This is a genomic window from Pseudomonas putida, from assembly GCF_002025705.1.
GTDB classification, from domain to species: Bacteria; Pseudomonadota; Gammaproteobacteria; order Pseudomonadales; family Pseudomonadaceae; genus Aquipseudomonas; species Aquipseudomonas putida_J.
The window spans coordinates 3495664-3552747 of record NZ_CP018846.1; the positions used below are offsets into that span (position 1 = coordinate 3495664).

The following is a 57084-nucleotide window of genomic DNA, read 5'->3' on the forward strand; positions in this document are numbered from 1 at the left end:
CAAAGGCGGTGTGCTGTTTAACGACAGCGCCGACAAAGCAACCCGCTTTATCTGGGCTTGCAACGCATTCAACGTTCCGCTGCTTTTCCTGCAGGACATCAGCGGCTACATGATTGGCAGCGCTGTAGAAAAGGCCGGCATCATCCGCCATGGCGCCAAACTGCTGCATGCAGTCTGCGAGGCAAAAGTCCCACGCATTTCCGTCATGGTTCGTAAGGGTTATGGCGGCGGTTACCTCGGCATGTCCGGCGGCCCAACCATGCCTGATGCTCAGTTGGCACTGCCAGGCGCCATGCCTGCCCTCATGGGCCCAGAGGCTGCAATCAACGCTATTCACTACAACGAGATCCAGGCACTGGAGGGCGAGGCGCGCGCGGCATTCATCGATGAGAAGCAGAAGGCGTACGCCAAAGACATCAACGCCTTTGATCCCGCTGACCAATTCTCCTTCGAGGCAGTTATCGATCCCGATGACCTGCGTGATGAGCTGATCAAGCGCTTCGCCCTTTACAGCCGCCGTGAAATTCCACGGATCGATCGCCGCAACGGCATCTATCCGGTTTAACCCCAGACAATTAGAAAGGATTTAGCTGATGAGCGAAATCAAAGCTCCTATGGCCGGCAACATCTGGAAGATCAACGTCCAGGTCGGTCAAGAGGTCAACTTCGGCGACGAGGTCATCATCATGGAGTCCATGAAGATGGAGATTCCAGTTGAGGCCGATGATTCCGGCGTCGTTAAAGAAATCAAGGTCGCGGAGAACGATACCGTCGATGACGGTAACGTCCTCATCATCCTTGGATAATCCTGAGAGATCCTGTCCATGAAAATTGCCTCCTTCATCCATGACGGGCGCAGTTCGTACGGTGTCGTCGGTGACGACACTGTCTCGGACGCCGGCGCAGTGCTCGGTCATCGCTACGCCGATTTACGATCCTTGCTGAACTCCGGCGAGGGCCTGGCCGAACTCGCCTCTTTGCGTGACGCCCCGGCCTTGAACGTACAGCAGGTTCAATGGCTGCCGGTTATCCCAAACCCGGACAAGGTTTTGTGCGTCGGCCTGAACTACCTCAAGCACATCATTGAAACCGGGCGGGAGGTGCCAAAGCACCCCACCCTCTTCACTCGATTTGCGAGCGCCCAGGTGGGCCACGATCAGCCCCTGATTCTGCCCAAGGCTTCCACCGCCTTCGACTTTGAGGGCGAACTGGCCATCGTGATTGGCAAGGCCGGTCGGCACATTTCCAAGGCTAACGCTTTGGAGCACATCGCTGGTTACAGCCTGTTCAATGATGGCTCTATCCGCGACTGGCAAAAACACACCCTGCAGTTCACCGCAGGGAAGAATTTTGTTGGTAGCGGAAGCTTCGGCCCTTGGCTCGTCACCACGGACGAGATCGCCGATATCAACAGCCTTACCCTGGAAACCCGCCTTAACGGCACGGTGGTTCAGCGTGAAGGGCTCGATGACCTGCTGTTCAAGATTCCGGATCTGATCGAGTACATCTCGACCTTCACTGAGCTGCTGCCTGGCGATGTGATTGCAACTGGAACCCCCGGCGGCGTAGGCGCGTTCAGAACCCCGCCGCTCTGGATGAAACCCGGTGATGTTGTTGAAGTGGAAGTGGAGGGAATCGGAACACTCAAAAATACCGTCAATGCCGAGTAAAACCTAAATGGTGAAAGGCGTCCACGCGCGCCTTTCATTCGAAGTCCGCACAATAACAACACTGGACTCACCATGAAATCGACGATTGATGCTTCTACCTGGAGCCATCCAGGGTCATCCGCTATCAACCGAATGCTGTTCAAAAAGATAGCCCTGCGTGTCATTCCCCTCATTTTTGTGGCCTACATCTTCGCTTTCCTAGACCGAGTCAACATCGGCTATGCAAAACTACAAATGCTTCCCGATCTGGGTCTGACAGAAGGCCAGTATGGCTTCGCAGCCGGAATTTTCTTCATCGGTTACGCCCTGTTTGAGATCCCAAGCAACCTGCTACTCGACAAGATCGGTGCACGCAAGACTATGACCAGGATCATGGTGCTATGGGGACTGGCGTCAGCCGCCACTATGTTCGTCACCACGGCCCAGCAACTGTATATCCTGCGCCTGCTCCTAGGCATTTTCGAGGCCGGCTTCTTCCCAGGTGTCATCCTCTACTTGAGCTACTGGTTCCCGAGCTACATGCGAGGACGCGTTACCGGTACGCTGCTACTCGCCACCCTTGTTGCTCCGATTCTGGGCGGCCCTATCTCGGGCTTGATCATGGAATCCATGAACGGCGTTTCAGGTTTGGCGGGATGGCGGTGGTTGTTCTTGCTCGAGGCCGTGCCGATCATCTTCATCGGGATCGCTTGCTTCTTGCTGCTCTGCGACAAGCCAGAACAAGCCCAATGGCTTAGCACTGATGAGAAGGCACTGCATCAGGAGTTGATGGCTCGGGATAGAGCAACGCTGGATCCCGAGAAAGTGAATCCGCACAGCGGCGAGGCCATCTTCAGCGCGTTGACTGACCCCAAGGTGTACGTCCTGGCGTTCCTGTATTTCAGTTCCGCACTAGGCACCTACGCGTTCAATTTCTGGCTACCCACCATGATCCAGAAGCTGGGTGTATCCAGCATCACTCAAATTTCGCTGTACGCCATGATCCCGTTCACTTGCGCAGCCCTGGGCATGATCCTCATCGGCCGGAGCTCCGACCTACGCAGAGAACGTCGGATGCATTACTGCATTAGCATTCTCTTTGGGGCGGCCATGCTATCGCTGTCCACCCTATCTACCTCACTTCCTTTATCTCTAGCCTTGCTAGGTGGAGCGGCGTTCGGCTTCAGTGGGGCAATCATCGTTTGTTGGGCAATCCCAGCTACTTACCTCAAGGGCAAAAGCGCACCGGCCGGGATCGCTTTGGTCAGCTCGCTCGGTTCTCTGTGTGGCTTTGCTGCGCCATCGATCATCGGCCTGGCGCGCGATCTTACCGGGAAGGATCACGCCGGCATGTATGCCATCAGCCTGATCATGGTGGCGGCAGCGCTGGGCATGCTCACACTGATGCCTAAACATGCGCTCGCGGTTGGGAAGCCTGACTGAAACTGCCGCTCCAGATGCCGGATTGGCATTCAATCCCGGCACCCGAACGATGAATAAGACCCAAGGAGAAGAGGATGTTTTTAAACCTGTCCGAAGAGGAGCAGCTGTTTTGCCATTCAGTAGAGGGCACCATCAAGCGAGTGGCCCCCGTCGCGCAAGTGCAAAAGCTCGATAACGCCAAACAATTCGATTTCGAGCTTCACAGAGCGTTATCTGAGCTGGGTGTTTGGGGGGTGGGTACCGATGAAGAGTATGGCGGTACCGGCGGAACACCAAAGCTGCAGGTATTGATGCTAGAGGCGCTGGGACGAATGGCCACGTCCATGGCCGTTTTCGGTGTTGTGCAGTTCATGGCTACACGTCTGCTTCGCCAGTACGGCACCCCGCAACAGCAAGACAAGTACCTGGCTAAGCTTTGCGCCGGCGAGATCAAAGCATCGTTCTGTCTGACGGAAGAAAGTGGTGGTACCGACATTCTACAAACGATGCGGACGAAGGCTAAGCGTGTAGACGAAGGATGGCGTCTGACAGGCGGCAAGTATTGGATCAGCGGCGCTATTCACGCCGACCTGCTCATCGTGCTGGCCCGCACGAGCGATCACCGCTCCCGCGGGGTTACCATGTTTTTGGTCGAAAAAACAGCCCCAGGTGTATCGGCCACCGAGATCAACACCTTTGCAATCAACAGCTACGATACCTGTTCTGTAGCTTTCGACGACGTGAGTCTCGCCGAAACAGCCGTACTCGGCGAAGTCGACCAAGGTTTCATCCAGGTGTTGAACACACTCAATTCAGAACGTCTGAACGCGGCGGCAGTGGCCACAGGCATCGGACGCGGCGCACAACAACTCGCCGTCGAGTATGCCAAGGATCGCAAAGCATTCGGTCGTCCAATCGGACAGTTCCAATCGCTGCAGCATCGACTTGTGCATACGGGGATCGCGCTCGAGCAGGCTTGGCTGACCACTCAGATGGCAGCAATCGCTGAAGAACAGGGTCACGCGAATATCGAAGTCCCTAGCGCCATTGCCAAGCTCGCCGCGAGCAAAGCGGCGAATGATGCTGTGCGGGTCGGTATGGAAGCGATGGGCGGCGCCGGTTTCGACCTCGAGTACCCGATGCAGCGGTATTACCGCGATATCCGCCTCTATTCTTTCGCGCCCCTTACCGACGACATGTTGGCAAACCTCCTTGGGGAACGCTGGCTCGAATTGCCACGTTCATTCTAAGCCACTACCGAGGCTGACAGTGACCGTCAGGCGGCGTGCAGTAATGAGAAGGCAGGTTTGCATATTCGCTCTTGCTTGCTCATTACTTAGCAATTTCAAAATAACTAGAGCCTAACAACACTTTTACAGCTCAGCTTTTCCAGAAAAAGACAACGCGTTACCTATCCAAACAAAAACAATAAGGAAGGTACAATCATGCCTCGCCAAAGTGCAATGGTATTGGGCACCGTCTGCGTGATTGCATTGCAAGCAACCGCGGCTGCGGGCTCTTTCGTCGAAGACTCGAAGCTGAAAATCATCAACAAAAATTTCTTCTTCCACCGTGATTTCCGCAATGGCAGCTCCAGCGCAACTGGCACTAATGCCTTCAAGCCGGCCAGTGAAAGAAACGGCTATGCGCAGGAATGGGCTCAAGGATTTCTGCTGGACTACCAGTCGGGCTACACACCGGGCCTCTTAGGATTGGGAGTCGATGCCAGTGCAGGACTGGGCTTGAAACTGGATGGCGGCGGAGGCACTGCCGGGCTGCGCTTGGTACCCATCGATAGCGATGGGAAACCAGGTGATGTGTACTCAAGGATTGGGGGAGCCTTAAAGCTCCGCGCATCAAAAAGTACCTTAAAATATGGTGAGCAGATGCCTATGACGCCAGTTCTGGCAGTCAATACGGTGCGCCTGTTTCCAAGCGCAGCCACTGGACTACAACTCAACGTCAATGAATTCGAAGATTTTGCCTTTGAGGCAGGGCATTACACTAAACAGACAGGTGTTGATTCTTCCAACAGCGGCGACAAACTCACAACTGACTATGCGCTTCGCAGAGGTGATACGGCGATCACCTACGATTCTGCGAGTTTCGTTGGTGGCCGCTACCAGAACGGCAGCTTGTCATTTGCGCTTTATGCAGGGCAGCTTGAAGATGCTTGGCACCAATACTACGCCAACACGAAATACACCTTTACAATCGATCCAGGAAGGCGCCTTGGATTCGACTTTAACATCTACCGCACTTTGGATTATGGGCGTAGCCTTGCCGGCCCTATCAACAATACGTCATGGTCACTTTCAACCGCATACACTACCGGGGCGCATACTTTTTCCTTGACTCATCAGCAAATTAACGGAGACGAACCTCTGGACTGGATCGCCTTCGGCACCATGGGTGGAACCATTACAATCGGGAATGCCGTTCAATATGCTACCTTCACTGAAGCAAATGAACGCTCCTGGCAGCTGCGCTATGACTATGACTTCGCAGCACAAGGAATACCGGGACTGTCGTTTATGGCAAGGTACGTCAGGGGGGACAATATGGACAATTCTCATAGCAATAACCCCTACTATACCGCTCGGCACATATACGACACTGATAAAGACAATAAGCACTGGGAGCGAAACTTCGACATCCGTTATGTGATTCAGTCTGGCCCTGCTAAAGATATGTCCTTCCGACTCAGGCAGTCGACTCATCGCGCAACCAGCGGTTATCGCTACCTCGACATCGACGAGATTAGGATCATTACAGAGTTTCCCATTAACGTCTTTTAAAGAATGGGCGCAAAGGCGCCCATCCTCTGCTTCACCCGTGATCACTCTGACGAGTATCCTAGATATTCAGGCCCCGCTCGGCGTCGCACAGGGGGCGAGGCCTTACTGATCAAGGGCTTCAAGGTAGAATGGGATGGCCAGGGGTCGTTGACAAAAAATCGAGGGTTTTGGTGCATTCCACAAAACGTCCGGAAAGGTGTCGAACCCGACCTGCACCCCTACGGTGCCTGTTATCACGACCTGGCCGAACGCCGCTCCACGGGGGTCATCGAATACCTCAAGGTGCAGGAAGTGGGCGCAGTGATCGTCGGCGGCCTGGCCCTGGATTACTGCGTCAAGACCACTGCCCGGCAATTGCGCCAGGCAGGTTTCAAGGTGCTGCCGTACCTGCCAGCCTGTCGCGCCCTCACCCAGGAAGGCGCCATCAGCGCCTGCGGTGCGCTGGCCGCCGAAGGCGTGATCCTGTGCGGCGATGAAGCGGCACTCGACCACCAGCTCTCTCTGATCAAGGAAGACCGCCCATGAGCGAAAGCGTTTTCGGCCCACGGATCATCCAGAACCTGCTGGATACCGACTTCTACAAGATCACCATGATGCAGGCGGTGCTGCACAACTACCCCAACGCCGAGGTGGAATGGGAGTTTCGCTGCCGCAACGGCGAAGACCTCTCGCCTTACCTGGCGCAGATCCGCTATCAGATAGAGCAGTTGGCCGAGGTCACCGTCACCCACGACCAGTTGGCCTATCTGGAAAAGATCCCGTTCCTCAAGCCGGACTTCATCCGTTTTCTCAGCCTGTTCCGCTTCAACCTGCGCTATGTGCAGGTCGGCCTGGAGGCTGCCGGGCAGCTGGCGATTCGCGTGCGCGGGCCGTGGCTGCACGTGATCCTCTACGAAATCCCATTGCTGGCGATCATCAGCGAGGTGCGTAACCGCAACCGCTACGGTGATGTGGTGATCGAACAGGTGGGCGAGCGCCTTTACCAGAAGCTCGACTGGCTCAAGGCCGAGGCCAGTGCCGAGGAACTGGCAGGCTTCCAGCTGGCCGACTTTGGCACGCGGCGGCGCTTTTCCTACCGGGTGCAGGAAGAAGTGGTGCACATCCTCAAGCACGACTTCCCCGGCCGCTTCGTCGGCACCAGCAACGTGCACCTGGCCCGCGAGTATGAACTCAAGCCGCTCGGCACCATGGCACACGAATGGTTCATGGCGCACCAGCAACTCGGCCCGCGCCTGGTCGACAGCCAGGCTGCCGCACTGGAAGGCTGGGTGCGCGAGTACCGTGGGTTGCTGGGCATCGCCTTGACCGACTGCATCACCATGGATGCCTTCATGGGCGACTTCGACCTGTACTTCGCCAAGCTGTTCGATGGCCTGCGCCACGACTCCGGGGACCCACTGGTGTGGGCGGAAAAGGCCATCGCCCACTACGAACGGCTAGGGATCGACCCCAAGGGCAAGACGCTGATCTTCTCCGACGGGCTGGACTTCGCCAAGGCGCTGGGCCTGTATCGGGCCTTGCATGAACGGATCAACGTGAGCTTTGGCATCGGTACCCGGCTGACCTGCGACATCCCGGGGGTGGAGCCGATGAACATCGTGATCAAGATGACCGACTGCAATGGCGCGCCGGTGGCGAAGATCTCCGACAGCCCAGGCAAGACCCAGTGCCGGGACGAGAACTTCGTGGCTTACCTGAAGCATGTGTTCAAGGTGAATTGACCCGGCCTGGGCAGGCCAACTTGCATGGCAAACCAGGCCACGTAGGCCAAGGCCAACATCCAGTAGCCACAGGCGCTTGCCCCCCCTGCTGCCACTGCTCCTGGCAACAGGACGGGCTATTCCTGCCCCACGCACAGCTCCATGAACCGTGCTGCCGCCCGCGATGGCGTGGCGGCATGGGGCAAGAGGATGGAAAACCGCCGCACCAACGGCTCCGGCGCAATCCTCAGCTGCCGCAACACGCCATCCTCATGGCGGATCGACATGGCCGAGACAAAGCCAATCCCCATCCCGGCCCGCACCGCCTCCTTCACCCCTTCCACCCCGGCGATTTCCAGCGCCACGCGCATGGCCACACCCTCACGGGCAAACGCCCGCTCGACGATCTGGCGCACTCCCGAGCCGCTTTCCCGCAGTACCAGCGGAAAGGCACCCAGCGACGCCAATGTCTGCTCATTGTCGCCAGCCAGCGGATGACCACTGGGCACGATCGCCACGATCTCGTCTTCCCGCCACGCCGTGACGCCCGTGCCCAGCGGCAGCTCCTGCCCGGGCGGCCCCTCGATCAAAGCGATATCGACACTGCCCAGCGCCGCGACGATTTCCGCCGTATTGCCGTGGGAGGTGGTCACCAGCACGTCTGGAAAACGCGCATGGAAATCGGCGATCAGGTACGGCAGCAGATAGCTGGCCGGTGTGGTGCTGGCACCGATGCGCAAAGTGCCGCGTTCCAGCCCGCGCATGGCCTCACACAGTGCCTGGGCCTGGCGAAAGGTATCGCGCAGGCGCTGGGCATGGGCCAGCAGTTGCTCGCCGGCAGCGGTCAGGCGCACGCCACGGCCGGCACGCTGGTACAGGGGCTCGCCGAAGTCTTCCTGCAACAATTTCAGCTGGCCGGACACCGCCGGCTGCGACAGATGCAGGGCCTGGGCCGCATGGCTGATGTTGCTGTGCTCGGCTACGGTGGCGAAGGTTATCAGTTGTTCTGGGGTCATTTACTGAAAGTATCAGCAATACGGATATTTGCCATCCTAAATTACGATTTTTTATAAGCTTATAACCAGATTAACGTAGACCATGTCGAAACACTTTCCCGGAGGACTCACATGGCCACGGCAACTTCCAACCCCGCGTTGGCGCCCACCCTCTCCACCCGAGGGCGGCTCAATGGCATCCTGTTCGTCGCACTGTTCGCACTTGCCGTCACTCAGCTGGCGGCCCTGCCCGCCATCGCCAGCCTGGGCATCAGCCCGCTGATCGTCGGCATCGTCGCCGGTGCCCTGTACGGCAACGCCCTGCGCGATGGCGTGCCGGCCAGTTGGGCAGCCGGCATCAATTTCTCGGCCCGCGGGCTGCTGCGCATCGCCGTGGCCTTCTTCGGCCTGCGTGTCAGCCTGCAGGAAATCGCCGAAGTCGGCTGGTCCGGGTTGACCGTGTCGCTGCTGGTGGTCACCAGCACCCTGCTGATCGGCCTGTGGTGCGGCACCAGACTGTTCAAGCTGGACCGCGACACTGCCTTGCTTACCGCGGCCGGCAGTGCGATCTGCGGCGCCGCCGCCGTGCTGGCATTCGAATCGGCACTGCGCAGCGCCCCGCACAAGAGCGCCATGGCGGTGGGCAGCGTGGTGCTGTTTGGTACCTTGTCGATGTTCCTCTACCCGCTGGCGATCAACGCCGGCTGGCTGCACCTGGACACAATGGGGGCCGGCCTGTTCCTGGGCGGCACCATTCACGAAGTGGCCCAGGTGGTAGGCGCGGCCAGCAACGTCAGCCCCGAAGCCACGCACATCGCCACCATCGTCAAGATGACCCGGGTGATGCTGCTGGTGCCGGTGCTGCTGGTGGTAGGCCTGTGGATCAGCCGTTCGCGCCAGCCAGGCCAGGCACAAGGCAACGGCCGCATCGCCATGCCCTGGTTCGCCTTCGGCTTCCTTGCCCTGGTGCTGGTGAACTCGCTGCAGGTGCTGCCGGGCAGCGTGACCCAGGCGGTCAACAGCCTGGACACCTTCGCCCTGACCATGGCCATGACCGCGCTGGGCATGGAGACCCGCTGGAGCCAGATCCGTCAGGCCGGGCCCAAGGCGCTGATCACGGGTGCGGTCCTCAACCTGTGGCTGGTCGCTGGCGGCCTGGCGATCACCCTGGGCGTGCAACGCCTTTTAGGTTGACGCGCATTGAACGGTATGGTGTTGTCTTGCAAGGATGTTTTTACCTGCACAGGAACGACTTAGATGCCTCAACGCCATGTCATCAATGCATCCGTCAGCCCCAAAGGCAGCCTGGAGACGCTGTCGCAACGTGAAGTCCAGCAACTGAGTGAAGTCGGTACCGGTAGCCTCTACACCTTGTTCCGCCAGTGCGCCCTGGCCATTCTCAATACCGGCGCCCATGTCGACAACGCCAAGACCATTCTCGAGGCGTACAAGGACTTCGAAGTCCGCATCCACCAGCAAGACCGCGGCGTGCGCCTGGAGCTGTTGAACGCTCCAGCCGACGCGTTCGTCGACGGCGAAATGATCGCCAGCACCCGCGAGATGCTGTTCAGCGCGCTGCGCGACATCGTCTACACCGAAAGCGAGCTGGCCAGCCAGCGCATCGACCTGGAAAGCTCCCAGGGCATCACCGACTACGTCTTCCACTTGCTGCGCAACGCCCGCACCCTGCGCCCCGGCGTGGAGCCGAAGATGGTGGTGTGCTGGGGCGGCCACTCGATCAGCAGCGAGGAGTACCAGTACACCAAGAAGGTCGGCCATGAGCTGGGCCTGCGCAAGCTGGACGTCTGTACCGGCTGCGGCCCGGGCGTGATGAAGGGCCCGATGAAGGGCGCGACCATCGCCCATGCCAAGCAGCGCATGCACGGCAGCCGCTACCTGGGCCTGACAGAGCCGGGCATCATCGCCGCCGAGGCGCCGAACCCGATCGTCAACGAGCTGGTGATCCTGCCGGACATCGAGAAGCGCCTGGAAGCCTTCGTCCGTGTCGGCCACGGCATCATCATCTTCCCCGGCGGCGCCGGTACCGCCGAGGAATTCCTCTACCTGCTTGGCATCCTCATGCACCCGGACAACCAGGCCCTGCCCTTCCCGGTGGTGCTGACCGGGCCGCGCAGCGCCGAACCCTTCCTGCAACAGCTGCATGCCTTTGTCGGCGCGACCCTTGGCGAGGCCGCGCAGCGCCACTACCAGATCATCATCGATGACCCGGCCGAAGTGGCCCGGCAGATGGTCGAGGGGCTCAAGGAGGTCAAGCAGTTCCGCCGCGAGCGCAACGACGCCTTCCACTTCAACTGGCTGCTGAAGATCGCCGAGGGCTTCCAGCACCCGTTCGACCCGACCCACGCCAACATGGCCGAGCTGGCATTGCGCCGTGACTTGCCGCCCCACGAACTGGCGGCCAACCTGCGCCGGGCGTTTTCCGGGATCGTGGCGGGGAACGTGAAGGACAAGGGCATTCGCCTGATCGAGGAACACGGGCCGTATCAGATCCGTGGCGATGCGGCGGTGCTGGAGCCGTTGGGGCGCCTGTTGCAGGCGTTTGTCGACCAGCACCGGATGAAGTTGCCGGGTGGTGCGGCCTATGTGCCTTGCTACCAAGTAGTGACCTGAGACCGCAGGGGCCGCAAAGCGGCCCCCTGCTATTTCGAAGAACTGACCAAGGTCCGATCCACCAGGCGAATACTGTCACGCCCGCCGCGCTTGGACTGGTACAACGCCACGTCCCCCTGCTCGATCAACGCCGCCAGGCTGGCCGGTGGCTGGTCGAACAGGTTGGCACCGATACTCAGGGTCACCGCCTGCGGGGTAGGCACCGCCTCCCTGGCATACAGCTGGAACTGCTCGCGCAGCTGGCTGCCCAGTTCCACCACCTTCTCGCTGCTGGCATCGCTGAGCAGTATCACGAACTCATCGCCACCCAGCCGCGCTGCCAACGACCGCTCCGGCAGTACCGCACGAATCATCTCGCTCAAGGCAATCAACAGCCGGTCACCCGCTACATGCCCATGCAGGTCGTTGACCAGCTTGAAGTTGTCGATATCGATCAGCAGCAACGCCCCGGGCTGCTTCGGGCTGACCGCCTTGAACAGGTGCGTGGCGCGCACCTCCAGCGCCCGACGGTTGTACAGTGCCGTCAGCGGATCGCGTGCGGCCAGCCGGGCGATGCGCTCTTCACGGCGGTAACGCACGGTACCGGTCATCGACAACGCGATCAGCATGATCGCCATCGCCCCTTCGACCAGGGAAATCTGGATGATCAGGCCGCCAAAGGTCGCCAGGTCGATCAGCGCGCCCGGCGTCACCGCCACGATCGCCTTGGCCACATAGAACAGGCCATGGATCAGCAGCACGTAACGCAACTGCACCGCCCCCACGCTCAGCGACTTGCCATGGGGGCGCAGCAGCAAGCTGGCCTTGAGCGTGAGCAACGCCACCAGCAGCGAGTTGACCATCAGCATCACTTTCGACCACTGCGGCCCCACCGGCAGCAGCAGCAAGCCGAACCATACCAGCACGATCAGCAGCCACGCCCGCGACAGCCGGGCCTGGGTGAAACGTACAACCCCCATCAGGAAGAACGCGTGGGCGACCACCAGCAAGCCGTTGGCGAACCAGATACCGATCAGCAGCAGGCCTATGCCGCGCAGCAGGGCCAGGGTCGAACCGACCGTGATGGTGGCGAAACCGGCGCTCCAGAACAGCAGCGAAGGTTCGCGGACACTGCGCCACTCGATCGCCAGGTACAGCGCCGCCGCAGCGGCCAGGGCGATGGTGATCGTCAGCATCGTGGGTGGATCAAGCGCCATATACGGATTGGCCTTTCTGGTTAACGTGGAAAAGGGCTGATTGTATGCGCTTGAGATGACTTTTCAGAGGGGCGAACCGTCGCGCTGCATTCAAATGAATGCACCCATGCAGACACGACATGATCCGTGGTCTTCCTCCCGCCATCATGCCCATGGCGTTGCCCAGGTAGATGATAGCCTGTGCCAGGTGAGCGGGATTGGCCTCGGGCCTGCACAGCACACCTGCACTGGCCCCGTGAAAAGGCCGGGCAGGCGACCTCAGAGTACCCGTTTGATCAATGGCTCCAGCCGGCTGTAGCGCAGGCGGCGCAGGAATTTGCGCACTTCCTTGGGGTGCTCGGCCTTCTCGCCCAGTTCATCCGCCGTGCCGATTTGCGGCGCATGCCGGCGAATACTGTCCAGCTCCACCGCCCGCGGCACCAGCCACTGCCCTTGCGGGTCATCGATCAGCAGCCCGTTTTCCAGGTCCAGGTTGAACCCGCGCGGGTTGAGGTTGTTGCCGGTCAGCAACGAATAACGCTGATCCACCCACACGCCCTTGGCGTGGAAGGTATGCCCCGGGTCGTTCCAGATCCGTATCTGCAACTGGCCACTGGCAATGGCGGCGTGGCGCCGCCGGGCAAAGGCGCGCAAGTTATCCTCGTACAGGTACGGCAAGGCGCCGCTGGCACTGAACGGCTCGCCCGGGGCGATATAGAAATCGTTGGCGGTGCGGTGGCCGACGATCAGCTCGATGCGTACGCCACGGTCCAGGGCATGGTCGATCTCGCGCATCACCACCCGTGGCGGGTTGAAGTACGGCGTGCTGATGATGATCTGCGCACGTGCCGCAGCCAGTAGCGCGCACAATGCACGGTTGAGCGGGTTGCCACGGCCGACGCCAAGCAGCGGGATCACCCGCAGCCCCTGCCCCGGCATGGCGGCGGGTACCTCATAGGCCATGCGCCGCAAGCGCGCGCGCAAGCGCCGGATATCGCCGCGCAGGCTACGGGTAGCGGGTGGCGCGGGCAGGTCCAGGCGCGGCGTGGCGGTGTGGTGCAACAGGCGCCGGACCAGGTCGACCATGGCATCGGCCAGTGCCGGCGACTGGAACAGGTGGTAACGGTCCAGCCGGTAACGGTCGAACCGGTGCAGGTAGACGTTGTTCAGGCTGGCGCCGGTATAGATCACGCAATCGTCGATCACGCTGCCTTTCAGGTGCAGCACGCCAAACAGCTCGCGGGTCTGCACCGGCACGCCATGGATCACCACGTCGAGCCCGCGCAACTGGCGCTGGGCCTGGTACCAGGCGGCGTTGCCCGGCTGGCGCCCGGCCCCCAGCAGGCCACGGCGGGCGCGGAACCAGTCGACCACGATGACGATTTCCAGGCTCGGCCGCTCGGCCTTGGCCTGGTACAGGGCATCGAGCACTTCCTGGCCAGCTTCGTCCTCCTGCAGGTACAAGGCGACGATGACGATACGCCGAGTCGCCGTGGCGATGCGTTCGACCAGGCAGGTGCGGTAAGCCGCGGCATCGGGCAACACCTGGATCGCCTCAGGGGCAATGGCGACGCCTGGCAGCGCCGCCAGCATGGATTCGGGGTTCACGTACGATCACCTTCTCTCTGCAATCAGGACCATTCCTGGCCGTTGCGCTCGGGGTGTAAGATCAGCCCGGCAACGACCTATAACAACAAGAAACGCGCGAGGCCTGTTTTCCCACTGCCCCTGACGACTACGCCTCAGCTTGCACAGGAAGATCGCAATGGTCCACCCCGCTACTCCCAGCGTAACGCCCCCGACCAGAACCTTCGGATTTCTGGTGTTGCCCAACTTCACGACGATTGGCCTGGCGTCGGCAGTGGAAACCCTGCGCATGGCCAACCTGGCAGCGCGCCTCCCCTTGTACCGTACCGTGCTGATTGCCGCCAGCCCGGAGCCGGTGGTAGCCAGCAATGGTATGCGCGTGCTGCCCGATCACAGCATCGCAGATGCCCCGGCGCTGGATGCCCTGTTCGTGGTCGGCGCCAACCCGATCGACCGCAGCCGCAGTGGCACCCGGGCACTGATCGACTGGCTGCGCCAGCTGGCCCGCCAACGCCTGCCGCTGGGCGGGATCTGCACCGGCAGCTACCTGCTGGCCAAGGCCGAACTGCTCGATGGCTACCGCTGCACCATCCACTGGGAAGACCTGCAGGCCCTGCAGGAGCATTTCCCCGACATCATCATCTCAAGCCAGCTGTTCGAGCTGGACCGCGACCGTTTCACCTGTTCCGGTGGGGTGGCGGCCATGGACATGATGCTGCAGCTGGTCGCCCGTCAGGCTGGCGGCCAGGGCATCGCCGCCAAGGCCGCCGAGCTGTTGCTGTGCGACCGTGTGCGGGGGGAACGCGAGCGCCAGCGTGTGCCGTTGCGAACCTTGCTCGGCAGTGCCCAGCCCAAGCTGAGCCAGGTAGTGGCGATCATGGAGGCAAACCTGGAGGAACCGCTGGCGCTGGAGGAGTTGGCAAGCCTCAACGAAGTGACCGTGCGCCAGCTGGAGCGCTTGTTCCATAAATACCTGCAGCGCACCCCCAGCCAGTATTACCTGGAGCTACGCCTGTCACGGGCAAGGGAACTGCTGTTGCGCAGTGACGTACAGGTGCGCGAGGTGGCACTGGCCTGCGGGTTCAGCTCACCGGCACATTTTTCCAAAAGCTACAGCCGTTTCTTTGGCCTGTCACCGCTGGGCGAGCGGCGGCAGGCTTCGTTGCACTGACCGGCTTTACCGCCTCAATCCTTCAAGGCCGAATGTGCTGTCTCGCGGCACATCAACATCGCCAGCAAGGCCACCAGCGCCGCCGCCAGCAGGTAACCGGCCGGCGCCAGCTTGCTGCCGGTGGCCTGGATCAGCCATGTGGCAATGAACGGCGCGGTGCCGCCAAACAGCGCATTGGCCAGGTTGAAGCTCAAGGCAAAGCCACTGAAGCGCACAGAGGTCGGGAAGATTTCGGCGAGCAGGCACGGCAAGGTGCCGTCGTTCATGGCCAGCATTGCACCGAAAAAGATCTGGATTGCCAGGATCACCAGCAGCGGCTGGCCATCCAGCAGCTTGAACAGCGGCACGGTGAGGCCGAGAAAGAGCAACGAAGCCACCACCAGCATGGCCTTGCGGCCGAACTGGTCGGACAACCGCCCCATCAGGAAGATCAGGCCGATGTAGGTGGCCAGTGACACCGTCGAGGCGATGAACGAGTCGCGCTCGCTCATGCCCATTTCGCTGGACAGGTAGGTCGGCATGTAACTGAGCAACAGGTAGAACGCCACAGCATTGAGGCAGGTGACACCGATGCCGATGGCCAGGCTGCGACGGTGGTTGGCCAGCAGCTCGCGGATCGGTGCAGGGGTCATGCAGGCCTTGCGTTCCAGGCGCTGCTCCATTTCCAGAAACTTCGGCGAATCCTGCAAGTTCATGCGGATGTACCGGCCCACCAGGCCGAACGGCGCAGCCAGCAGAAACGGCAGGCGCCAGCCCCAGCTTTGCAGCTCTTCGTTGCTCAACAGCTCATGCAGCACCGCGACGAACGCCGCACCAAACAGCAACCCCGCAGCCGTGCTGGCCGGCACGATGCTGGTGTACAGCCCGCGCCGGCCTGGCGGCGCGTATTCGGCAAGAAATGCCGCCGCCCCGGCATATTCCCCCGAGGCGGAAAAGCCCTGTACCAGGCGGATCAGCAGCAACAGGCAGGGCGCCCAAAAGCCGATTTGTGCATAGCCCGGCAGCAGGCCGATGCAGAATGTCGAAAGCGACATGATCAGGATTGACCACGACAAGGCATTGCGCCGCCCATGGCGGTCACCGAAATGGCCCCAGACCACGCCACCCAGCGGGCGCACCAGAAATGACAGGGCAAATACCGCGAAGGTTGCCAGCAGGCCGCTGGTCTTGTCAGTTTGCGGGAAGAACGTGGCGGCAATGATGGTGGCGAGGTAACCGTAGGCAGCGTAGTCGAACCATTCGACGAAGTTGCCCATGAAACTGGCACGTGCGGCCTTGCGCAGGGCTTGGCGTTCGGCACCGGGGGCGGCGCCGTCGAGGGTGGGAGCATTGAAGGTGGTGCTGGACATGACGAATACCCTCTGATTCTTCTAATTGGCGGCAGGGTCTGGTGGTCATACAGTGGTTTTTTGTTGTCCGGGCCGGCCTCTTCGCGGCTAAAGCCGCTCCCACAGGTATTTCACCGGCCTTCAGGGTGGTGGTAACTCTGTGGGAGCGGCTTCAGCCGCGAAGCAGGCGACGCCGATGCTTATTTGCGAATGATGTTGTGCTCTGGCCCGAACGGGAACTTGGTAATGTTCTCGGCACCGCTCTCATTGACGATCAGGATGTCATGTTCGCGGTAACCACCCGCCCCCGGTCGCCCTTCGGGCAGCATGATCATTGGCTCGATCGACACCACCATGCCCGGCTCCAGTACCGTGTCGATGTCTTCGCGCAGCTCCAGCCCGGCCTCGCGGCCGTAGTAGTGGCTCAGTGTGCCGAAGGAGTGGCCATAGCCAAACGTGCGGTACTGCAGCAGGTCGTGGCGCAGGAAGATCTCGTTCAGCTCATGGGCGATGTCGCAGCAACGCATGCCCGGGCGCACCAGCTTCAGGCCGGCCTCATGGACCTCGACGTTGGCCTGCCACAGGCGCAGGTGATCGTCCGGGCAATGGTCGAGAAACAAGGTGCGCTCCAGCGCGGTGTAGTACCCGGCGATCATCGGGAAACAGTTGAGGCTGAGGATGTCGCCCTTGTTGACCTTGCGGCTGGTGACCGGGTTATGCGCGCCGTCGGTGTTGAGCCCGGACTGGAACCAGGTCCAGGTGTCCATCAGCTCGCTGTCAGGGAAGCTGCGGGCGATCTCGCGGACCATCGCCTGGGTGGCATGCAGCGCCACTTCATGTTCTGGCACCTGGTCACGCAGTGCTTCGACCACGGCCGCCCCACCGATGTCGGCAACCCGTGCGCCATGGCGGATCAGCGCCTGTTCCTCGGCCGACTTGATCATGCGCATGCGCATGCACGCGGCACCGATGTCCAGCAGCTCGGCCCTTGGGTAGCAGGCCGCAAGCTTGGCGTGGTTCTGCAGGTTGAGGTGGTCGTATTCGACGCCGATGCGCGAGGCCAGCGGCAAGGCTTGCTGGATGGCGACGAAGTAGTTGTCGCGCTGCCAGTCGGTATAGACGATGTTGTCGGTACCCACCGTGCGCCGCCAAGGCTGGCCGCCGTCGATGTTGGCGCTGATCGACACCACCTTGTCCTGGGTGACTACCAGGGCGTAGGGGCGGCCGAACGAGCAGTAGAGGAAGTCGCTGTAGTAGTTGACGTTGTGGTACGAGGTGAAGATGGCCGCCTCGATGTCCTGTTCGGCCATGTAGGCCCGCAGGCGGGCATGACGGGCGGCGTACTCCTGAGCGGAGAAGGTCGGCTTGACCTTTTCGCCATTGCGGATTTTCAGGGTCTGGGGCATTTGCATGGTCGGTGTTCCTTGTGGTTGTGAGCACGCTGTTCAGGCCGGCCGCCTGGAAAGCATTGCAACAGAACCGACGAGGACGCTTTTGTATCTATCCGACCTGGAATTGGCGGGATGGCCATTGGGGCTGCGCTGCAGCCCTTTCGCGACACAAGGCCGCTCCTACAGGAGATCGCGGTCTCTTGTAGGAGCCATTGTGATCTGGTCAAGTAATTTTGGACACCGGTTAAGGTTCATGCCGCTGCCCTGAGCTTTTCCTCCATAGCTACCGGGGTCTCGTAGCCGTTGTAGCTGTGGAGACGCTTTAGGTTGTAGCGCACCAAATAAGCCATGATGTCGGCTTTAGCTTCAGCTTCGGATTCATAGCCTCCTGCTGGCACCCATTCTGATTTCAATGCCCCGAAGAATCGCTCCATGGCCGCATTGTCCCAGCATTGGCCACGGTGGCTCATGCTCTGTTTCAAGCTGCACTCTTCAAGTACAGCCCTGAATTTATGGCTGGTGTACTGACAACCTTGATCTGAATGAAACATCACGCCCGTAGGCTTGCCTCTGGACTCAGACGCCATGCGCAGCGCGTCACAGGCCAACTTGGCATCAGCAGTCATTGAAAACGCCCAGCCCACAACTCGGCGTGCGTACAAGTCGATTACTGCGGCCAAGTACAGCCAACGTCTGCCAACCTGAATGTAAGTCACATCGCCACACCAGACCTCGTTGATCGTTGAAACCTTGAAGTTTCGCTTCAGTTGGTTTTCCGCAATCAGTGCTTCCGTGCCTGATGACCGATACCGGTGTGGCCTACGCTGCCGGCATTTCAGGCCAGCTTCACGCATAAGCGCACGCACTTTGTAACGCCCAACCACATGGCCTTCACGCCGCAGTTCTTGCATCAACGTGCGTGAACCCGCGGAGCTTCGTGACGCCATGAAGTGATTGATTACACGCGAGCGTAGAGCATCCCTGCCGGGATTCTCACGCCCTTGGCGTTTGCGCCATGCATAGAAACTACTGCGTTTGACCCCAAGCACACGACAGCAGTCGACAACACCGTATTGCTCACTCAGCTCGTTGATCAGCGAGAACGATCTTTGGAGTCCCGAAGCAGGAGAGCACTGGCCTTTTTTAGGATTTCGATATCCCGATCCTTTTGACGAACCAATGCTTCCAGCTCTTCGATACGTTGCTGCTCCGGAGTGATGGCTTTGGCTCCAGTCGGAACCTTACCCTCTCTCTCCTGGCGTACCTGCTCAACCCAACGGCGAAGGGCTGTACGGCCAATCCCGAGGATTTCGCATACCTCAGGAACTGACTGGCCACCGTCCAGGACCATTTCGGCAGCTTGGATTTTGTGTTCTTTCGAATAAGACTTGCGCACTGATTTTGCCTCCAATTGGGCGCCATCATAGCGCCCGATGAAGGTGTCCAAAATCATTAGGCCAGTTCATTGGGGCTGCGCTGCAGCCCTTTCGCGACACAAGGCCGCTCCTACAGGAGATCGCGGTCTCTTGTAGGAGCGGCCTTGCCGGGGCGCCGGACCGGTCGGAAAAGGGCGCAAAGCGCCCCCGCTTTATTTCAGGTCAAACCTGTCCAGCTCCATCACTTTCACCCAAGCCGCCACGAAGTCCCTGACGAACTTGTCCTTGCCATCGCTGCTGCCATACACCTCGCTCAAGGCCCGCAATTGCGCATGCGAGCCAAACACCAGGTCGACCCGGCTAGCGGTCCACTTCACCTGCCCGCTCTTGCGGTCGCGGCCTTCGAAGCTTTCGTTGTCCGCCGAGGTCGGCTTCCACTCCACGCCCATGTCCAGCAGGTTGCGGAAGAAGTCGTTGCTCAGGGTGCCGGGCTTGTCGGTGAACACGCCTTGCTTGCTGTCACCATGGTTGGCGCCAAGCACGCGCAGGCCGCCGATCAGCACGGTCAGTTCCGGGGCGGTGAGGGTCAACAGTTGGGCCTTGTCCAGCAACAGCTTCTCGGCCTTGACGCTGTAACGGGCCTTGCTGAAGTTACGGAAGCCGTCAGCCAGCGGCTCCAGCACGGCGAACGACTCGACGTCGGTCTGCGCCTGGGAGGCATCCACCCGGCCTGGGCGGAAGCCCACACTGCCACAGAAACCGGCATCCTTGGCGGCTTTTTCCACGGCGGCGGTACCGGCCAGCACGATCAGGTCGGCCAACGAGACCTTGTTGCCAGACTCGGCGCGGATTTTCTCCAATACCGCCAGCACCTTGTCGGTGCCTTGGTTGGCCGCCCAACCCTTCTGTGGCTCAAGGCGCAGACGGCCGCCATTGGCACCGCCACGCTTGTCGGAACCACGGAAGGTCGAAGCGGCAGCCCAGGCCGTGGACACCAGCTCGCCAACACTCAGGCCCGAGGCGAGGACCTTGGCCTTGAGCGCAGCGATATCCTGCTCACCCAACGCGGGCTGGCCAGCCTTGGGCAGCGGGTCTTGCCAGAGCAGCTCCTCATTGGGCATTTCCGGGCCCAGGTAGCGGGCCAGCGGGCCCATGTCGCGGTGGATCAGTTTGTACCAGGCACGGGCGAAGGCGTCGGCCAGCTGGTCCGGGTTGTCCTTGAAGCGCCGGGCGATCGGCTCGTAGATCGGGTCGAAACGCAGGGCCAGGTCGGAGGTGAGCATCGATGGCGCATGCTTCTTGGCCGGGTCGTGAGCATCCGGCACGGTGCCCGCGCCTTTACCCTCTTTCGGCCGCCACTGATGGGCACCGGCCGGGCTCTTGGTCAGCTCCCACTCGAAGTTGAACAGGTTGTTGAGGTACTCGTTACTCCAGCGGGTCGGCGTCGACGTCCAGATCACTTCCAGGCCGCTGGTAATGGCGTCGCCGCCCTTGCCGCTGCCGAACTTGTTGGCCCAGCCCAGGCCCTGCAGTTCCAGGCCTGCCGCTTCAGGCTCGGGGCCGACGTTGTCGGCGGGGCCGGCACCGTGGGTCTTGCCGAAGGCGTGGCCACCGGCGATCAGCGCCACGGTTTCTTCATCATTCATGGCCATGCGGCCGAAGGTTTCCCGAATATCCCGGCCTGACGCCACTGGGTCGGGGTTGCCTTCCGGGCCTTCCGGGTTCACGTAGATCAGGCCCATCTGCACGGCAGCCAGGGGGTTTTCCAGGTTGCGCTCGGCTTGCAGGTTGCGGTTCTGTTCTTCCCCGTGTTTGGCCGGTTCGGCCACCAGGTCACCCTGTCCTGGCGGCTGGGCCTTCTGCTGCTCCTTGCCGTAGCGGGTGTCGCCACCCAGCCAGACCTTTTCCGAGCCCCAGTACACGTCTTCGTCCGGCTCCCACACATCGGCGCGGCCGCCAGAGAAACCAAAGGTCTTGAAGCCCATGGATTCCAGCGCCACGTTACCGGTGAGCACGATCAGGTCGGCCCAGGAGATCTTGTTGCCGTACTTCTGCTTGATCGGCCACAGCAGGCGCCGGGCCTTGTCCAGGCTGACGTTGTCCGGCCAGCTGTTGAGCGGGGCGAAACGCTGCTGGCCGGAGCCGGCGCCGCCACGGCCATCACCGATGCGGTAGGTGCCGGCGCTGTGCCAGGCCATGCGGATGAACAGCGGGCCATAGTGGCCGAAGTCGGCTGGCCACCAGTCCTGGGAGTCGGTCATCAAGGCGGTCAGGTCTTTTTTCAGGGCCTGGAAGTCGAGGCTCTTGAACGCCTTGGCGTAGTCGAAGTCCGGGTCAGGGCTGGACTTCGACGAGTGTTGATGGAGGATCCTGAGGTTGAGCTGGTCAGGCCACCAGTCTCGGTTGGTGGTGCCGCCACCTGCGGTTTGATGGAACGGGCATTTCGATTCGTTCGACATCTGCTGTTACCTTTGGGTCGGTTATCCAGATTTCCGGTCTATGCCAGGTGTTCTTTCAGCCGAGCACATGGGCTCATGCCTACCCCTCATCAGGTCGGGTCGGTCACGTACCGACACGGGGCTTGCGAAGCTGTCACATCAAGCGCGGCGCGGTCTTGCACCCAAGTGCTGGCACGCCGCCCGCACGTGGATTTCGCAGGGCCAGGGGAAAGACTAGTCGAGCTTGGGCAGAGGTCTAATAGAGTGGCTCTTCCAGGCTGATAGCCCCGGCACATCCATACAAGGCGCAATGGCCGCCGCCGTGCTTCAATACACCGCCAACCCCTCTGCCCCCGGTGAGCCAAGCCCCATGAACCGCAACGACCTGCGCCGCGTCGACATGAACCTGCTGGTGCTTTTCGAAGCCCTGATGATCGAACGCAACCTGACCCGCGTCGGCGAAAAGCTGTTCATCACCCAGTCCACGGTCAGCGCCGCCCTCGCCCGCCTGCGCGAGCTGTTCGACGACCCGCTGCTGATCCGCAGCGGCCGGGCCATGGAACCGACACCCCGGGCCATGCAGATCTTCGCCGAGCTGGGCCCGGCCATGGACGTGATCTCGTCGGCCATCAGCCGCGCCCGCGACTTCGACCCGGCCAACAGTTGCAACCAGTTCCGCCTGGGCCTTTCGGACGACGCCGAGTTCGGCCTGTTCCCGGCCCTGCTGCAGGCCTTGCGCGAAGAAGCGCCCGACATCAGCGTGGTGGTGCGCCGCGCCAACTTCCTGCTGATGCCGGGGCTGCTGGCCAGTGGCGAGATTTCCGTGGGCGTGAGCTACACCACCGACCTGCCGGCCACCGCCAAACGCCGCAAACTGCGCGATATCGGCGTGCGCGTGCTGCGCGCCGACGACCGCCCGGGCCCGCTGACCCTCGACGAGTACTGCGCCCGGCCCCATGTGATGGTGTCGTTCTCCGGTGACATGAGCGGCAACATCGACCTCGACCTGGCGCGTATCGGCCGCTGCCGCAAAGTGGTGCTGGCCGTGCCGCAGTTCGGCAGCCTGCGTGCGCTGCTGCGCAACACCGAACTGATCGCCACCGTGCCAGACTACGCCGCCTGCGCCCTGGCCGACGATGGCAGCCTGCGCGCCGACCCGGCCCCGTTCGAAATCACCGAGGCCGAGCTGTCGATGGTGTGGAGCGGCGCCCACGACAACGACCCGGCCGAACGCTGGTTGCGCGAGCGCATCCTGCAGTACATGGCCCGCCCGAGCTGATTCATCGACTTCATCGATAGCCACCATGAATGCCATCAAGTTCCGCCGCCGCTGCTGCGGGCGGAAGATGGCGGCATTCACTGATCGATGAGGCGCTCCCCATGAAAACCGGCATGCTCGCTGCCCTGCTCGCCCTGTTCGCTGCCCTTGGCGGTTGTGCCGCGCCGGCTAGCCAGCAGGGTGCCCAGCCCTACGGGCACTTCTACTCGGCCACGGCCATTTCCAGCGTCGCGCTGGCCCCGGGGCAGCGCGTGGCCGTACTGCTCGGGCGCAATGCCGAAAGCACCCTCAACTACCTGCAGCAGCACCGTGGCGAGGCGGCAACCAGGCAGCAACCGCGCAGCATTCCGGTGGCCACCCTCAGCGGTGGCAGCCAGGCCTACGACTGGCTGGCACGTTCGCTGGCCCAGCAGTTCGCCGAGGTGACCTTCTATGAAGACCTGGACAGCCTGCTCGCCGACCATCCGGACGTGATCGTGCTGCTGGACAGCGAAAGCCGCCTGGCCACGGCCGACATCGAGAGCCGGGTGGTGGCGCGCTTCTTCGACAGCCAGCTGAGCTACATCGGCCGCGCCGAAGGGCGCGCGCACAAGGAGGTCAACGACGTGGCGCGGATGCTGGACGATGAACAGGCCGCCAAGGCCGATGCCCTGCGCGATTTCGACACCTCGCTGCAACGCTTGCTGGGCAGCAAGGTGTAAGGCGTAACGACGCTCCGGCAGAAAGCAGGGAACTCCCACCACTCGCCCGCCATCTTAAACACTGAGTGGTTTATTTCCTTGTGCTTCACGTTACTGGAGAACACGACATGCGCCACCTAATCCTCGCCCCTGCGCTGCTGCTCCTGCTGCCTGCCGGAGTTGCGCTGGCCAAAGTCGATGCAGGCGACGTTGCCACTTCGGCAGGTGTCTCCGCTTCGCTGTATTCAACCTTCAAGGATGACAAACGGATCATCCCCGCCCGTGATGAGCTTTCAGCGTTCGTCGCCAGCGGCGGTACCATCCGTGGCGCCTATGTGGAGTCGGCGCTGGAACAGGCCCGCAAGGACCATCCAGGCTTGCAGGCCAGTGACGAAGAGCTGGCCCGGGCAATCCTGTCCCAGGATGACCCGATCGCTCATCATTGAACCTCAACCACGGGCGCACCTGCGGCTGCCACAGCGCCGGTGTGCCTGTGGAAGAGGGTTGACCATGGGCAACATCGAGCTTGATGGCTAGGCTCAAGGACTCACCATGACAAGGAAGACCCCATGCCATTGCCTCGCCCTCCCCACGCCATCGCTTTGGCGCTACTGATCGCCTGTACCCAGGCAACTGCCGCTGAAGTCACCCCCAAGGACCTGCTCAAGCAAGCCGAAAGCGAACAGCCAGCGTACCTGCAGACCCTCCAGGGCCTGGTCTCGGTAGATACCGGCACCGGCACCGAAGCGGGCCTGACGCATATCAGTGCCGAGCTGGTGAAGCGCCTCAAGGCGCTGGGCGCCGAAGTGCAGGTACAGCCCGCCAAACCTTCGGTGGGCGACAATATCGTCGGTACGTTCAAAGGCACCGGCAGCAAGGATTTCCTGCTGATGGTGCACTACGACACCGTGTTCGTCCCCGGCACCGTCGCCAAACGCCCCTTCCGGGTCGAAGGCACACGCGCCTATGGCCCGGGCGTCGCCGATGCCAAAGGCGGGGTGGCGATGATCCTGCACGCACTGAAGTTACTGAACGATCAGCAGTTCAAGGGTTATCGCACGCTCACCGTGCTGTTCAACCCGGATGAAGAAATGGGGTCTGCCGGGTCGAGGCAGATCATTGCCGAACTGGCCCGCAAGCATGACTACGTGTTCTCTTACGAGCCGCCGGACAAAGACGCGGTGACCGTCGCCACCAACGGCATCAACCGGCTCAAGCTCGAGGTCAAGGGCCGTGCCTCTCACGCAGGTTCTGCGCCGGAGGAAGGTCGCAATGCGCTGACCGAGCTCGCGCACCAGCTGCTCCAGCTCAAGGACCTTGGCGATGCCAGCAAAGGCACCACGGTGAACTGGACGCTGGCCAAGGCTGGTGAAAAGGCCAATATCATTCCGGCACTGGCCACGGCCGAAGCCGACATGCGCTACTCGGACCTGGGCGAAACCGACCGGGTGCAGGCCGACGCCCAGCGCATCGTCAAAAAGCAACTGGTGGCCGACACCCAGGCCAGTGTCGTGGTCGAAAAAGGCCGGCCACCGCTGGCTCGCAACCAGGCTTCGAGCGCGTTGGCCGAGACAGCGCAGCAGCTGTACGCGGAGGCTGGGTACAAGATCGAGCCGATTGCCATGCGTTTCGGTACCGACGCCGGGTATGCCTATGTGCCGGGCAGCGACAAGCCCGCGGTGCTGGAAACGCTGGGGGTGGTCGGGGCCGGGTTGCACGGGGACGATGAATACATCGAACTGGGCAGCATTGCACCGCGGCTGTACTTGACCGTGGCGATGATCAGGCACCTGGCACAGTAATGCACTGCCTGTACCGGCCTCTCGCGGCTAAAGCCGCTCCTACAGGTGAAGCGCTACCCTTGTAGGAGCGGCTTTAGCCGCGAGAGGCCGGTACAGGCTGATATCACCCCCAACCATCCATGCGCATGGTCGCCCTGACCAGGCGCTGCTCTTCCTGCTCGATCTCGCGCAAGCTGTCGCGAATCCCGTTGATATGCTCGCGCGCCGCCCGCTGCGCCTGCTCGGGCAACTGCTCCATCACCGCGTGATACAACCGTGCATGCTGGCGGTCGATCTGGCGCTTCTGCGCCGGCCGGCAATACAGGTTGTTGACCGAGGCGAACACCGTGCTCAAGGTCAGGTCGCTCAGTGACTGCAAGGTATGCACCAGCACCGGGTTGTGCGACGCCTCGCTGATCGCCCGGTGAAACGCGTGGTCGCGCCGCGCGTGCTCGCGGGGGTCGAGGGTTTCGGCAGCAGCGTGGGCCTCCAGCATGTCTTCATAACGCCGGCGGATCAGCAGGCGGTCGATATCGGTGGCGCGCAAGGCCGCCAGGCGCGCCGACTCGGCCTCTAGCAAGGCACGCACCTCCAGCAGGTCGAACAGCGTGCGCGGCTGTGAGCTGAACAGGTGCATCAATGGCGTGCCGCTGGCTTGCCCGGTAAGGTCGGCAACGAACGAGCCCCGCCCCTGCTCGGTATCGATGATGCCGCGCCCGCGCAGGATGCGCAGGCCTTCACGTAGCGCCGAACGCGAGCAGCCGAGTTTCTCGACCAGGCGCCGCTCCGACGGCAAGGCCTGGCCGACCTTGAGCACGCCTTCGACGATCAGCCGCTCGACCCGCTCGGCCACCTGGTCGGCGACCTTGGCCTTGCCTTCAATTCCCATGTGCAGACTCCAACTGGTAGGACCACTGCCATCGACGCTTCCAATCTAGCCGCTCAAACCCATGGATAGCCAGTACCTCGCGGAAAAACTGGTAGGACCAGTGCCCCACACCCTCGACCCACACCGCCCAGGCGCGCAGGCTGCAAGGGTGATCGGTTTGCCAACAACTACAAAAACTGCCGCTGAGTGAGCCTCATGAACATCCTCTACGACGAACGTGTCGACGGAGCGCTGCCCGCCGTGGATCTGCCCGCGCTGCTGCAGGCGCTACGTGATGCCCTCCCCGACCTGGAAGTCCTGCACCGCGCGGAAGACCTCAAGCCTTATGAGTGCGACGGCCTCTCGGCCTACCGTACCGTGCCGCTGCTGGTGGTGCTGCCCGAACGCCTGGAACAGGTGCAGGCCTTGCTCAAGCTCTGCCACCAGCGTGGCGTGCCGGTGGTGGCCCGCGGTGCCGGTACCGGCCTGTCGGGGGGCGCGCTGCCGCTGGCCAAAGGCATCCTGCTGGTGATGGCGCGCTTCAACCGCATTCTTGAAGTCAACCCGCAAGGCCGCTTCGCCCGGGTGCAGCCCGGTGTGCGCAACCTGGCCATCTCCCAGGCCGCCGCGCCCCATGGCCTGTATTACGCACCCGACCCTTCTTCACAGATCGCCTGCTCGATCGGCGGTAATGTCGCGGAAAACGCCGGTGGCGTGCACTGCCTGAAATACGGCCTGACCGTGCACAACCTGCTCAAGGTCGAGATCCTCACCGTCGAGGGCGAACGCCTGACCTTGGGCAGCGACGCCCTCGACAGCCCGGGTTTCGACCTGCTGGCGCTGTTCACCGGCTCCGAAGGCATGCTCGGCATCGTTACCGAAGTGACCGTCAAACTGCTGCCCAAACCCCAGGTGGCGCGGGTGCTGCTGGCCAGTTTCGACAGTGTCGAGGACGCCGGCCGTGCCGTGGCCGAAATCATCGCCGCCGGCATCATTCCCGGCGGCCTGGAGATGATGGACAACCTGGCGATCCGCGCCGCCGAGGACTTCATCCATGCCGGCTACCCGGTGGACGCGGCCGCCATCCTGCTGTGCGAACTGGATGGCGTGGAAGCCGATGTCCAGGAAGACTGCGAGCGCGTAGCCGGGGTGCTCAAGCAAGCCGGTGCCCGCGAAGTACGCCTGGCCTGTGACGAAGCCGAGCGCGTGCGCTTCTGGGCCGGGCGCAAGAACGCCTTCCCGGCGGTGGGGCGCATTTCGCCGGACTACTACTGCATGGACGGCACCATCCCGCGCCGCGAACTGCCCCGGGTGCTCAAGGGCATCAGCGAACTGAGCGAGGAATACGGCCTGCGCGTGGCCAACGTGTTCCACGCCGGCGACGGCAACATGCACCCGCTGATCCTGTTCGATGCCAACCTGCCGGGTGAGCTGGAACGCGCCGAGGCCATCGGCGGGCGCATCCTTGAACTGTGCGTGGCGGTGGGCGGCAGTATCACCGGCGAGCACGGTGTGGGGCGCGAGAAAATCAACCAGATGTGCGCGCAGTTCAACAGCGACGAAATCACCCTGTTCCACGCCGTGAAGGCCGCGTTCGACCCACAAGGGTTGCTCAACCCGGGCAAGAACATCCCCACCCTGCACCGCTGCGCCGAGTTCGGCGCCCTGCACGTGCATCACGGGCAATTGCCCTTCCCCGAGCTGGAGCGCTTCTGATGAGCATGGACCGCGACATGAGCCAGGACCTGCTCGAACAGGTCAACCAGGCCCTGAACCTGGGCACGCCGCTGCGCATCCAGGGTGGCAACAGCAAAGCCATGCTCGGCCGCCCGGTGGCCGGCGAAATACTCGATACCCGCCCCCACCGGGGTATCGTCAGCTACGACCCGACCGAGCTGGTGCTCACGGCCCGCGCAGGTACGCCGTTGCTGGAAATCGAAGCGGCGCTGCACGAGGCCGGGCAGATGCTGCCCTGCGAGCCACCACACCTGGGCGCCGAGGCAACCCTTGGCGGCATGGTCGCGGCCGGCTTGTCGGGGCCGCGCCGGCCGTGGGCTGGGTCGGTACGTGACTATGTGCTCGGCACGCGGGTGATCACCGGGCACGGCAAGCTGCTGCGCTTTGGTGGCGAAGTGATGAAGAACGTTGCAGGCTACGACGTCTCGCGGCTGATGGCCGGCAGCTTTGGCTGCCTGGGGCTGTTGACCGAAGTGTCGCTGAAAGTACTGCCACGCCCACGTGCATGCCTCAGCCTGCGCTTGCCGATGGACCGCCACCAGGCCCTGGCCGAACTGGCCGAATGGGGCCAGCAACCGTTGCCGATCAGCGCGGCCTGCCACGCTGGCGATACCTTGTACCTGCGCCTGGAGGGCGGTGAAGGCTCGGTGCAGTCGGCCCGCCAACGCCTGGGCGGCGACGAACTCGACAGCCGTTTCTGGAGCGACCTGCGCGAACAGCGCCTGGCCTTCTTCAATGACCCGGCACCGCTGTGGCGGCTGTCGGTGCCGACGGCCAGCGGTGATCTCGACCTGCCTGGGCAACAGCTGATCGACTGGGGCGGCGCACAACGCTGGCTCAAGTCGACGGCACCGGCGCAGCTGATCCGTGAACAGGCCGCCAAGGTCGGCGGCCACGCCACCGGCTACACCCCGGGCGATGACAGCACCGCCCCGCTGCCCGCAGCACTGATGCGCTACCACCACGCCCTCAAGCAGCAACTCGATCCCCAGGGCGTGTTCAACCCTGGCCGCCTGTACCCGGACCTGTGAGGCCACGCCCATGCAAACCAACCTGAGCGAAAGCGCCAAGCGCCTGGCCCGCGGCGAAGAAGCCGAAAGCATCCTGCGCTCGTGCGTGCACTGCGGTTTCTGCACGGCCACCTGCCCGACCTACCAGTTGCTCGGCGACGAACTGGACGGGCCACGTGGGCGCATCTACCTGATCAAGCAGGTGCTTGAAGGCGCGCCGGTCACCGCCAGCACACAACTGCACCTGGACCGCTGCCTAACCTGCCGCAACTGTGAAACCACCTGCCCGTCAGGGGTGAAGTACCACGACCTGCTTGATATCGGCCGCGCCGTGGTCGAGCAGCAGGTACCGCGCCCGCTCGGCCAGCGCCTGCTGCGCCAGGGCCTGCGCGCAGTGGTGCCGCGCCCGGCGCTGTTCAAGGCGCTGACTCGCACCGGCCAGGCCCTGCGGCCGGTGCTGCCGGCCAGCCTCAAAAGCAAGCTGCCGGCCCAGGTGGCGCCGGCCGGCGAACGCCCCGCACCGCGCCATGCCCGGCGCATCCTGTTGCTCGAAGGCTGCGTGCAGGCCGCCTTGTCGCCCAACACCAACGCGGCCACCGCGCGCCTGCTCGACCGCCTGGGCATCAGCGTGGAACCGGCCTGCGAGGCAGGTTGCTGCGGCGCGGTGGATTACCACCTCAATGCCCAGGAACAGGGCCTGCAACGCGCACGGCGCAACATCGATGCCTGGTGGCCGGCCATCGAGGCAGGTGCCGAGGCCATCGTGCAGACCGCCAGTGGCTGCGGCGCCTTTGTGCGTGACTACGGCCACCTGCTGGAAAAAGACCCGCACTACGCCGCCAAGGCGGCACGGGTCAGCGCGCTGTCGCGGGACCTGGTCGAAGTGCTGCGCGACGAGCCGATCGAACAGCTCGGCCTGTGCGCCGAACAGCGCCTGGCCTTCCATTGCCCATGCACCCTGCAGCATGCGCTCAAGCTCGGCGGCCAGGTGGAAAGCCTGCTGACGCGGCTGGGCTTCACCCTCACCCCGGTGCCGGACGGCCACTTGTGCTGTGGCTCGGCCGGCACTTATTCGCTGACCCAGCCGGCGCTGTCGCGGCAACTGCGCGACAACCGCCTGAATGCGCTTGAAAGCGGCAAACCGCAAGTCATCGCCACCGCCAACATTGGCTGCCAGACCCACCTCGACGGGGCCGGGCGCACGCCGGTGCGGCACTGGATCGAAATCGTCGAAGCAGCCTTGAGCCAGGAGAACAGCCATGCATAGCAAGTCCGTGATCGGCCAGGCGGAAGTCACCCGCCTGCTCGCTGCCGCCCGCCAGGAAGCCCAGGCGCAACAGTGGAACGTGACCATCGCCGTGGTCGACGACGGCGGCCATCCGCTGGCCCTGGAGCGCATGGACGGCTGCGCACCGTCCAGCGCCTACATCGCCGTGGAAAAGGCCCGCAGCGCCGCACTGGGGCGCAAGGAAACCCGCGACTTCGAACAGATGGTCAATGGCGGGCGCACCGCCTTCGTCACCGCACCGCTGCTGACCAGCCTGGAAGGCGGTGTGCCAGTGCTGGTCGATGGCCAGGTGGTAGGTGCCATCGGCGTGTCCGGGGTCAAGCCCGAACAGGATGCCCAGGTGGCCAAGGCGGGCGTGGCTGCCCTTTGAACCGGCGTCGGCCTTTTCGCGGCTAAAGCCGCTCCCACAAGGACCGCACAGGTTTCAAAGGTTGCGCAGTACCTGTAGGAGCGGCTTGAGCCGCGAAGAGGCCGGCACAAGCGGCATATTTTCTGAAACCTGAACACCGAGCGAGAAGACAATGACCCATCAACTCAAGGTCGACCCGACCCTGCAACGCTTCATCGAGGATGAAGTGCTGCCCGGCACCGGCATCGACGCCGCCAGCTTCTGGCAAGGCTTCAGCACCCTGGTCCACGACCTCGCCCCGCGCAACCGCGAGCTCCTCGCCGAACGCGACCGCCTGCAGGCCGAACTGGACAGCTGGCACAACACGCACCCCGGCCCGATCAGCGACATGCCCGCCTACCAGGCCTTCCTGCGCAGCATCGGCTACCTGGTCGACACGCCACAGCTGGCGCGTATCAGCACCACCCAGGTCGACCGCGAAATCGCCGAGCAAGCCGGCCCGCAACTGGTAGTCCCGCTGAGCAACGCCCGCTATGCCCTGAACGCCGCCAACGCCCGCTGGGGCTCGCTGTACGATGCGCTGTATGGCACCGACGCCATTGCAGACAATGACGGCGCCGAGCGCGGCCAAGGCTATAACCCGCTGCGCGGTGCACGGGTGATTGCGTTCGGCCGGGATTTTCTCGACCGCTCGGCAGCGCTTGCAGGCGCTTCCCATGCTGACGCCCAGGCCTACGTGATCAACCAGGGCAAGCTACAGGTTACCTTGAGCGATGGCCGCCAGGTCGGCCTCGAAGAGGCTGCGCAATTGCGCGGCTATCAAGGCGAGGCCAGCCAGCCAACGGCAATCCTGCTGCAACACCATCGCCTGCACTTCGAAATCCAGATCGACCCGGCCAGCACCATCGGCAAGGCCGACCGCGCCGGGGTCAAGGACATTCTTGTCGAGGCCGCGCTGACCACCATCATCGACTGCGAAGATTCGGTGGCGGCGGTGGATGCCGAGGACAAGGTCAACGTCTATCGCAACTGGCTGGGCCTGATGAAGGGCGACCTCAGCGAGCAGGTAATCAAGGGTGGCAAGACCTTTACCCGCGCGCTGGCCAAGGACCGCGAATACCACGGTGCAAATGGCCAGCCACTGACCTTGCCCGGCCGCTCGCTGCTGTTCATCCGCAACGTCGGCCACCTCATGACCAACCCGGCGATCCACGACCGCGATGGCCGGGAGATCCCCGAAGGCATCCTCGATGCCGTGGTCACCAGCCTGATCGGCCTGCACGACCTCAAGCGCCGCGGCAACTCCCGCGAAGGCAGCCTGTACATCGTCAAGCCGAAGATGCACGGCCCGGCCGAGGTCGCCTTCGCCGACCAGCTGTTCGGCCGCGTCGAGGACCTGCTGGGCCTGCCCCGGCACACCTTGAAAATGGGCATCATGGACGAAGAGCGGCGCACCAGCGTCAACCTGGCGGCCTGCATCGCCAGCGCGGCGGCGCGGGTGGTGTTCATCAACACCGGGTTCCTCGACCGCACCGGCGATGAGATGCACAGCGCCATGGAGGCCGGCGCCATGCTGCGCAAGGGCGACATGAAAGGCAGCGCCTGGATTCAGGCCTACGAACGCAGCAACGTGCTGGTCGGCCTGGCCTGCGGCCTGCGCGGCAAGGCGCAGATCGGCAAGGGCATGTGGGCCATGCCCGACCTGATGGCGGCCATGCTCGAACAGAAGATCGCCCAGCCACGCGCCGGCGCCAACACCGCCTGGGTGCCCTCACCCACTGCCGCGACCTTGCATGCGCTGCACTATCACCAGGTGGACGTGCCTGCGGTGCAGGCACAGCTGGAGCAGGTCGACCTGGGGGCTGAGCGCGAACAGCTGCTGCACGACCTGCTGAGCATTCCGGTAAGCCCGGGCCGGCCCTGGAGCGCGGACGATATCCAGGCCGAACTGGACAACAACTGCCAGGGCATCCTCGGCTATGTGGTGCGCTGGGTCGAGCAAGGAGTGGGTTGTTCGAAGGTGCCGGACATCCATGACGTCGGGCTGATGGAGGACCGCGCCACCTTGCGTATCTCGGCCCAGCACATCGCCAACTGGCTGCACCATGGGGTGGTCAGCAGTGACCAGGTCGAGGCGACGCTGCAGCGCATGGCCAAGGTGGTGGACCAGCAGAATGCCGGGGACCCGGCGTACCGGCCGATGGCCGGGAATTTCGCGGGGTCGCACGCATTCCGTGCGGCGCAGGAGCTGGTGTTCAAGGGGCGCGAGCAGCCCAGCGGGTATACCGAGCCGTTGCTGCATGGGTGGCGCTTGAAGTTCAAGCAGGAGGTTAAAAGGTAACGCCGCTCTTGTAGGAGCGGCCTTGTGTCGCGAATGGGCTGCGAAGCAGCCCCAGCAATCTTCGCAACACGGCTGATATCCTGGGGCCGCTTCGCAGCCCGTTCGCGACGCAAGGCCGCTCCTACAGGAATGAGGCCGCCACTGGCGACCTCATTCTTGCGGGGCGACCACCACCGGCTCGCCAATCGCATAAAAATGCCCACCCGCCACATAGTGCAGGCTACGCCACTGCGGGTCGGCACTCTCATAAGCCCAATGCCCCTCGCGAAACACCCGGTCATCCGCCCAGGCCGCCACCACTTCGCCAATGAACAGGTCATAGGTGCTCTGGTTATGCGGCTCGTCGATCACCCGGCACATCAGCCAGGCCGAACAGCCCTCGACCAGCGGCGCCGCGTACCCCTCCACCCGCGCCAGCTCCACGCCAATGCTGGCCAGCTTGTCGGGCTGGTCGAACAGGCTGCGGGTTCCCACCTGATGGGTGAGCTGCGCCTGGGCGGCGGTCGGTACCTGGATCACGAACCAGCCGCTGCCCTCGACCAACTGCCGGGTGCGGGCAATCTTGTCCAGCACCACCGTGACCTTGGGCGGGTCGAAGTCCAGCGCGCAGGCCCAGGCAGCGGCCATGACGTTGTCCACGCCGGCATGGCTGGCCGACACCAGCACGGTCGGCCCATGGTTGAGCAGGCGGTAGGCCTTTTGCAGGTCGACGGCTTGGAAGTGGCTGTTCATCGGTGTCCTCGCTCAGCGCAGAAATCAGTCGAAGAATTGTGCCGCATCAAGGCAGCGCAAGCACTCTCTTCGCACCATCAGAAAATTCCTACAGCCTGTTCTGAAGCGTCTTACTTGTCGCCGTGGATCGGTGAAAACAAGATCGAGTCTGCGACCCAGAGGAGGCTGCGCATGCACCCAGAAACCCGCACCACCGTCGAACTGCGCAGTGCCCTGCGCGAACTGCTGGCCCACGACGTCAGCAACCCCGATGACGACCCGCACCTCTCCGGTGTGCTGTTTTTCTGTGCCACCGACGAGCGCACCCGGCAACTGGTCGAGCGCATCGAACTGCTGGCCAGCGAACTCTTCTTCAACCCGTGCGGGCAAGCCATCAGCCACCGGATGCGCGCCATCGGCGTCAAAGGCGTGAGCATCAAGCAGAAGCGCAAGGCCTCTGCAGATGAAACGGTCATCCGCATCGACCTCAACGACAAGGGCTACATCACGGTAAGCACCGTAAGGCTCTGATCCGCTATCCTCAGCACTCTCATGCTTCGGACAGTGATCATGGAACTGCATATCCGCCTGGACGGCCGCAAAGGCCTGGCCGACCAGCTCTATCAGCAGCTACGCGCCGGCATCGACAGCGGCCACCTGGCCGCCGGCACGCAACTGCCGCCGACCCGGCTGCTGGCCGAGCAACTGGGCGTGTCGCGCAAGACCGTGGCCGAAGCCTACTCGCGGCTGACCTACGACAACCTGCTCAGCGGCGTGGTCGGCCGCGGCACCTTCATCACCCCGCGCCAACCGCTGCGCAGCGATGAATCCCAAACCGTGCCGCTGGCCGCTGCCGCTTCATTGCAGCGCTGGCAGCAACGCGCCACGGTGCTCGCCCGGCGCACCCAGGAGGCACCTTCGCGCTACGACTTTGTCGGCGGCGCCTCAAGCAAGGCGCAGTTCCCCTTCGACCAATGGCGCAGCTGCCTGAACTACGCCCTGCGCCGCAGCCAGCGCCACCCCGAGCGCCAGTTTTCCGCCCAGGGCCTGCCTGAACTGCGCGAAGCCATTGCCCACCATATCGCCTACGCCCGCGGCGTCCATTGCAGTGCCGCGGACGTGCTGGTGTGCAACGGCGCCCAGCAGGCCTTGGACCTGATCGCCCGGGTGCTGGTCGAACCCGGCTGCCAGGTGGCCATGGAAGACCCCGGCTACCCGCCGGCACGCCAGCTGTTCCTGGCCCTGGGGGCAAAGCTGCAGTCCGTGCCGGTAGACGATGAAGGGATGTGCGTTGCGCAGATCGCCGATGGCACCCGGCTGATCTACGTCACGCCTTCGCACCAGTTTCCGCTCGGCATGCCGCTGAGCGAAGCCCGCCGCCATGCCCTGCTGGCACGTGCCGCCGAGCTCGGTGCATTGATCATCGAGGACGACTACGACTGCGAGTTCCGCTATCAAGGCCCGGCCGCCGATGCCCTGCAGCGCCTCGACCGCCAAGGGCTGGTGGCGTATGTCGGGACCTTCTCCAAGACCTTGCTGCCGGAACTGCGCCTGGGTTACGCGGTGCTGCCGCAGGCGGTGCTCAGCGCCGCCTGCGTGGCCAAGCACCTGAGCGACTGGCACAGCCCGACCTTGCTGCAGTGGGCGCTGGCGCGGTTCATCGGCGAGGGCTACCTGAACAAACACATCCGCCGCTGCCACGACATCTACAGCGCCCGCCGTGCACGCATCCTGGCGCGGCTGGACGACGACCTGGCACCCTGGTTCAGCACCGTGCCAGCCAGCGCCGGGTTCCACCTGAGCGCGCTGGCGCGGCCGGGGGTGGACGTCGAGATGCTGGCCAACCTCGCCCGCAAGGTGGAAGTCGGCCTGTATTCACTGGCGCCGTTCTTCTACGAAGCGCCAGTACGCCCGGGACTGCTGCTGGGCTTCGGCGCCATCGAGCTGCTGGATATCGACCCGGCACTGGACCGGGTCCGCGATACCTTGCAGCGCCTCAGTTGACCAACGCCGCCTGGCCACCCGGCCTTGGCCGGGCGATGGCCGCCGCATAGCCGCGCGGGGCAAAACAGGCGGTCACCAGCAGCATCGCCAGCACGGTGACGCTCAGCAACGTCCACGATGCCTGGAAGTCGCCGCTGATATCGCGCAGCCAACCGGTGATGTACGGGATGATGCCGGTGATGATGAAGCCTATGCCCTGCACGAATGCCGCCAGGCTGCCGGCTTCAGCGGGCGTCTTGAGGTGCTCCAGGGTCAAGGTCAGGCTCAGGCTGAAGCAGGCGCCCAGGCCAAAGCCGATCATCGCTACCCACAGGCCCATGGCCAGGGTCGGCGCCAGCAACAAACCCAGGAAGCCCACCAGCTGGATCGACAGCGCCAGCCACAAGCCTGGGCGACGGTCGGCAAACCCGCGCAGCAACAGCGGCAGGCCCAGCGCGCCGCAGACCTGGAAGATGGTCATCAGGCCCACCAGGTCGCCACCGCCTTGCGCCGTGCCACCGTGTTCCAGGTGATAGGCCGGCAGCCACGCGACCATGCTGGTATAGCCACCATTGATCAGGCCGAAATACAGCGCCAGCAACCAGGCCCGGCGCGTGCCGAACCAGTGTCCGCCGGTGGCGCAGGCCAGCTTCGGTGCGTTTTGCCGAGGACGCAGCGCGGCCCAGGCCAGCACTGCCAGCACCGCCGGGATCGCCCATACGCCAAGCCCGGCCTGCCAGTGACCGAAGTGCCCGCTGATATGTGGGCCGAGCACCGCTGCCAGGCCACCACCACTCATCAGCGCCGCCGAGTACAGGCCCATGGTCCCGGCCAGGCGGCTGGGGAACCAGCGGTTGACCAGGCCTGGCATCATGCCCTGCACCACTGCCACGCCCAACCCGGCCAGCACCGCGCTGGCGATCAGCGCCCAGGCGCTGTCCAGTTGCAGCCGCCACAGGCAGGCCAGGGCAATGGCGCTGAGGCCGCCGAGCATGCCGCCGTGTTCGCTAATCCAGCGCCGCAGCCAGGGCTGCAGCAACGGCACCAGGCCCATGCACAGCACCGGCAAGGCCGTCAGCAGCGCCGCCTGCTGGTAACCCAGCCCGGTGCTGGCACGCATCGGTTCGAGCAACGGGCCGATGCTGGTCAGGATCGGCCTCAGGTTCAATGCCAGCAAGATCACCAGCAACAGGTTCAACGCCCCTCTCATCACGAATCGATACTCCCAAGCAAGACCCGGTCATTATCCTGTCCAGGCAGTCAGGGTAGAAATGAAGAGATTGGATGCAGGTCAGTGGCCACCTTAATGGGCCGATTGGCCTCCCGGCAAAGTGCGCGATTGGCTATCGGGGCGTTGGGCGGCGGGGGTTAAGGTAGCGCCATGTCCACAACGCATTCCCTGGAGCACACCATGCACAACCGTATCGAATGGGCCAAACACTCGCCGGAAGCCTACAAAGCCATGGTCGGCCTGGAGCAGGCCCTGGCCAAGAGCGGCCTTGAAAACTCACTGCTGGAGCTGGTGCGCCTGCGGGCCTCGCAGATCAACGGCTGCGCCTACTGCGTGAACATGCATGCCAATGATGCGCGCAAGGCTGGCGAGACCGAGGCGCGCCTGCAGACCCTGTGCGTCTGGCAGGAAACGAACTACTTCACCCCGCGTGAACGTGCCGCGCTGGCCTGGGTGGAGTGCCTGACCCGGCTGCCCGAGCGTGGCGCCCCGCAGCCGGAATACGAAGCACTGCAGCAGCACTTTGAGCCGGCCGAGGTGGCCAACCTGACCTTGGCCATCGCCACCATCAACGCCTGGAACCGTTTTGGCGTGGGCTTTGCCATGGTCCCGGCCTGATCAAGTGAATGGGTGGGATTGAAGTTATTCAGCGCCTGTGAGATCGAGCGCCGCCCGCGCGGCGCATCGCGGATAAATCCGCTCCTACAGTTGTTGCAACGTGCCAAACCTGTTAGGCCATGGTTGCCAGCCTTTTCGCATGACGTAAGGCCTACAAACAAGGCGGGCAGCGGTGACCTCACAGGATTGATTGGCCCGAAACAGATGTAGGAGCGGATTTATCCACGATGCGCCGCGCGGGCGGCGCGCGATCTCACAGGCGCTGCCAGCGCAGAACTGATCACACCACAGCCCGTCGCCGAATCAGGCAGGCATACCCCATCCCCAACACACCCATCAACAACACCCCCAGCAGCCCCACCAGCTCGCGGCTGTAGCGCGCCACCAGCGCCGGGAACCCGGTGAACTCGCGGTAGACCCGCACATCCGCCTCGCCACCCGCAAAACTGACACCGATACCCCCCTGGCGAATCTGCGAATAGTCGGCATCGAAGTAGACCCAGACCCTGCACTCCCCGCCCTGCTCGATAGCCGGTATCACCACCTGCGCGGTCGAAGCCTCGTAAAGGGTGTCGTTGCCCGCCGAATCGCGCACCTGCACCAGGCCCTTGGCTGGCAGGCGGATCTTCACCTCACGCACGTCGCTGTCGCCACGGTTGTGCAGGTCGATGAGCAAACCCGTGCGGTGATCCACCAACCCGGCTTCGAAGGGTTTGGCGAACAGTTGCACATAAGGCGCCTGGGCCAGTTCGATCAGCTTGTCGACCTGGTACTGGTTCAACGCGCCGCCGCTGATGCTGTTGATGCGCGGCTGCAACTGCTCGTACTTGAGCTGCTCGTTGGCCTTACTGATGCGCTCGCTGAACTGGCTGGGATAGGTGAGGTAGGCGTAAGTCAGGGTCGCCTCAAGCCGTGGCGGGGCCTTGAGCAGCACATAGGCCACCAGCAAGACCATCAGGCCAAGCAGCATGGCAACCAGCAGTTTGCCGACATTGTCCCAACTCAACGGTGCGGTTCCTTCTGTTTTCGGCACGCAAGATCGATGCGGCGCAGAGTGACAAGTTCAGCGCCGCCAGGCAAGCGCTCAACGGCTCAACAATGCCGGCAGCGACGCCGCCAGCATGGCCACCCCGGAGGCCGTCAGCAAACTCAGTACCACTCGGCGAAACGCCAGTTCGCTGATCCCCAGGTACACCCGCGTACCCAGTATCGCTGGCAGCGCCATGGCCAGCAGCACCACGCCGAACGCAGGCAGCATGTCGCGGGTCACCACCCCGGTGCCGAGGTAGGTGAGCATGGTCACCAGCAGCATCGACAGGTTGAAGTTCTGGATCACCGCGCGCTGGGTATCGCGCTCGAAGCCGCGCAAAGTACACCACAGTGTAGGCACTGTACCGGTAAAGCCACCGATCCCGCCCAATGCGCCGCCTACCAGGCCCACCGCGCCATCGGCCAGGCGGTTGCCCGGCAGCCGTGGCAGGCGCGGCGCCAGCAACATCAGCGGGCACCACAGCACCAGCAGCGTGCCGAACACGGCCTTGAACCAGAGCATGTCCAGGTACGGCAGCACCCACACCCCCAGCGGGATGCCGGCCAGCCCGCCAAGCACGAACGGCCACAACAGCGCCCAGCTGAAGCCGCGGCGCACGCTGAACACAGCGATGAGCTGGCCGGTGAGGCTGCCGAATACAGTCAGCGATGCCGCCAGCCGCGGTTCCAGGCCCCAGGCCCAGAACGACATGGCGACCATGCCGAAGGCAAAGCCGGAAAGGCCCTGGACAAAACCGGCGACGATGGCGCCGAGGGCGATGAGGTAGAAGGCATCCATGGGGCAATGCAGGCCTGGCTTGATCGGCGTTCTACCTTGCCAGAGCTGCGGGCGAATGTCTGCCATGGCGTCGCCAACTGTGAACGCTCGTCACACCCGCTATGCCGCTGCAGTGCCTAATCCTGCGCCCGATTGGCGCATAAGGTAGCAGCCAGGGCCGTCTCGCCGATGGCCCATTACAACAACAAGCGTGCAACCGAGGTGCGAGCCGATGCGTGGCGAACAACAGATACAGAACGACAAGCTGGGGAATGGCCTGAAAGGCCGGCAGGTGACGATGATCTCGATTGGCGGGGTCATCGGTGCCGGGCTGTTCGTGGGTTCGAGCAACGCCATCGCTGCGGCTGGGCCCGCCGTGCTGGTGGCTTACGTGATCGCGGCGGCGATCGTGGTGCTGGTGATGCAGATGCTCGGCGAGATGGCCACGGCGCGGCCGGACACCGGCTCGTTCTCGTCCTACGCCGACCAGGCCATCGGCCGCTGGGCCGGGTTCTCGATCGGCTGGCTGTACTGGTGGTTCTATGTGCTGGTAATTGCCATCGAAGCCATCGTCGCCGGCAACATCCTGGGCGACTGGCTGGGTTTGCCGCACGCCTTCACCGCCTTTGCCATCAGCCTGGTGCTGATCGGCTGCAACAGCCTCAGCGTCGGCTCGTTCGGTACCCTGGAATACTGGCTGTCCTTGTTCAAGGTGGTGTCGATCGTCACCTTCATCGTGCTCGGCGTACTGGCGATCTTCGGCCTGCTGCCTGGCTCGTCGACCAGTGGCATCAGCAACCTGTGGGCCAACGGCGGCTTCGCGCCCAAGGGTAACGTGGCCATCGTCGCCGCGCTGCTGACCGCCATGTTCAGCTTCCAGGGCAGTGAGGTGGTGACCATCGCCGCTGCCGAATCCCGTGACCCGAAAGCCAACATCAAGAAGGCCATCCGCGCGGTGGTGTGGCGCCTGGGCCTGTTCTACCTCGGCTCGATGTTCGTCGTGGTGTGCCTGGTCCCGTGGAATGCACCCGGCCTGGCGCAGGGTTCGTACCAGGCCGTGCTGAATGCCATGAACATCCCCTGGGCGCCGGGGATCATGAGCATCGTGGTGCTGGTGGCCGTGACCAGTTGCCTGAACTCGGCCATCTACACCGCCTCGCGCATGGCCTACTCGCTGGCCCGGCGCGGCGACGCACCGAAAGCGGTATCGCACACCACCGCCCAGGGCGTGCCCCTGCTGGCCGTCGCCCTTACCGCAGGTGCCGCGCTGGCGGCCCTGGCGGCCAACTACCTGCTGCCCGCCGAGGTGTTCCAGTTTCTGCTGGCCACCAGCGGCGCACTGGCCCTGCTGATGTACCTGGTGATCGCCGTCACCCAGCTGTGCATGCGCCGCAAGCTGGTGGCGCTGGGCAAGCGGCTGGAAGTGCGCATGTGGCTGTTCCCCTGGCTGACCCTGCTGACCATCGCCTTCATCGTCGGTGTGTTCGCGGTCATGGCGGCCTTCCCGGGGCAACGGGCAGAGCTGCTGTCCACCCTCGGCCTGACCGGTGTGCTGGTGGCCATCGGTGCTTACCTGCAAAAACGCCAACCGGCACTCTCGGCCCAGCGTGCCTCGCTGCGCCTGGACGAGGCAGCCAACGCCTGAACTGTGACACGGCTTCACAGCGGGTGTGCCGACGAGGGCCTTTTTCGGCCTGCGGCACACCCATAACCTGACGACAACGCGGGGCAGACCGCCCCGCTCATTCCAAGAAAACCCTGTGTGGAAACCCTCATGACCGTAGCCCGCAAACCCGACGAACTGGCCATTCCCTATCAACTGCCGCAAGTACCCTTCATGTCGCCCGACATGGTCCACCCCGGCGTGCTGGGCAAGTGGATCGAAGATGACCAGCTTTGGGTCCCGGTGACCGCCTCGGTGTCGTTCAAGCCCCTGCTGCTGAACGTTTCCGGCGGCTATTACATCAACCTGTTGCGGGTGCGCCAGAGCGGCGTGCTGTCGCGCCACCGCCACACCGGCGGCGTGCATGCCCTGGTGCTCAAGGGGCGCTGGTTCTACCTGGAGCACGACTGGGTCGCCGAGGAAGGTTCGTTCGCCTACGAGCCACCGGGCGAGACGCACACCTTGTTCGTACCGGAAGATGTCGAAGAAATGATCACCTGGTTCCATGTGCAAGGCGGCTACACCTACGTCGACCCACAAGGCGTGGCGGTGGGTTACGAGGACGTGTTCACCAAGCTGGAAAGCGCCCGCGCGCACTACAAGGCACTGGGCCTGCCGGACGACTACATCGAGCAGTTCATTCGCTGAGTGCAGGTTGCCAGCACCCGGCCGCGCTGCCAGTCTTCTGCTCAATCACCGGAGGCGGAACATGGACAACTACTCGCAACTGCTGGCGTTTCTCTGGGCCACCGAGCACGGCAACTTCTCTGCCGCTGCGCGGGCCTGCGGGATGACGCCCTCGGCCATCAGCAAGCTCATTTCGCGGCTTGAAGATCGCCTGCAGGTGCGCCTGTTCCAGCGTGGCACCCGCAGCCTGACGCTGACCGAAGAAGGCAGCGCCTACCTGGTCAGCGCACGGGCGGTGGTCAATGCCATGGCCGAGGCCGATTCGCTGGCCGAGGCCTTCCCGACCCGGGTCAGCGGGACCTTGCGCGTGCACACCATGACCACCTTCGCCAAGCACCAGATCATCCCCTGGCTGCCAGAGTTCCTGGCCGCCTACCCAGGGCTGACCGTGGATATTCAGGTTGGCGCGCAGTTCACCGACCAGTTCGACCAAGGCCTGGATGTGGCCATACACAGCGGCGTGCTGCCCGACTCGACGCGCATCGCCCGCAAGATCGGCCAGAGCCGCTGGATCCTCTGCGCTGCCCCCCAGTACCTGGCCCGCCATGGCACGCCGGCGCAACCCGGCGAACTGCTGGCGCACACCTGCTTTTCCTTCGGTTTCAGCAGCGTGTGGAACACCTGGAGCTTCGTCGTCGACGGCCAGGCCGTGACGGTGCCGGTGGTGCCCAAGGCCACCTTCGCCCAGGGCGACCTGCTGCGCGACCTGGCCCTGGACGGTGCCGGCATCGTGCGCCTGGCAGAGTTCCACATTGGCCAGGACATTCAAGAAGGCCGCCTGGTGCCGTTGCTCGAAGCGTACAGCAGCGACAGCGTCGAGCCGATCTACCTGATCTACACCAATCGCAAGCACCTCAGCCCGCGTATTCGCGTGTTCCGCGACTTCCTCGAACGCAAGCTCGCGCAGAACCCGTGGCATACCCGCTGAGCCCCCATGCACCCGCCCCGAACACAGAGGTACCCCATGCACAATCTCGTAGGCGATGTTTCCAGCGCCGCCCGCATCCTGCCTGACCTCGACGGCCAGGCCCTGTTCATCCGCAACGGCAAAGGCCCCTACCTGTACGACGACCAGGGCCGCCGCTACATCGACACGGCGCTGGGCTTCGGCGCCGTGCTGCTCGGCCACGCCAACGACACGGTCAATGGCCAGGTGGCCGCAGCCCTCGCCGACTCCGCTTCGCCGTCGTGGGCCCATGTGCGTGAACACGCCGCCGCCACCGCCCTGGCCGCGCACACCGGCGCCCTGAGCAAGGTGATTTTCACCAACTCCGGCAGCGAGGCCGTGCACCTGGCCTGCCGCGCTGCCCGGGCCTTCACCGGGCGTGGGCGCATCGCCAAGATGGCGGCCGGCTTCGATGGCTGGTTCGACGATGTCAGCTTCGGCAATGTCGGCTCCGCCGAGGCGGCTTTCGTCGATGGCCAGCGCCCCGCCACCGCCCGCACCACGCTGCTGCGTTTCAATGACTTCGATGACGTCGAGCGGCTGTTCGCCGAACACCACGACATCGCCGCCGTCATCCTCGAACCGATGCTGGCCAATGCCGGTTGCCTGATGCCGGCCCCCGGTTACCTGCAACACGTGCAGCAGGTCGCGCGCCGCCATGGCGCGCTGGTGATCGCCGACGAGGTGCTGATGGGCTTTCGCCTGCACGCCGGGCTTGCCAGCCAGCTGGCCGGGCTCGACCCGGACATTGCCAGCGTCGGCAAGGCCATCGGCAATGGCGTGCCGGTGTCGGCCATCGTCGGCAAACCGGAGGTCCTGGCCGCTTTCGAACAGGGCAAGGTATTGCGCGGCGGCACCTTCAGCGGCAACCCGCTGGCCTGCGCGGCGGTGATGAGCACCCTGGGCCAGCTTGACCAGCTCGATTACCCCGGCCTGATCGCCCGCGGCCAGCAGTTGCGCCAGGCGCTGGAGTCGATCTTCGAAGCGCAGGGCATCGTGGTAAGCACCAGTGGCTATGGCAATGTCTTCAGCCTGTGGCCTTCGCGCCAGGCACCGACCACCTACGAGCAGGCAGTGGCCGTGGGCAGCGCGGCGTTCAGCCAGGCCCTGCACCTTTCACTGCGTGAAGCCGGGGTGCTTGTGATGCCGTCGCAGTATGGCCGCCTGTACCTGTCGTTCGAGCACGACGACGCAGTCGTGGAGGCGATGAAAGTGGCCTTCGAGCGCGCCGCGGTCAAACTCGCAGCGCAGTTCGCCAGCCGCTGACACCCGCTTGACCAGAGGGAGCCGGGTGATCGACGATCAGCGCTCCCTCAATCAAGGATGGCGACATGTTACGGATACTGGGCAGGGCCTCTTCGATCAACGTGCGCAAGGTGCTGTGGGCTTGCGCCGAATTCAACATCGCCTTCGAGCGCGAGGAATGGGGCAGCGGCTTCCAGCCCACCGACGCGCCCGAATTCCTCGCACTCAACCCCAACGCCATGGTCCCGGTGATCCAGGATGGTGGTTTCACGCTGTGGGAGTCCAACAGCATCATCCGCTACCTGGCGAACCGTTATGGCGATGCGGCCTGCTACCCGAGCGAAGCGCAGGCACGGGCGCGCATCGACCAGTGGATCGACTGGCAGGCGGCGGACCTGAACCGGGCCTGGAGCTACCCGTTCATGGCGCTGGTGCGCAACTCGCCTGCGCATCAGGATGCCCAGGCGCTGGCGGCAGGTTGCGCACAGTGGGCCCACTTCATGGGCATCCTCGACCGGCAACTGGCAGCGACCGGCGCGTTCGTTGCAGGTGAACGCTTTACCCTGGCCGACATCCCCATCGGCCTGTCGGTGCAGCGCTGGTTCGCAACGCCCCTGGAGCACCCTCACTTGCCTGCCGTGAGCGCCTATTATGAGCGCCTCAGCCAGCGCCCAGGGTACCTTGCCCACGGTCGAAACGGCCTGCCTTGAACATACTGCTTTTTGTAGGAGCGGCCTTGCCGGGGCGCCGGACCGGTCGGAAAGGGCCGCAAAGCGGCCCCGGGATTTCAGCAGCGATGCTGATAGTGCTGGGGCTGCTTCGCAGCCCTTTCGCGACACGAGGCCGCTCCTACAAGGCCCGTGCCGTTGCTCATGCCTGCATACCCGCCAATGCCACCGGACGACTACGCCAGGCAATGGTCAGCACCAGCCCAAGCCCAGCCATCAACGCCCCGGCAAACGACACCGCCGAATACCCCATCCCGGCGTTGATCACCGCGCCACCCAGCGCCGCGCCAATGGCATTGCCCAGGTTGAACGCACCGATGTTCACCGCCGAGGCCAGGTTGGGGGCATCCTTGGCGGCGTCCATCACACGCATCTGCAGCGGCGGCACCAGGGCGAAACTGGCGATGCCCCAGACCAGGATCGCCAGCGCCGTCGGCAGCGACCAGCCAAGCATCGCCGGGAACACCAGCAGCACCGCAATCAGCACCAGCAGCGACACGATCAAGGTACGGTCCACCGAGCGATCCGCCGCCTTGCCACCCCACACATTGCCCAGCGTCAGGCCGACGCCGAACAGCACCAGCATGGCGGTGATGAAGGGGGTGGAAGCCTGGGCCTGGCTGTGCAGGATCGGCGCAATGTAGGTGAACACGGTAAACATCGCGCTGGAGCCAACCACGGTCAGCGTCAACGCCGCCAGCACCGGGCCACGCCCCAGCACACGAATCTCGGCCATCACCCCGGCGCTTTTGGGCAGTGGCACATTGGGCAGGGCAAACCACAGCGAAGCCATCGCCACCAGGCCCAGGCCGGCAATACCCCAGAATGCCGTGCGCCAGCCAAGCAGCTCACCGAACCAGGTGGCCAGCGGCACACCGCCAATGGTGGCCAGGGTGAGGCCCATGAACATGGCCGCCACCGCCCCTGCCCGCTTCTCGGGCGGTACCACACTGGCCGCCACCACCGAGCCGACGCCGAAGAACGCGCCGTGGTTGAGCGAAGTCACCACCCGTGCGATGAGCAGGCTCTGGTAGTCGGTAGCCAGGGCCGACAGCAGGTTGCCCAGGGTAAAGATGGCCATCAGCCCGATCAGCAGGTAACGCCGCGGGACCTTACCGGTGGCCAGGGTCATCAATGGTGCACCGATCAGCACGCCTAGCGCGTAGGCACTGACCAGCAGGCCTGCGGCCGGGATCGACACGCCCAGATCGGCGGCAATACCGGGCAGCATGCCCATGGGGGCGAACTCGGTGACACCGATGCCAAAAGCACCAATGGCGAGCGCCACGAGAGGGGGATTGATACGCATACAAGGCTCCTTATCTATGACGGGAATGCTACGATCCAGCCTTTGAATGCACTAGACCGGTTTTCCGGCAACCACCTTTGCGCTGGAGGCACAGATGGACTACAACGGGCGATCCGGGGAGATGGAGGTGTTTGCCAGGGTGGTGGATGAAGGCAGCCTGTCTGCCGCCGCGCGCGTGCTGGGCCTGACGCCCTCGGCGGTAAGCCGCATCATTGCCCGCGCCGAGCAGCGCCTGGGCACCCGCCTGCTGCTGCGCACCACCCGGGCGATCACCCTCACCACCGAGGGCGAGGCGTACCTGCGTGGGGCGCGGCGCATCCTGGCGGACCTGCTTGAGGTGGAAGAGGCGATCACCGACCAGGGCGTGCCGCGCGGGCGGTTGCGGGTCAGCGCGGCGCTGGGGCATGGGCGGCTGACGGTGGTGCCGTTACTGACCGCGTTCAGCGCGCTGTACCCGCAGGTGCTGGTGGACCTGACGCTGAGTGATGAAATCGCCGATATCCATGGCGGTCAGGCCGATGTGGCGCTGCGCTTTGGCCAGCTGCCGGACAGCTCGCTGAGTGCGCGCTGCATTGGCCATACCGGCCAGGTGGTCGTGGCTTCACCTGAATACCTTGCACGCTGCGGTACGCCGCAGGAGCCAGAGGACCTGGCGCAGCACAACTGCCTGCGCTTCAACTTCCGGCGCGCAGCACCGGATTGGCCGTTTCGCCGGGAGGGGGAGGATTTTTCACTGAAGGTGACGGGGAATATCGAGTGCAGCAGTGGCGAGGCGCTGGCGCAACTGGCCAGGCTGGGGGCGGGTATTGCCCGGATCGGGACATTTACCGTGGCCGATGAGCTGAAAAACGGTCAACTGGTGGCGCTGCTGGAAGACTACAACCCGGGCGACCGCGAACCGCTGCATGCGGTGTTCGTGGGCGGGCCGGCGATGCCGGCGCGGGTGCGGGTGTTTGTCGACTTTCTGCTGGAGCATCACCAAGGGTGGCCGCTGAACCAGCCCTGACACATTTCCCTTGTAGGAGCGGCCTTGTGTCGCGAAAGGGTTGCGAAGCAGCCCCAAGGTATTGGCGTCACAGCATAAAGTGCTGGGGCTGCTTCGCAGCCCTTTCGCGACACAAGGCCGCTCCTACAGAGACCGCAGTCGTTGCTTAACTCTGCATCCCCTTCAACAAGAACTCCATGAACCGGCGCACATCCTCGCGGTGCGCCACCAGGTCCAGCGGCTCGCGACTGCACAGCCGCAGAAGCTGCAGATGCCCGTAGTCGTTGATCAGAAACGCCGCGTAGCCCACATCGAGGTCGGCGCGCAGCTTGCCGCTGTCACACAGGTCCTGGAGCAGGTGCTTGAGCTCTTCGACCAGCGCATCGTTGACCCGCTTGTAGGCCCCTGGCACATCGCGCTGATTGCTGCCCAGCAGCGGCAGCAAGGGCGGCAGAATCTCCCGCCACAACGGTGCCGGCAACACCTCGAAGGCGTAATCGGTCAGGTGCGTTTCATAGCAGCACAACGCATCCAGCGCCTGCTCGAACTCCCCAAGGCGCCTGCGCGCCTCGGCTACCGCGCGGTGATCGGCCTCGCGCAACTTCTCCAGCAGGATCTCCTGCTTGCTGCCGAAATAGGCGAACACCGTGGGCACCGACACCGCCGCCAGGCGGGCAATCTGCTCCATGGTGGTGGTCTGGAAGCCCTGGCGCTCGAACAGGCCCAGCGCCGTACGGCTGATCGTCTCCCGGCGCAGCGCCTTCTGCTGCTCGCGCAATCCGCTCACTTTGCAACCCTTTGTCGAAACCGGTGGCCAGCATACCGCAAAGCCAACCCGCAAAAATATTTTATTGACTAAAACTTTTAACCGACACAAAACTAGCGCGGCATTTTGCCTCAGGGAGCTGCCATGACCACCACAGCCGATCTCATCATCCACAACGCCCGCATCTACACCGTCGACCCGCACCAGCCATGGGCCAGCGCCGTGGCCGTGCAGGGCGAGCGCATCCTCTGCGTTGGCGACCACGCCAGCGTCATGGCCCACGCCGGCCCCGCCACGCGCTTGCTGGACGCCGCTGGCAAGCTGGTGCTGCCGGGCTTCGTCGAATCGCACTGGCACTTCTCCAGCACCGCCTTCGCCTTCCAGGCCCTGGTCAACCATGAAGACCCGCATGAGGTGCTGGCCTTGCTCAAGCGCTACGTGCAAGCCAACCCCGGCGAGAAAGCCATCACCGGCATGGGCTGGATTCAACCGCTGATGCCGGCCGACATGCTGCGCCGCGAAGTGCTCGACGACATCTGCCCGGACAAACCGGTGTGCCTGCTGTCCACCGACTACCACACCATGTGGGTCAACACTTACGCACTGAAGGCTGCCGGCATTGACCGCGACACTCCGGCCGTGGAAGAAGGCGCCAGCTGGTTCGAGAAGGACCCGCTCACCGGCGAGCCCACCGGCGTGATCATCGACTGCGCGGCCTACTCGCTGCTGATGCAGCGGCTGAGCGAAGCCGGTTACCTGCCGACCGGCATCGACCTGTACCTGCGCTCTATCCCGTTCTGGCAAGAGAAGCTGGTCGCCGCCGGCATCACCACCGTGTTCGACGCAGGCTTTCTCGACCCGGCCGGCGACCAGACCTTGCTCTACGAAACCCTGCAACAGCTTGAGCGCGAAGAGCGCCTGAAACTGCGCGTGGTCGGCAGCTACATCAACATGGGCACCGAGGATGACCCGGTGAGCATCCTGCAAGGCATGCGCAACCGCTATGACTCGCCACTGGTGAAGGCGCAGACCCTGAAGCTGATGCTCGACGGCACCGAGCTGAACCACACCGCATTCCTGCTCGAACCCTACTGCGACAAGCCGCACTGCGGCTCGACGACCATGCCCGAAGCGGTGTTCGAGCAGCATGTACGCCGGGCCGATGCCGCCGGTATCGATGTGATGGTGCACGCCGTGGGCGATGGGGCCGTGCGCATGGCGCTGGATGTGTTCGAACGGACCTTTGCCAGCAACCCGCCGCGCGACCGCCGCCATGTGATCACCCACGCCTTCCTCACCCACCCTGATGACATCCCACGCTTCCGCCGCATCGGGGTCATGGCCAACACCCAGCTGCAATGGGGCGTGGTGGATGCCTACGCCGAGGCGATCCAGCAGTCCTATGGCTTCAAACGCTGGGCGTCGATGTACAAGTTCCGCACCTTCATCGACCAGGGCGTGACCGTGTCGATCGGCATGGACGGCCTGGTCTGCCAGTGCCGTTGCCAGCACAAGCCGGTGGAGCACATCGAGTCGGGCCACACCCGCCAGCTCAGTGGCGAGCCTGATGCGCCAGTGATGCCCGATGCCGACGAACGCCTGAGTATTCCGCAACTGATCGCCGCCTACACCCTCAACGGCGCCTATCAGCTGGGGCTGGAAAAGGAGATTGGTTCGATAACCGCCGGCAAGCGCGCCGACATCATCATCCTCGAGCAGGACCTGTTCGAGCTCGACCGCTACCAGATCGGCAAGACCGATGTGGCGCTGACCGTGATGAACGGCCGCATCACCCACGACGCAGGCACCCTCCCCCACGCCTGAACCTGATGCCCTACCCGGGAAACTTCAATGCACAACAATAAAAACAACCTGCTGCTGCGTGCCGCCCTGATCTACATCGCCGCCACGGCGCTGATCATCATTGGCGTGCAACCGATCTTCATCGGCCTGGTGGCCGAACGGCTGAGCCTGGACCTGAGCCAGCAAGGCTGGGTCTTGTCCAGCGAAATGACCGGGACCTTGCTCGGTAGCCTGTTCCTGCCGCTGCTGGGCCGGCGCTTCGGTGGCCGCGGCCTGTACCTGGCGGGCGCACTCGCCGCACTGGCGCTCAACCTGCTCAGTGCGACCCTGGATTCGCTGGCAGCGTTGGTGCTGTGCCGGCTGGCGTGCGGTGTCGCCACCGGCGTGCTGTATGCCGGCGCGATCAGCGGACTGGGGCGCTTGCCAGGGCAGGATCGCTCGTATGGTTTGTCGTTGCTGATCCAGACCGCCGTGTTCGCCCTGTACGCCACCTGCATGCCACAGCTGGCGGAGCTGGTCGGCAACCGCGGCGCCGTGGCCAGCATCGGCTTCTGGTTCGTGCTGATCGCCCTGGTCGCGCTGGCCATTCCGCAGCGGCTGCACCGCGAGGCACCCGTGCCGGTGACCCAGAGCGGCGTGGGTTGCGCCACCCACGGCCGGTACGCCTTGCTGGGGATGCTGTGCCTGCAACTGGCGATCTACTGCATCTGGGGCTTTGTCGACCAGCTGGCCCGCGAGCGCGGCATCAGCCCGCTGGACGTGGGCTGGGCATTCGGCCTGGGGATCCTCGGCGGCTTGCCCGGCGGGGCCTTGCCCAGCGTGCTTGGCGCGCGGGTGAGGCGTGGGCCGATGATCGGCTTCGGCTCGCTGCTGGTGCTGCTGTCGATCGTATTGCTGGCGCGCCATGCACAGGATGCCGAGCAACTGTGCGTGGCGCTGTTCCTGATGAACTTTGGCTGGGTGCTGGCGCTGACCTACTACATGGGCGCCATTGCCACCAACGACCCGCGCGGTACCTTGACGCCGTGGGTGAGCATCCTGCAAGTGGCGGCAGCGGCGCTGGCACCGGCGTTCGTAGCATTGCAGCAGCAGAGCGCCGGGCACGAGACGATTTTTGTCAGTGCCGGGGTGGCGGTGATGCTGGGGGTTGTGCTCAAGGGCATGGCCGGGGTGATGCAGCCACGCACACAATCAGCCGGCTGACGCCCCGCATTTGTAGGAGCGGCCTTGCCGGGGCGCCGGACCGGTCGGAAAGGGCTGCATAGCAGCCCCGGAATTATCTGCTTAATCGCTAATATCCTGGGGCCGCTGCACGGCCCTTTCGCGACGCAAGGCCGCTCCTACAGAGACCGCGTTATGCTTGGGGAACCGTCGCAACTCGACACACTTAACTCCAGGGCCGACCACCATGCGCATTGCCATCCCCGACGACTACCAGGACGTCATTCGCTCACTCGATTGCTTCAAGCGCCTGTCCGGGCATGAAGTGAGCGTGTTTCACGACAAGCAACCCGCCTCGCTGGACGAGCTGGCCACACGCTTCGCCAGCGCCGACGCCCTGGTACTCACCCGTGAACGCACGCGCATCGATGCCGCCCTGCTCGACCGGCTGCCCAACCTCAAACTGATCAGCCAGACCGGCAAGGTCGCTGGCCATCTGGACCTCGAGGCCTGCACCGCCCGCGGCATCGTCGTCACCGAGGGCCGCGGCTCGCCGGTGGCACCGGCGGAACTGGCCTGGGCGCTGATCCTCAACGCCCGGCGCCAGCTGGTGCCGGCGATCGAAGCGTTCAAGCAAGGCCAGTGGCAGGTCAACCTGGGCCAGGCAGTGGCCGGCCAGGTGCTGGGGATCTGGGGCTACGGCAAGATCGGCCAGCGCCTGGCGCGCTATGCCCAGGCGTTCGACATGCCGGTGCTGGTGTGGGGCAGCGAAGGCAGCCGGGCAGCGGCCGAGGCGCACGGGCATCGGGCAGCGAAATCACGTGAGGCGTTCTTTGCCGAGGCCGATATCCTCAGCCTCAACCTGCGGCTCTCGGATACAACACGCCATGGCGTGACCTTCGACGATCTGTCGCGGATGAAAGCCGATGCCCTGCTGGTGAATGTCAGCCGCGCCGAACTGATTGCACCTGGGGCATTGCTGCAAGCGCTCGACACCGGCAGGCCGGGCTTCGCTGCGGTGGATGTATTCGAGCAAGAGCCGGTACTCGAGCCAGGCCACCCCCTGCTCACCCACCCGCGGGTGCTGAGCACCCCTCACCTGGGCTACGTGGAAAAGAACGGCTATGAGCTGTACTTCGGCGATGCCTTCGACAATGTGCTGGCATTCACCCAGGGTGCACCGAAGAACGTTGCCAACCCGCAAGCGTTGAATACCGACCGCTGACAGCACTTGCAATTACAGACTTGCGCCGCAACAATGCGAACAATTCCCAGTTAGGTTACGGATTGATCCCTATGTCGGCGCTCGATGACGCAGCTATCCACCGGCTGTACAGCGAAAACAGCGGCTGGCTGAAACACTGGCTACGTATGCGCCTGGGCAATGCCGCCGATGCGGCCGACCTGGCCCACGACACCTTCCTGCGGGTGATGACGGCACGCAGCCAGTTTCCGATCCGTGAGCCGCGCAGCTACCTGAGCGCCATCGCCCGCTCGCTGCTGATCGACAAGGTACGCCGCCGCGCTATCGAGCAGGCCTACCTGCAAGCGCTGGCACTGCGACCGGAACCCGTCGAAGTGTCGCCGGAAATCCGCCTGTCCATCATCGAAATGCTGGTCGCGATCGACAGCTTGCTTGACGAGCTGGGGGCGCGCACCCGCGATATCTTCCTTGCCGTGCAACTGGAAGGGCTGACCTATGCGGCTGCGGCGGAACGTTTCGAGGTGTCGGTGACCACGGTGAAAAACCACCTGATCCGCGCCATGACCCGCTGCCTGCTGCTGGTCGAGGCCTGACTCTTTTGGAACTCAAGACCCTCGAAGCCGCCGCCACCTGGTACGTGCAACTCAACGACGGCGTTGCTGACCTCGCCCGCACCCGCGCCTGGCGCCAGTGGCTGGAAGCCAGCCCGGAGCACGCCGCAGCGTGGGCGCGGGTCGAGAAACTTCAGCAACAATGGGCCCTGGTACCTGCGCAGGCGGCGCTGAAAGGGCTTGGTGCCGCACAGGCACAGCGCCGTGATGTGCTGAAGGTACTGGGCTTGTTGCTGGCCATGGGCGGCGGCAGCTGGCTGGCCGCCGAGCAGTTACCTTATCGCACCCTGCTCGCCCAGCAGCACACCGGCACTGGCGAGCGCCGTTCGCTGCAATTGGAAGACGGTTCGCAGCTTGAGTTGAACGTCGGCACCGCGCTCGACGTGCGCCTTGACCAGAAACTGCGAACGGTCCAGTTGTATGGTGGCGAGATACTGCTCAAGGCCGCGTACGACCCTCGGCAGCGGCCCTTCATCGTGCACACCGATGACGGCAGCATCGTTGCCCGGGAAGCTGAATTCAGTGTGCGCAAGCTGCCGGGGCAAACCCGCGTCGGCGTGCTGCAGGCTGCCGTCGAAGTGCGGCCACAGCACCATCCTGAGCACCTGCTGCGCCTGCCCGCAGGGCAACAGGCCAGCTTCGACCGCGACCATATCAGCCCCGCCCTGCCCCTGCCCGCCGACTCGACCGCCTGGCAGCACGGCATGCTGAGCGTCAACGACTGGCGCCTGGCTGACTTCATCGAGGAACTGGGGCGCTACCGGCCCGGCGTACTGCGCTGTGCAGCGTCGATTCGCTCACTGAGCATTTCCGGGGCATTTCGCATCGACGATACCGATATTGCCCTGGCCAACCTCGACCAGACCCTGCCCGTGCGGGTGCGTTACCTGAGCCGGTACTGGGTCAGTGTGGAACCCGCCTGAATCGCCCGTGGAAAAAACTTCACTGCGAACCTTGCTGATTTCGATTCTCGTCCGTCCCTGACACAAGCCGCGACGACAGCGACTTTCTGCCATGACACGGAAGGATCACGCAATGCCCCATACTCACCCCTCCCCAGCCACCACACTGAGCCAGGCCGTACGCCGGGTGTTGCTCGGCCTGACCCTGGCCAGCGCCCCCGGTCTGCTGCTGATGCCAGGCAATGCCTTGGCCCAGAGCCAGACCACCTACCATGTGGCCGCCGGGCCACTGGGCAATGCAATCACCCAGTTCGGTGTACAGGCCGGCGTGACCATTTCGTTCGATACCGAACAGGCCCGTCACCTGACCAGCAATGGCCTGGAGGGCAGCTACAGCATCGACGAAGGCCTGACCCGCCTGCTCGGCAACAGCGGCCTGCAGGCCCGGCGCCTGGGTAACGGTGGCTATGTCCTGATACCGGCCAGCGATGACGCAGCGATGGAACTGGGGCCCTTGAACATCGATGCCGACCGGCTCAATGCGACCAGTGAAGGCACGCAGTCCTATACCGCCCGCGCGGTAACCATCGGCAAAGGCGTGCACACGCTGAAGGAGACACCCCAGGCGGTCACAGTGATGACCCGCAAGATGCTCGACGACCAGAACCTCAACACCCTCGAACAGGTGCTGGACAAGACGCCGGGCATCACCGTGTACGACTCCCCCATGGGCGGCAAGTACTTCTACTCGCGTGGCTTCAACCTCGACGGCCAGTACCAGTACGACGGCGTGCCGCTGGACGTGGGAGGCAACTACGTGCAGGCCAACAGCTTCTCCAGCGACATGGCGTTCTATGACCGTGTCGAAGTGCTCAAGGGGGCGGCCGGCATGATGAAAGGCTCCGGCTCATCGGCCGGCGGTGTGAACTTTGTACGCAAGCGCGGCCAGGAACAGGCCGCCACCAGCCTGACCCTGTCCGCCGGCACCTGGGACAATTACCGCAGCCAGGTGGACGTCGGTGGCCCGCTGAACGACTCAGGCAGCGTGCGCGGCCGCGCCGTGGCCGCCGTGCAGGACCGCCGGTACTTTTACGACCATGCCGACCGCCAGGACCAGGTGTACTACGGTGCCCTCGACTGGGACATGACACCCGACACCACCCTGGGCGTCGGCCTGGCCTATGAGGATGTCGATGCCTCGCCCTGCTACAGCGGCCTGCCGCGCTACGCCAACGGCAGCGACCTCAAGCTGCCGCGCTCGACCTGCCTGGGTGCCAGCTGGAACAGCCTGCAAAGCCAGCGCGTCACCGGCTTCGCCGACCTCAAGCATCAGTTCAATGATGACTGGTCGCTGAACTTCGCCTCCGTTTACACCCACAACGACCAGGACATCGAATATGCCTTTGCCGAAGGCGCGGTAGCAGTGGGTGCCACCAGCGCCAGCATGAGGCGCACCGCCGGCAACTTCGACTACGACCAGACCGACTACGGCTTCGATAGTTATGTCGATGGCAAGTTCGAGGCATTCGGCCTGCAGCACGAGTTGATCATCGGCGCCAACGCCAGCCGCCAGAAGACCCACGACTACTTCGCCCTGATGCCGCTCAGTGGCAGCCAGAATCCCTTCGACCCGTCGGCGAATTTCCCTCATCCATCCTCGGCAGACTACCTGGTCAACCCGAGCCGGGGCGGTAGCGTACCGAACGACTCCACCACGACCCAGTACGGCTCTTACGCCAACCTGCGCCTGAAGCTGGCCGAGCCACTGACGCTGGTGCTGGGTGCACGGGTCAGCTGGTACCGCAACAAGAGCGACGCCTACACCCAGGCCTACGACTACTGGGTGCACAACCGCAGCGCGAAAAATGGCCAGGTCACGCCATTCGCTGCCGTACTGTACGACCTCAACCCGCAATGGACCGCCTACGCCAGCTACGCCGACATCTTCCAGCCGCAGGGCAACCTGGTGGATGCCCAGGGCCAGGCGCTGCAGCCGAAGACCGGCGCCAACTACGAAGTCGGTATCAAGGGCGAACTGCTCGATGGCGCACTGAACACCTCGTTCAACCTGTTCCGCACCGTCGAAGAACACCGCGCCGAAACCGACTACGCCGACACCTGCCTGGGCTCGGGCGACGGTTATTGCTACAGCGACAGCGGCAAGGTTCGCGCCCAAGGTTTCGAGGCCGAGATCAGCGGCGCGCCGATCGAACGCCTGCAACTGCTGGCCGGGTACACCTATACCCAGACCAAGTACCTGAAAACCATCAACGACACCGACCCGACCGAGCTGACCTTTACCTCCAGCTTCATTCCGCGGCACATGCTCAAGGTCTGGGGCGATTACCAGCTGGACGGTGCACTAGAGCGCTGGACGCTGGGTGCGGGGCTGAACAGCCAGAGCGAGAACTTCCGAAAGACCGGCAGCACCAAGGCTGTCCAGCCGGGCTACACCTTGTGGAACGGCCGCGTGCAGTACCGCATCGACCCGCATTGGACCGTCGCACTCAACGGCAACAACCTGTTCGACAAGAAGTACTACTCCACCATTGGTGCGCCGGGGTGGGGCAACTTCTATGGCGAGCCGCGCAACTTCATGGTCACCCTGCAAGGGACGTTCTAGGGTTCTGCGGGGCTCTGCAGGATGCGGCTTATGCCTTGCCAGCCAAGGCCATATGTAGCAAGGGGAACGGCCGGCCTTCGCCGTCCAGCGGCGAACGCCCGGTCTGCATGAAGCCGTAGTGGAGGTAGAAGCCCACTGCCTGCGGATTCTGCTCGTTCACGTCGACACTCAGGGTATCGCGCGTGTTGCGGCAGAAATCCAGCAGCGCCCGGCCGATGCCCTGCCCCCGCCGGTCGGGATCGATGAAAAGCATTTCCACATGGTTTTCATTGAGCCCGATAAAGCCCAGCGGCCTATCTTCAGGGTCGACAGCCACCCAAAGCTCGACGGCAGGCAGGTAGACATCGCGCAGTTGCGGCAGCAACGCATCGATGTCGGACGCCTGCAGGAAGTGATGCGTCGCGCGCACGGCGCGCAGCCAGATGTCGACCAGCCGAGGGTGATCGGCGGCGATAGCTTGGCGAATGATCATGGAATCATCCTGATATTTTCTGATGACGGATTATCGGTACGCCTTGGCAAAGCGACCGTACTCATGTCGGCATCATGTATGCCCGCTTCGCGAATCAACGCCTGGGCGGTGCACGGCAAAACAGCCGGAAAGGGAGGAAGCGCCATGCTACCCACCCTTGCCAGTGTGGTAAAGACGGTTACTGCGCCGTCGCCTGCTCCTGAGCGGCGGCACCGAACGACACGTAATACGCCAGGCCAACGAAGATCGCCCCGCCCACCGCATTGCCGAGGAACACCGCGACCAGGTTGTGAACCAGCGCGCCCCAGCTGAGGTAGCCGGCAAAGATCGCAGCCGGAATCAGGAACATGTTGGCCACCACGTGCTGGAAGCCGATGGCGACGAAGGCCATGATCGGGAACCAGATGCCAAGGATCTTGCCGCTCATTTCACGGCTGGCGTAGGCCAGCCACACTGCCAGGCACACCAGCCAGTTGCAGCCGATGCCGGAGACGAAGGCATGGACGAAATCGGCACTGGCCTTGCTGGTGGCGGCAGCCACGGTCTTGTCCAGGTAGGCGCCCTCGGTCAGGCCGAGCAGGTGGCCGAAGAAATACGCCACGAACAGCGCGCCCAGCAGGTTGGCCAAGGTCACC

At 63.7% G+C, this 57084-nt stretch carries 51 protein-coding genes and 1 pseudogene (2 of these 52 cut by a window edge); 35 read left to right on the forward strand and 17 right to left on the reverse strand.

All coding sequences use genetic code 11. The features are described from left to right. From BUQ73_RS15720 to pncB, 8 genes and pseudogenes are all read left to right on the forward strand, one after another. Positions 1–565 carry the 3' end of an acyl-CoA carboxylase subunit beta gene (locus tag BUQ73_RS15720; protein ID WP_008089196.1) on the forward strand. 968 nt of this gene lie to the left of the window's left edge, so only the last 565 of its 1533 coding nucleotides appear in the window; its start codon lies beyond the left edge, outside the window; the stop codon is at positions 563–565. 28 nt (positions 566–593) lie between these two features. Next, entirely contained in the window at positions 594–806 is a 213-nt protein-coding gene (locus tag BUQ73_RS15725) for a biotin/lipoyl-binding carrier protein (RefSeq protein WP_008089198.1), read from the forward strand. An 18-nt stretch (positions 807–824) separates the two neighbouring features. Next, entirely contained in the window at positions 825–1670 is an 846-nt protein-coding gene (locus tag BUQ73_RS15730) for a fumarylacetoacetate hydrolase family protein (protein ID WP_079228748.1), read from the forward strand. Positions 1671–1742: 72 nt separating this feature from the next. Continuing rightward, a complete protein-coding gene (locus BUQ73_RS15735) occupies positions 1743–3092 on the forward strand; it encodes an MFS transporter (protein ID WP_079228749.1) in 1350 nt (449 codons plus the stop codon). A gap of 74 nt (positions 3093–3166) precedes the next feature. After that, positions 3167–4321: an acyl-CoA dehydrogenase family protein gene (locus BUQ73_RS15740; protein WP_079228750.1), complete on the forward strand. Its 1155-nt coding sequence runs from the start codon at positions 3167–3169 to the stop codon at positions 4319–4321. Positions 4322–4516: 195 nt separating this feature from the next. Beyond that, on the forward strand, positions 4517–5869 hold the full coding sequence (locus tag BUQ73_RS15745) for an OprD family porin (protein ID WP_079228751.1): 1353 nt from the start codon (positions 4517–4519) through the stop codon (positions 5867–5869). A gap of 186 nt (positions 5870–6055) precedes the next feature. Further along, a pseudogene (locus BUQ73_RS15750) lies at positions 6056–6394 on the forward strand (isochorismatase family protein); the annotation flags it as partial. Beyond that, a complete protein-coding gene (gene pncB / locus BUQ73_RS15755) occupies positions 6391–7590 on the forward strand; it encodes a nicotinate phosphoribosyltransferase (RefSeq protein ID WP_079228752.1) in 1200 nt (399 codons plus the stop codon). The pseudogene BUQ73_RS15750 and the gene pncB, both read left to right, overlap by 4 nt. 116 nt (positions 7591–7706) lie before the next feature. Here pncB and BUQ73_RS15760 read toward each other — a convergent pair whose 3' ends face one another. Further along, complete coding sequence (locus BUQ73_RS15760; RefSeq protein ID WP_079228753.1) at positions 7707–8585, reverse strand: LysR family transcriptional regulator; 879 nt, start codon at positions 8583–8585, stop codon at positions 7707–7709. Positions 8586–8696: 111 nt separating this feature from the next. On the opposite strand from BUQ73_RS15760, the gene BUQ73_RS15765 reads away from it, so the two are divergent. Further along, positions 8697–9758 (forward strand): YeiH family protein, encoded by a 1062-nt coding sequence (locus tag BUQ73_RS15765; protein ID WP_079228754.1) that lies wholly within the window; start codon positions 8697–8699, stop codon positions 9756–9758. 63 nt (positions 9759–9821) lie between these two features. Further along, on the forward strand, positions 9822–11195 hold the full coding sequence (ppnN, locus tag BUQ73_RS15770) for a nucleotide 5'-monophosphate nucleosidase PpnN (protein ID WP_079228755.1): 1374 nt from the start codon (positions 9822–9824) through the stop codon (positions 11193–11195). Positions 11196–11224: 29 nt separating this feature from the next. Here ppnN and BUQ73_RS15775 read toward each other — a convergent pair whose 3' ends face one another. Beyond that, positions 11225–12370: a GGDEF domain-containing protein gene (locus BUQ73_RS15775; protein WP_237772708.1), complete on the reverse strand. Its 1146-nt coding sequence runs from the start codon at positions 12368–12370 to the stop codon at positions 11225–11227. A 279-nt stretch (positions 12371–12649) separates the two neighbouring features. Then, positions 12650–13978: a CDP-diacylglycerol--serine O-phosphatidyltransferase gene (gene pssA / locus BUQ73_RS15780; RefSeq protein ID WP_079228757.1), complete on the reverse strand. Its 1329-nt coding sequence runs from the start codon at positions 13976–13978 to the stop codon at positions 12650–12652. Positions 13979–14135: 157 nt separating this feature from the next. Between pssA and BUQ73_RS15785 the strand changes: the two genes are divergently transcribed. Then, positions 14136–15128, forward strand: a complete 993-nt coding sequence (locus BUQ73_RS15785) for a GlxA family transcriptional regulator (protein ID WP_079228758.1) — start codon at positions 14136–14138, stop codon at positions 15126–15128. A 14-nt stretch (positions 15129–15142) separates the two neighbouring features. On the opposite strand, the gene BUQ73_RS15790 is transcribed toward BUQ73_RS15785, so the two are convergent. The 5 genes from BUQ73_RS15790 to katG form a co-directional block, all read right to left on the reverse strand. Then, a complete protein-coding gene (locus tag BUQ73_RS15790) occupies positions 15143–16477 on the reverse strand; it encodes an MFS transporter (protein WP_079228759.1) in 1335 nt (444 codons plus the stop codon). Between the two features lie 179 nt (positions 16478–16656). Then, entirely contained in the window at positions 16657–17868 is a 1212-nt protein-coding gene (locus BUQ73_RS15795; RefSeq protein ID WP_079228760.1) for a M24 family metallopeptidase, read from the reverse strand. 230 nt (positions 17869–18098) lie between these two features. Beyond that, positions 18099–19028 (reverse strand): IS3 family transposase, encoded by a 930-nt coding sequence (locus tag BUQ73_RS15800; RefSeq protein WP_322114594.1) that lies wholly within the window; start codon positions 19026–19028, stop codon positions 18099–18101. Next, positions 18941–19300, reverse strand: coding sequence for a transposase (locus BUQ73_RS28700; protein ID WP_237772709.1), 360 nt, complete (start codon positions 19298–19300; stop codon positions 18941–18943). The genes BUQ73_RS15800 and BUQ73_RS28700 overlap by 88 nt, the downstream gene beginning before the upstream one ends. A gap of 135 nt (positions 19301–19435) precedes the next feature. Then, positions 19436–21682, reverse strand: a complete 2247-nt coding sequence (gene katG, locus BUQ73_RS15805) for a catalase/peroxidase HPI (RefSeq protein ID WP_079228761.1) — start codon at positions 21680–21682, stop codon at positions 19436–19438. Between the two features lie 349 nt (positions 21683–22031). On the opposite strand from katG, the gene BUQ73_RS15810 reads away from it, so the two are divergent. The 4 genes from BUQ73_RS15810 to BUQ73_RS15825 all read left to right on the forward strand — a co-directional run bounded on the left by BUQ73_RS15810 (position 22032) and on the right by BUQ73_RS15825 (position 25422). Then, complete coding sequence (locus BUQ73_RS15810) at positions 22032–22940, forward strand: LysR family transcriptional regulator (protein WP_027918556.1); 909 nt, start codon at positions 22032–22034, stop codon at positions 22938–22940. Positions 22941–23041: 101 nt separating this feature from the next. Beyond that, a complete protein-coding gene (locus tag BUQ73_RS15815; protein ID WP_079228762.1) occupies positions 23042–23641 on the forward strand; it encodes a hypothetical protein in 600 nt (199 codons plus the stop codon). Positions 23642–23748: 107 nt separating this feature from the next. After that, complete coding sequence (locus tag BUQ73_RS15820; protein ID WP_079228763.1) at positions 23749–24066, forward strand: DUF2388 domain-containing protein; 318 nt, start codon at positions 23749–23751, stop codon at positions 24064–24066. Between the two features lie 123 nt (positions 24067–24189). After that, on the forward strand, positions 24190–25422 hold the full coding sequence (locus BUQ73_RS15825) for a M20/M25/M40 family metallo-hydrolase (protein WP_079228764.1): 1233 nt from the start codon (positions 24190–24192) through the stop codon (positions 25420–25422). Positions 25423–25525: 103 nt separating this feature from the next. On the opposite strand, the gene glcC is transcribed toward BUQ73_RS15825, so the two are convergent. Then, entirely contained in the window at positions 25526–26290 is a 765-nt protein-coding gene (gene glcC, locus BUQ73_RS15830; protein WP_079228765.1) for a transcriptional regulator GlcC, read from the reverse strand. Positions 26291–26485: 195 nt separating this feature from the next. Between glcC and glcD the strand changes: the two genes are divergently transcribed. From glcD to BUQ73_RS15855, 5 genes are all read left to right on the forward strand, one after another. Beyond that, positions 26486–27985 carry a glycolate oxidase subunit GlcD gene (glcD, locus tag BUQ73_RS15835; protein WP_079228766.1) on the forward strand — a complete coding sequence of 500 codons (1500 nt, stop codon included), beginning with the start codon at positions 26486–26488 and terminating at the stop codon, positions 27983–27985. Further along, positions 27985–29037 carry a glycolate oxidase subunit GlcE gene (gene glcE / locus BUQ73_RS15840; RefSeq protein ID WP_079228767.1) on the forward strand — a complete coding sequence of 351 codons (1053 nt, stop codon included), beginning with the start codon at positions 27985–27987 and terminating at the stop codon, positions 29035–29037. Before glcD ends, glcE begins: the two co-directional genes overlap by 1 nt. Before the next feature lie 10 nt (positions 29038–29047). Beyond that, on the forward strand, positions 29048–30283 hold the full coding sequence (gene glcF, locus BUQ73_RS15845; protein WP_060485004.1) for a glycolate oxidase subunit GlcF: 1236 nt from the start codon (positions 29048–29050) through the stop codon (positions 30281–30283). Beyond that, positions 30276–30674: a heme-binding protein gene (locus BUQ73_RS15850; protein ID WP_079228768.1), complete on the forward strand. Its 399-nt coding sequence runs from the start codon at positions 30276–30278 to the stop codon at positions 30672–30674. The genes glcF and BUQ73_RS15850 overlap by 8 nt, the downstream gene beginning before the upstream one ends. Before the next feature lie 151 nt (positions 30675–30825). Then, complete coding sequence (locus BUQ73_RS15855) at positions 30826–32994, forward strand: malate synthase G (protein ID WP_079228769.1); 2169 nt, start codon at positions 30826–30828, stop codon at positions 32992–32994. 150 nt (positions 32995–33144) lie between these two features. On the opposite strand, the gene BUQ73_RS15860 is transcribed toward BUQ73_RS15855, so the two are convergent. After that, entirely contained in the window at positions 33145–33726 is a 582-nt protein-coding gene (locus BUQ73_RS15860; RefSeq protein WP_079228770.1) for a flavin reductase family protein, read from the reverse strand. Between the two features lie 171 nt (positions 33727–33897). Between BUQ73_RS15860 and BUQ73_RS15865 the strand changes: the two genes are divergently transcribed. Further along, positions 33898–34236 carry a hypothetical protein gene (locus tag BUQ73_RS15865; protein ID WP_079228771.1) on the forward strand — a complete coding sequence of 113 codons (339 nt, stop codon included), beginning with the start codon at positions 33898–33900 and terminating at the stop codon, positions 34234–34236. A 39-nt stretch (positions 34237–34275) separates the two neighbouring features. Continuing rightward, positions 34276–35709 carry a PLP-dependent aminotransferase family protein gene (locus BUQ73_RS15870; RefSeq protein WP_079228772.1) on the forward strand — a complete coding sequence of 478 codons (1434 nt, stop codon included), beginning with the start codon at positions 34276–34278 and terminating at the stop codon, positions 35707–35709. Here the strand turns inward: BUQ73_RS15870 and BUQ73_RS15875 are convergent. Beyond that, on the reverse strand, positions 35702–36898 hold the full coding sequence (locus tag BUQ73_RS15875) for a CynX/NimT family MFS transporter (RefSeq protein ID WP_079228773.1): 1197 nt from the start codon (positions 36896–36898) through the stop codon (positions 35702–35704). The two genes, BUQ73_RS15870 and BUQ73_RS15875, sit on opposite strands and share 8 nt — an antisense overlap. Positions 36899–37099: 201 nt before the next feature. Between BUQ73_RS15875 and BUQ73_RS15880 the strand changes: the two genes are divergently transcribed. Then, positions 37100–37537, forward strand: a complete 438-nt coding sequence (locus BUQ73_RS15880; protein WP_027920436.1) for a carboxymuconolactone decarboxylase family protein — start codon at positions 37100–37102, stop codon at positions 37535–37537. 280 nt (positions 37538–37817) lie between these two features. Here BUQ73_RS15880 and BUQ73_RS15885 read toward each other — a convergent pair whose 3' ends face one another. Further along, on the reverse strand, positions 37818–38543 hold the full coding sequence (locus tag BUQ73_RS15885) for a hypothetical protein (protein WP_079228774.1): 726 nt from the start codon (positions 38541–38543) through the stop codon (positions 37818–37820). A gap of 78 nt (positions 38544–38621) precedes the next feature. Beyond that, on the reverse strand, positions 38622–39431 hold the full coding sequence (locus tag BUQ73_RS15890) for a sulfite exporter TauE/SafE family protein (RefSeq protein ID WP_237772710.1): 810 nt from the start codon (positions 39429–39431) through the stop codon (positions 38622–38624). A gap of 145 nt (positions 39432–39576) precedes the next feature. Between BUQ73_RS15890 and BUQ73_RS15895 the strand changes: the two genes are divergently transcribed. From BUQ73_RS15895 to BUQ73_RS15915, 5 genes are all read left to right on the forward strand, one after another. Continuing rightward, a complete protein-coding gene (locus BUQ73_RS15895; RefSeq protein ID WP_079228776.1) occupies positions 39577–40989 on the forward strand; it encodes an amino acid permease in 1413 nt (470 codons plus the stop codon). 129 nt (positions 40990–41118) lie between these two features. After that, the gene (locus tag BUQ73_RS15900; RefSeq protein WP_079228777.1) at positions 41119–41655 is read left to right on the forward strand and encodes a 2,4'-dihydroxyacetophenone dioxygenase family protein; all 537 of its coding nucleotides are present in this window, start codon (positions 41119–41121) and stop codon (positions 41653–41655) included. 61 nt (positions 41656–41716) lie between these two features. Next, positions 41717–42622 carry a LysR family transcriptional regulator gene (locus tag BUQ73_RS15905; RefSeq protein WP_079228778.1) on the forward strand — a complete coding sequence of 302 codons (906 nt, stop codon included), beginning with the start codon at positions 41717–41719 and terminating at the stop codon, positions 42620–42622. A gap of 36 nt (positions 42623–42658) precedes the next feature. Next, complete coding sequence (locus BUQ73_RS15910) at positions 42659–43906, forward strand: aspartate aminotransferase family protein (protein WP_079228779.1); 1248 nt, start codon at positions 42659–42661, stop codon at positions 43904–43906. Positions 43907–43971: 65 nt separating this feature from the next. Continuing rightward, positions 43972–44595 carry a glutathione S-transferase family protein gene (locus BUQ73_RS15915; RefSeq protein WP_079228780.1) on the forward strand — a complete coding sequence of 208 codons (624 nt, stop codon included), beginning with the start codon at positions 43972–43974 and terminating at the stop codon, positions 44593–44595. 160 nt (positions 44596–44755) lie between these two features. On the opposite strand, the gene BUQ73_RS15920 is transcribed toward BUQ73_RS15915, so the two are convergent. Next, the gene (locus BUQ73_RS15920) at positions 44756–45922 is read right to left on the reverse strand and encodes an MFS transporter (protein ID WP_079228781.1); all 1167 of its coding nucleotides are present in this window, start codon (positions 45920–45922) and stop codon (positions 44756–44758) included. 94 nt (positions 45923–46016) lie between these two features. Between BUQ73_RS15920 and BUQ73_RS15925 the strand changes: the two genes are divergently transcribed. Further along, complete coding sequence (locus BUQ73_RS15925; RefSeq protein ID WP_079228782.1) at positions 46017–46928, forward strand: LysR family transcriptional regulator; 912 nt, start codon at positions 46017–46019, stop codon at positions 46926–46928. A 145-nt stretch (positions 46929–47073) separates the two neighbouring features. Here the strand turns inward: BUQ73_RS15925 and BUQ73_RS15930 are convergent, their stop codons facing one another. Continuing rightward, the gene (locus BUQ73_RS15930) at positions 47074–47694 is read right to left on the reverse strand and encodes a TetR/AcrR family transcriptional regulator (protein ID WP_079228783.1); all 621 of its coding nucleotides are present in this window, start codon (positions 47692–47694) and stop codon (positions 47074–47076) included. A 123-nt stretch (positions 47695–47817) separates the two neighbouring features. Here BUQ73_RS15930 and BUQ73_RS15935 point away from each other — a divergent pair, with 123 nt between their 5' ends. The 6 genes from BUQ73_RS15935 (at position 47818) to BUQ73_RS15960 (ending at position 55977) form a co-directional block, all read left to right on the forward strand. Further along, positions 47818–49497 carry an amidohydrolase gene (locus tag BUQ73_RS15935; RefSeq protein WP_079228784.1) on the forward strand — a complete coding sequence of 560 codons (1680 nt, stop codon included), beginning with the start codon at positions 47818–47820 and terminating at the stop codon, positions 49495–49497. 27 nt (positions 49498–49524) lie between these two features. Then, entirely contained in the window at positions 49525–50679 is a 1155-nt protein-coding gene (locus BUQ73_RS15940; RefSeq protein WP_079228785.1) for an MFS transporter, read from the forward strand. Between the two features lie 205 nt (positions 50680–50884). Continuing rightward, positions 50885–51862, forward strand: a complete 978-nt coding sequence (locus tag BUQ73_RS15945; RefSeq protein ID WP_079228786.1) for a D-2-hydroxyacid dehydrogenase family protein — start codon at positions 50885–50887, stop codon at positions 51860–51862. A gap of 71 nt (positions 51863–51933) precedes the next feature. Continuing rightward, positions 51934–52434, forward strand: coding sequence for a sigma-70 family RNA polymerase sigma factor (locus tag BUQ73_RS15950; protein ID WP_079228787.1), 501 nt, complete (start codon positions 51934–51936; stop codon positions 52432–52434). Between the two features lie 5 nt (positions 52435–52439). Then, positions 52440–53375 (forward strand): FecR domain-containing protein, encoded by a 936-nt coding sequence (locus BUQ73_RS15955; RefSeq protein WP_079228788.1) that lies wholly within the window; start codon positions 52440–52442, stop codon positions 53373–53375. A gap of 112 nt (positions 53376–53487) precedes the next feature. After that, complete coding sequence (locus tag BUQ73_RS15960) at positions 53488–55977, forward strand: TonB-dependent siderophore receptor (RefSeq protein WP_079228789.1); 2490 nt, start codon at positions 53488–53490, stop codon at positions 55975–55977. Positions 55978–56005: 28 nt separating this feature from the next. On the opposite strand, the gene BUQ73_RS15965 is transcribed toward BUQ73_RS15960, so the two are convergent. Together BUQ73_RS15965 and BUQ73_RS15970 are read right to left on the reverse strand one after the other, a co-directional pair. Further along, positions 56006–56449 carry an acetyltransferase gene (locus BUQ73_RS15965; RefSeq protein WP_060486150.1) on the reverse strand — a complete coding sequence of 148 codons (444 nt, stop codon included), beginning with the start codon at positions 56447–56449 and terminating at the stop codon, positions 56006–56008. A 178-nt stretch (positions 56450–56627) separates the two neighbouring features. After that, on the reverse strand, positions 56628–57084 hold the 3' portion of the coding sequence (locus BUQ73_RS15970) for a formate/nitrite transporter family protein (protein ID WP_079228790.1). The gene runs 332 nt beyond the window's last position; only the last 457 of its 789 coding nucleotides appear in the window; the start codon falls outside the window, past its right edge — the gene reads right to left on this strand; the stop codon is at positions 56628–56630.

What these genes read in the sequence shown, in the direction of transcription:
- BUQ73_RS15725 (WP_008089198.1), top strand. Translation starts at nt 594, where the DNA reads ATGAGCGAAATCAAAGCTCCTATGGCCGGCAACATCTGGAAGATCAAC.
- BUQ73_RS15730 (WP_079228748.1), top strand. Translation starts at nt 825, where the DNA reads ATGAAAATTGCCTCCTTCATCCATGACGGGCGCAGTTCGTACGGTGTC.
- BUQ73_RS15735 (WP_079228749.1), top strand. Translation starts at nt 1,743, where the DNA reads ATGAAATCGACGATTGATGCTTCTACCTGGAGCCATCCAGGGTCATCC.
- BUQ73_RS15740 (WP_079228750.1), top strand. Translation starts at nt 3,167, where the DNA reads ATGTTTTTAAACCTGTCCGAAGAGGAGCAGCTGTTTTGCCATTCAGTA.
- BUQ73_RS15745 (WP_079228751.1), top strand. Translation starts at nt 4,517, where the DNA reads ATGCCTCGCCAAAGTGCAATGGTATTGGGCACCGTCTGCGTGATTGCA.
- pncB (WP_079228752.1), top strand. Translation starts at nt 6,391, where the DNA reads ATGAGCGAAAGCGTTTTCGGCCCACGGATCATCCAGAACCTGCTGGAT.
- BUQ73_RS15760 (WP_079228753.1), bottom strand. Translation starts at nt 8,585, where the DNA reads ATGACCCCAGAACAACTGATAACCTTCGCCACCGTAGCCGAGCACAGC.
- BUQ73_RS15765 (WP_079228754.1), top strand. Translation starts at nt 8,697, where the DNA reads ATGGCCACGGCAACTTCCAACCCCGCGTTGGCGCCCACCCTCTCCACC.
- ppnN (WP_079228755.1), top strand. Translation starts at nt 9,822, where the DNA reads ATGCCTCAACGCCATGTCATCAATGCATCCGTCAGCCCCAAAGGCAGC.
- BUQ73_RS15775 (WP_237772708.1), bottom strand. Translation starts at nt 12,370, where the DNA reads ATGCTGACGATCACCATCGCCCTGGCCGCTGCGGCGGCGCTGTACCTG.
- BUQ73_RS15785 (WP_079228758.1), top strand. Translation starts at nt 14,136, where the DNA reads ATGGTCCACCCCGCTACTCCCAGCGTAACGCCCCCGACCAGAACCTTC.
- BUQ73_RS15790 (WP_079228759.1), bottom strand. Translation starts at nt 16,477, where the DNA reads ATGTCCAGCACCACCTTCAATGCTCCCACCCTCGACGGCGCCGCCCCC.
- BUQ73_RS15795 (WP_079228760.1), bottom strand. Translation starts at nt 17,868, where the DNA reads ATGCAAATGCCCCAGACCCTGAAAATCCGCAATGGCGAAAAGGTCAAG.
- BUQ73_RS28700 (WP_237772709.1), bottom strand. Translation starts at nt 19,300, where the DNA reads ATGATTTTGGACACCTTCATCGGGCGCTATGATGGCGCCCAATTGGAG.
- katG (WP_079228761.1), bottom strand. Translation starts at nt 21,682, where the DNA reads ATGTCGAACGAATCGAAATGCCCGTTCCATCAAACCGCAGGTGGCGGC.
- BUQ73_RS15810 (WP_027918556.1), top strand. Translation starts at nt 22,032, where the DNA reads ATGAACCGCAACGACCTGCGCCGCGTCGACATGAACCTGCTGGTGCTT.
- BUQ73_RS15815 (WP_079228762.1), top strand. Translation starts at nt 23,042, where the DNA reads ATGAAAACCGGCATGCTCGCTGCCCTGCTCGCCCTGTTCGCTGCCCTT.
- BUQ73_RS15820 (WP_079228763.1), top strand. Translation starts at nt 23,749, where the DNA reads ATGCGCCACCTAATCCTCGCCCCTGCGCTGCTGCTCCTGCTGCCTGCC.
- BUQ73_RS15825 (WP_079228764.1), top strand. Translation starts at nt 24,190, where the DNA reads ATGCCATTGCCTCGCCCTCCCCACGCCATCGCTTTGGCGCTACTGATC.
- glcC (WP_079228765.1), bottom strand. Translation starts at nt 26,290, where the DNA reads ATGGGAATTGAAGGCAAGGCCAAGGTCGCCGACCAGGTGGCCGAGCGG.
- glcD (WP_079228766.1), top strand. Translation starts at nt 26,486, where the DNA reads ATGAACATCCTCTACGACGAACGTGTCGACGGAGCGCTGCCCGCCGTG.
- glcE (WP_079228767.1), top strand. Translation starts at nt 27,985, where the DNA reads ATGAGCATGGACCGCGACATGAGCCAGGACCTGCTCGAACAGGTCAAC.
- glcF (WP_060485004.1), top strand. Translation starts at nt 29,048, where the DNA reads ATGCAAACCAACCTGAGCGAAAGCGCCAAGCGCCTGGCCCGCGGCGAA.
- BUQ73_RS15850 (WP_079228768.1), top strand. Translation starts at nt 30,276, where the DNA reads ATGCATAGCAAGTCCGTGATCGGCCAGGCGGAAGTCACCCGCCTGCTC.
- BUQ73_RS15855 (WP_079228769.1), top strand. Translation starts at nt 30,826, where the DNA reads ATGACCCATCAACTCAAGGTCGACCCGACCCTGCAACGCTTCATCGAG.
- BUQ73_RS15860 (WP_079228770.1), bottom strand. Translation starts at nt 33,726, where the DNA reads ATGAACAGCCACTTCCAAGCCGTCGACCTGCAAAAGGCCTACCGCCTG.
- BUQ73_RS15865 (WP_079228771.1), top strand. Translation starts at nt 33,898, where the DNA reads ATGCACCCAGAAACCCGCACCACCGTCGAACTGCGCAGTGCCCTGCGC.
- BUQ73_RS15870 (WP_079228772.1), top strand. Translation starts at nt 34,276, where the DNA reads ATGGAACTGCATATCCGCCTGGACGGCCGCAAAGGCCTGGCCGACCAG.
- BUQ73_RS15875 (WP_079228773.1), bottom strand. Translation starts at nt 36,898, where the DNA reads ATGAGAGGGGCGTTGAACCTGTTGCTGGTGATCTTGCTGGCATTGAAC.
- BUQ73_RS15880 (WP_027920436.1), top strand. Translation starts at nt 37,100, where the DNA reads ATGCACAACCGTATCGAATGGGCCAAACACTCGCCGGAAGCCTACAAA.
- BUQ73_RS15890 (WP_237772710.1), bottom strand. Translation starts at nt 39,431, where the DNA reads ATGGCAGACATTCGCCCGCAGCTCTGGCAAGGTAGAACGCCGATCAAG.
- BUQ73_RS15895 (WP_079228776.1), top strand. Translation starts at nt 39,577, where the DNA reads ATGCGTGGCGAACAACAGATACAGAACGACAAGCTGGGGAATGGCCTG.
- BUQ73_RS15900 (WP_079228777.1), top strand. Translation starts at nt 41,119, where the DNA reads ATGACCGTAGCCCGCAAACCCGACGAACTGGCCATTCCCTATCAACTG.
- BUQ73_RS15905 (WP_079228778.1), top strand. Translation starts at nt 41,717, where the DNA reads ATGGACAACTACTCGCAACTGCTGGCGTTTCTCTGGGCCACCGAGCAC.
- BUQ73_RS15910 (WP_079228779.1), top strand. Translation starts at nt 42,659, where the DNA reads ATGCACAATCTCGTAGGCGATGTTTCCAGCGCCGCCCGCATCCTGCCT.
- BUQ73_RS15915 (WP_079228780.1), top strand. Translation starts at nt 43,972, where the DNA reads ATGTTACGGATACTGGGCAGGGCCTCTTCGATCAACGTGCGCAAGGTG.
- BUQ73_RS15920 (WP_079228781.1), bottom strand. Translation starts at nt 45,922, where the DNA reads ATGCGTATCAATCCCCCTCTCGTGGCGCTCGCCATTGGTGCTTTTGGC.
- BUQ73_RS15925 (WP_079228782.1), top strand. Translation starts at nt 46,017, where the DNA reads ATGGACTACAACGGGCGATCCGGGGAGATGGAGGTGTTTGCCAGGGTG.
- BUQ73_RS15935 (WP_079228784.1), top strand. Translation starts at nt 47,818, where the DNA reads ATGACCACCACAGCCGATCTCATCATCCACAACGCCCGCATCTACACC.
- BUQ73_RS15940 (WP_079228785.1), top strand. Translation starts at nt 49,525, where the DNA reads ATGCACAACAATAAAAACAACCTGCTGCTGCGTGCCGCCCTGATCTAC.
- BUQ73_RS15945 (WP_079228786.1), top strand. Translation starts at nt 50,885, where the DNA reads ATGCGCATTGCCATCCCCGACGACTACCAGGACGTCATTCGCTCACTC.
- BUQ73_RS15950 (WP_079228787.1), top strand. Translation starts at nt 51,934, where the DNA reads ATGTCGGCGCTCGATGACGCAGCTATCCACCGGCTGTACAGCGAAAAC.
- BUQ73_RS15960 (WP_079228789.1), top strand. Translation starts at nt 53,488, where the DNA reads ATGCCCCATACTCACCCCTCCCCAGCCACCACACTGAGCCAGGCCGTA.
- BUQ73_RS15965 (WP_060486150.1), bottom strand. Translation starts at nt 56,449, where the DNA reads ATGATCATTCGCCAAGCTATCGCCGCCGATCACCCTCGGCTGGTCGAC.